The organism is Stenotrophomonas sp. SMYL41 (assembly GCF_036319965.1).
Lineage (GTDB): Bacteria > Pseudomonadota > Gammaproteobacteria > Xanthomonadales > Xanthomonadaceae > Stenotrophomonas > Stenotrophomonas maltophilia_R.
The window spans coordinates 113,060-163,645 of the sequence record NZ_JAWIRX010000011.1 but is presented as its reverse complement, the minus strand read 5'-3'; the positions used below and the strand labels follow the sequence as shown (position 1 = coordinate 163,645).

Annotated in this window: 41 protein-coding genes (1 of these 41 running past the window's edge); 8 read left to right on the top strand and 33 right to left on the bottom strand. The window is 67.7% G+C overall.

The window, feature by feature from the left end:
• Positions 1 to 503 precede the first annotated feature (503 nt).
• The gene (locus V3B30_RS14415) at positions 504 to 3,578 is read left to right on the top strand and encodes a TonB-dependent receptor (RefSeq protein ID WP_100472128.1); all 3,075 of its coding nucleotides are present in this window, start codon (positions 504 to 506) and stop codon (positions 3,576 to 3,578) included.
• 191 nt (positions 3,579 to 3,769) lie between these two features.
• Positions 3,770 to 3,964 carry a heavy-metal-associated domain-containing protein gene (locus tag V3B30_RS14410; RefSeq protein ID WP_008267227.1) on the top strand — a complete coding sequence of 65 codons (195 nt, stop codon included), beginning with the start codon at positions 3,770 to 3,772 and terminating at the stop codon, positions 3,962 to 3,964.
• Between the two features lie 81 nt (positions 3,965 to 4,045).
• Here V3B30_RS14410 and cueR read toward each other — a convergent pair whose 3' ends face one another.
• The 18 genes from cueR to hisS form a co-directional block, all read right to left on the bottom strand.
• A complete protein-coding gene (gene cueR, locus V3B30_RS14405) occupies positions 4,046 to 4,501 on the bottom strand; it encodes a Cu(I)-responsive transcriptional regulator (protein ID WP_262083791.1) in 456 nt (151 codons plus the stop codon).
• Between the two features lie 11 nt (positions 4,502 to 4,512).
• Entirely contained in the window at positions 4,513 to 7,014 is a 2,502-nt protein-coding gene (locus V3B30_RS14400) for a heavy metal translocating P-type ATPase (RefSeq protein WP_262083792.1), read from the bottom strand.
• Between the two features lie 160 nt (positions 7,015 to 7,174).
• Positions 7,175 to 10,132 (bottom strand): TonB-dependent receptor, encoded by a 2,958-nt coding sequence (locus V3B30_RS14395; protein ID WP_262083793.1) that lies wholly within the window; start codon positions 10,130 to 10,132, stop codon positions 7,175 to 7,177.
• 353 nt (positions 10,133 to 10,485) lie between these two features.
• Positions 10,486 to 11,217 (bottom strand): copper homeostasis protein CutC, encoded by a 732-nt coding sequence (locus tag V3B30_RS14390; protein WP_262083794.1) that lies wholly within the window; start codon positions 11,215 to 11,217, stop codon positions 10,486 to 10,488.
• Positions 11,214 to 12,212: a N(4)-(beta-N-acetylglucosaminyl)-L-asparaginase gene (locus tag V3B30_RS14385; RefSeq protein ID WP_262083795.1), complete on the bottom strand. Its 999-nt coding sequence runs from the start codon at positions 12,210 to 12,212 to the stop codon at positions 11,214 to 11,216. Before V3B30_RS14385 ends, V3B30_RS14390 begins: the two co-directional genes overlap by 4 nt.
• 51 nt (positions 12,213 to 12,263) lie before the next feature.
• Positions 12,264 to 13,286 (bottom strand): glucokinase, encoded by a 1,023-nt coding sequence (locus V3B30_RS14380; RefSeq protein ID WP_262083796.1) that lies wholly within the window; start codon positions 13,284 to 13,286, stop codon positions 12,264 to 12,266.
• A gap of 84 nt (positions 13,287 to 13,370) precedes the next feature.
• Positions 13,371 to 13,655 carry a hypothetical protein gene (locus V3B30_RS14375; RefSeq protein WP_100472121.1) on the bottom strand — a complete coding sequence of 95 codons (285 nt, stop codon included), beginning with the start codon at positions 13,653 to 13,655 and terminating at the stop codon, positions 13,371 to 13,373.
• 34 nt (positions 13,656 to 13,689) lie between these two features.
• Complete coding sequence (locus V3B30_RS14370; RefSeq protein ID WP_262083797.1) at positions 13,690 to 15,279, bottom strand: calcineurin-like phosphoesterase family protein; 1,590 nt, start codon at positions 15,277 to 15,279, stop codon at positions 13,690 to 13,692.
• A gap of 98 nt (positions 15,280 to 15,377) precedes the next feature.
• Positions 15,378 to 15,998: a bifunctional phosphoribosyl-AMP cyclohydrolase/phosphoribosyl-ATP diphosphatase HisIE gene (gene hisIE, locus V3B30_RS14365; protein WP_262083798.1), complete on the bottom strand. Its 621-nt coding sequence runs from the start codon at positions 15,996 to 15,998 to the stop codon at positions 15,378 to 15,380.
• Complete coding sequence (gene hisF / locus V3B30_RS14360; protein WP_100472118.1) at positions 15,988 to 16,764, bottom strand: imidazole glycerol phosphate synthase subunit HisF; 777 nt, start codon at positions 16,762 to 16,764, stop codon at positions 15,988 to 15,990. The genes hisIE and hisF overlap by 11 nt, the downstream gene beginning before the upstream one ends.
• Positions 16,758 to 17,492 (bottom strand): 1-(5-phosphoribosyl)-5-[(5-phosphoribosylamino)methylideneamino]imidazole-4-carboxamide isomerase, encoded by a 735-nt coding sequence (hisA, locus tag V3B30_RS14355; protein WP_100472117.1) that lies wholly within the window; start codon positions 17,490 to 17,492, stop codon positions 16,758 to 16,760. The genes hisF and hisA overlap by 7 nt, the downstream gene beginning before the upstream one ends.
• The gene (gene hisH, locus V3B30_RS14350) at positions 17,489 to 18,091 is read right to left on the bottom strand and encodes an imidazole glycerol phosphate synthase subunit HisH (RefSeq protein WP_262083799.1); all 603 of its coding nucleotides are present in this window, start codon (positions 18,089 to 18,091) and stop codon (positions 17,489 to 17,491) included. Before hisH ends, hisA begins: the two co-directional genes overlap by 4 nt.
• The gene (gene hisB / locus V3B30_RS14345) at positions 18,088 to 19,161 is read right to left on the bottom strand and encodes a bifunctional histidinol-phosphatase/imidazoleglycerol-phosphate dehydratase HisB (RefSeq protein ID WP_262083800.1); all 1,074 of its coding nucleotides are present in this window, start codon (positions 19,159 to 19,161) and stop codon (positions 18,088 to 18,090) included. The genes hisH and hisB overlap by 4 nt, the downstream gene beginning before the upstream one ends.
• Entirely contained in the window at positions 19,158 to 20,252 is a 1,095-nt protein-coding gene (hisC, locus tag V3B30_RS14340) for a histidinol-phosphate transaminase (RefSeq protein ID WP_262083801.1), read from the bottom strand. Before hisC ends, hisB begins: the two co-directional genes overlap by 4 nt.
• The gene (gene hisD / locus V3B30_RS14335; protein ID WP_100472113.1) at positions 20,249 to 21,544 is read right to left on the bottom strand and encodes a histidinol dehydrogenase; all 1,296 of its coding nucleotides are present in this window, start codon (positions 21,542 to 21,544) and stop codon (positions 20,249 to 20,251) included. Before hisD ends, hisC begins: the two co-directional genes overlap by 4 nt.
• Positions 21,541 to 22,452 carry an ATP phosphoribosyltransferase gene (gene hisG, locus V3B30_RS14330; protein WP_262083802.1) on the bottom strand — a complete coding sequence of 304 codons (912 nt, stop codon included), beginning with the start codon at positions 22,450 to 22,452 and terminating at the stop codon, positions 21,541 to 21,543. Before hisG ends, hisD begins: the two co-directional genes overlap by 4 nt.
• 34 nt (positions 22,453 to 22,486) lie before the next feature.
• Positions 22,487 to 22,813 carry a YerC/YecD family TrpR-related protein gene (locus V3B30_RS14325; RefSeq protein WP_262083803.1) on the bottom strand — a complete coding sequence of 109 codons (327 nt, stop codon included), beginning with the start codon at positions 22,811 to 22,813 and terminating at the stop codon, positions 22,487 to 22,489.
• 298 nt (positions 22,814 to 23,111) lie between these two features.
• A complete protein-coding gene (hisS, locus tag V3B30_RS14320) occupies positions 23,112 to 24,509 on the bottom strand; it encodes a histidine--tRNA ligase (protein ID WP_262083804.1) in 1,398 nt (465 codons plus the stop codon).
• Between the two features lie 127 nt (positions 24,510 to 24,636).
• On the opposite strand from hisS, the gene V3B30_RS14315 reads away from it, so the two are divergent.
• On the top strand, positions 24,637 to 25,389 hold the full coding sequence (locus tag V3B30_RS14315; RefSeq protein ID WP_049424744.1) for a helix-turn-helix domain-containing protein: 753 nt from the start codon (positions 24,637 to 24,639) through the stop codon (positions 25,387 to 25,389).
• Positions 25,390 to 25,446: 57 nt separating this feature from the next.
• Here V3B30_RS14315 and thrC read toward each other — a convergent pair whose 3' ends face one another.
• The 3 genes from thrC to thrA are packed head-to-tail and all read right to left on the bottom strand — an operon-like array spanning position 25,447 to position 30,178.
• Entirely contained in the window at positions 25,447 to 26,733 is a 1,287-nt protein-coding gene (thrC, locus tag V3B30_RS14310) for a threonine synthase (RefSeq protein ID WP_262083805.1), read from the bottom strand.
• Between the two features lie 29 nt (positions 26,734 to 26,762).
• On the bottom strand, positions 26,763 to 27,677 hold the full coding sequence (locus V3B30_RS14305) for a homoserine kinase (protein ID WP_262083806.1): 915 nt from the start codon (positions 27,675 to 27,677) through the stop codon (positions 26,763 to 26,765).
• Positions 27,674 to 30,178: a bifunctional aspartate kinase/homoserine dehydrogenase I gene (gene thrA / locus V3B30_RS14300; RefSeq protein ID WP_262083807.1), complete on the bottom strand. Its 2,505-nt coding sequence runs from the start codon at positions 30,176 to 30,178 to the stop codon at positions 27,674 to 27,676. The genes V3B30_RS14305 and thrA overlap by 4 nt, the downstream gene beginning before the upstream one ends.
• Positions 30,179 to 30,205: 27 nt before the next feature.
• On the opposite strand from thrA, the gene V3B30_RS14295 reads away from it, so the two are divergent.
• Positions 30,206 to 30,526, top strand: coding sequence for a hypothetical protein (locus V3B30_RS14295; protein ID WP_262083808.1), 321 nt, complete (start codon positions 30,206 to 30,208; stop codon positions 30,524 to 30,526).
• 9 nt (positions 30,527 to 30,535) lie between these two features.
• Here the strand turns inward: V3B30_RS14295 and V3B30_RS14290 are convergent, their stop codons facing one another.
• Positions 30,536 to 31,486: a DMT family transporter gene (locus V3B30_RS14290; RefSeq protein WP_100472107.1), complete on the bottom strand. Its 951-nt coding sequence runs from the start codon at positions 31,484 to 31,486 to the stop codon at positions 30,536 to 30,538.
• Between the two features lie 150 nt (positions 31,487 to 31,636).
• Complete coding sequence (locus V3B30_RS14285) at positions 31,637 to 32,335, bottom strand: AraC family transcriptional regulator (protein WP_100472106.1); 699 nt, start codon at positions 32,333 to 32,335, stop codon at positions 31,637 to 31,639.
• Between the two features lie 81 nt (positions 32,336 to 32,416).
• On the opposite strand from V3B30_RS14285, the gene V3B30_RS14280 reads away from it, so the two are divergent.
• Entirely contained in the window at positions 32,417 to 33,196 is a 780-nt protein-coding gene (locus V3B30_RS14280; protein ID WP_262083809.1) for a DUF6491 family protein, read from the top strand.
• On the opposite strand, the gene V3B30_RS14275 is transcribed toward V3B30_RS14280, so the two are convergent.
• The 3 genes from V3B30_RS14275 to V3B30_RS14265 all read right to left on the bottom strand — a co-directional run bounded on the left by V3B30_RS14275 (position 33,193) and on the right by V3B30_RS14265 (position 35,160).
• The gene (locus tag V3B30_RS14275) at positions 33,193 to 34,245 is read right to left on the bottom strand and encodes a linear amide C-N hydrolase (protein WP_262083810.1); all 1,053 of its coding nucleotides are present in this window, start codon (positions 34,243 to 34,245) and stop codon (positions 33,193 to 33,195) included. The two genes, V3B30_RS14280 and V3B30_RS14275, sit on opposite strands and share 4 nt — an antisense overlap.
• 67 nt (positions 34,246 to 34,312) lie before the next feature.
• Positions 34,313 to 34,726, bottom strand: coding sequence for a DUF6691 family protein (locus tag V3B30_RS14270; RefSeq protein WP_262083811.1), 414 nt, complete (start codon positions 34,724 to 34,726; stop codon positions 34,313 to 34,315).
• Complete coding sequence (locus V3B30_RS14265) at positions 34,723 to 35,160, bottom strand: YeeE/YedE thiosulfate transporter family protein (protein ID WP_262083812.1); 438 nt, start codon at positions 35,158 to 35,160, stop codon at positions 34,723 to 34,725. The genes V3B30_RS14270 and V3B30_RS14265 overlap by 4 nt, the downstream gene beginning before the upstream one ends.
• Positions 35,161 to 35,247: 87 nt before the next feature.
• On the opposite strand from V3B30_RS14265, the gene V3B30_RS14260 reads away from it, so the two are divergent.
• A complete protein-coding gene (locus V3B30_RS14260; RefSeq protein WP_100472101.1) occupies positions 35,248 to 35,571 on the top strand; it encodes a metalloregulator ArsR/SmtB family transcription factor in 324 nt (107 codons plus the stop codon).
• Positions 35,572 to 35,574: 3 nt separating this feature from the next.
• Here the strand turns inward: V3B30_RS14260 and V3B30_RS14255 are convergent, their stop codons facing one another.
• From V3B30_RS14255 to V3B30_RS14235, 5 genes are all read right to left on the bottom strand, one after another.
• Positions 35,575 to 36,003: a BLUF domain-containing protein gene (locus tag V3B30_RS14255; RefSeq protein ID WP_100472100.1), complete on the bottom strand. Its 429-nt coding sequence runs from the start codon at positions 36,001 to 36,003 to the stop codon at positions 35,575 to 35,577.
• Positions 36,004 to 36,086: 83 nt separating this feature from the next.
• The gene (locus tag V3B30_RS14250; RefSeq protein ID WP_262083813.1) at positions 36,087 to 37,220 is read right to left on the bottom strand and encodes a hybrid sensor histidine kinase/response regulator; all 1,134 of its coding nucleotides are present in this window, start codon (positions 37,218 to 37,220) and stop codon (positions 36,087 to 36,089) included.
• Complete coding sequence (locus tag V3B30_RS14245; protein ID WP_100472098.1) at positions 37,217 to 37,792, bottom strand: chemotaxis protein CheB; 576 nt, start codon at positions 37,790 to 37,792, stop codon at positions 37,217 to 37,219. The genes V3B30_RS14250 and V3B30_RS14245 overlap by 4 nt, the downstream gene beginning before the upstream one ends.
• Positions 37,792 to 38,616, bottom strand: a complete 825-nt coding sequence (locus V3B30_RS14240; RefSeq protein WP_014036988.1) for a CheR family methyltransferase — start codon at positions 38,614 to 38,616, stop codon at positions 37,792 to 37,794. The genes V3B30_RS14245 and V3B30_RS14240 overlap by 1 nt, the downstream gene beginning before the upstream one ends.
• Positions 38,613 to 41,717, bottom strand: coding sequence for a response regulator (locus tag V3B30_RS14235; RefSeq protein WP_262083814.1), 3,105 nt, complete (start codon positions 41,715 to 41,717; stop codon positions 38,613 to 38,615). Before V3B30_RS14235 ends, V3B30_RS14240 begins: the two co-directional genes overlap by 4 nt.
• Before the next feature lie 178 nt (positions 41,718 to 41,895).
• Here V3B30_RS14235 and V3B30_RS14230 point away from each other — a divergent pair, with 178 nt between their 5' ends.
• Together V3B30_RS14230 and V3B30_RS14225 are read left to right on the top strand one after the other, a co-directional pair.
• The gene (locus V3B30_RS14230; RefSeq protein ID WP_262083815.1) at positions 41,896 to 43,032 is read left to right on the top strand and encodes a PAS domain-containing sensor histidine kinase; all 1,137 of its coding nucleotides are present in this window, start codon (positions 41,896 to 41,898) and stop codon (positions 43,030 to 43,032) included.
• On the top strand, positions 43,022 to 43,381 hold the full coding sequence (locus V3B30_RS14225) for a response regulator (protein ID WP_014036985.1): 360 nt from the start codon (positions 43,022 to 43,024) through the stop codon (positions 43,379 to 43,381). Before V3B30_RS14230 ends, V3B30_RS14225 begins: the two co-directional genes overlap by 11 nt.
• A 64-nt stretch (positions 43,382 to 43,445) precedes the next feature.
• Here V3B30_RS14225 and V3B30_RS14220 read toward each other — a convergent pair whose 3' ends face one another.
• Together V3B30_RS14220 and V3B30_RS14215 are read right to left on the bottom strand one after the other, a co-directional pair.
• On the bottom strand, positions 43,446 to 47,135 hold the full coding sequence (locus V3B30_RS14220; RefSeq protein ID WP_262083816.1) for a hypothetical protein: 3,690 nt from the start codon (positions 47,133 to 47,135) through the stop codon (positions 43,446 to 43,448).
• Positions 47,132 to 50,586 carry the 3' portion of a CshA/CshB family fibrillar adhesin-related protein gene (locus V3B30_RS14215; protein WP_329809680.1) on the bottom strand. Its footprint extends 2,611 nt past the window's final position, so only the last 3,455 of its 6,066 coding nucleotides appear in the window; its start codon lies off the right edge, out of view — the gene reads right to left on this strand; its stop codon occupies positions 47,132 to 47,134. Before V3B30_RS14215 ends, V3B30_RS14220 begins: the two co-directional genes overlap by 4 nt.

The following is a 50,586-nucleotide window of genomic DNA, read 5'->3' as shown; positions in this document are numbered from 1 at the left end:
CCTCCACCTGCACCCGTGGGATGGCGGGGCGGTGTCGGAGTGCGGGGTGTCCGCGGCATGGATGCCGCGGCCAAGCCCCCATGGACGGGTTTACGGCGTCCCCGCAATCCGACACCGCCCCGCCAAACCACAGACAGCCCAGAGCCGCTTTGGCTTTGGCTTCGAGCAGGTGCAGGGCGCAGCCCTGTCGGCCCACCCTCCCCTGCGCACGAAAACGATTTCACTGATTTCAGCAAACCGTCATCCCTTCGCCACGCCAGTACCATATTGCGGAGCAGCATGCGCCCGCGGGCGACCCATGCTAAAAATCGCCCGCCCATCGCTTAGATCGATCCAAGACGACGCTGCGATGGCCGGGAGTTGGGGGAGCAGCAACAGGACGTACCAGGCCACGCGCGCGGTGCTACTGCCACTGCATGGCGACAGCGACAAAGTCACTTCAAATTAGATCGATTCAAGTTGTCCGTGCCACGTCACCGGATCAATCCAGGAGAGAGGGAGAGATGGGAATGAAGCATTCAACACGTACGCATGGCCAGGACGCATTGTCGCTGGCCATCGCGCTGGCATTGGCCGCCGCCGTCATACCGGCTGGCGCCGCCGCGCAGCAGGCCACGTCCACCGGCGCGCAGGATGCCACCACCCTGGACAGCGTCCAGGTCACCGGCTACCGCTATGCCATTGAGAAGAGCCTTGAGCAGAAGCGCGATGCCAACGCAGTGGTCGAAGTGATCACCGCCGAAGATGTCGGCAAGTTCCCCGACAAGAACGTCGCCGACGCGCTGCAGCGCGTGCCCGGCGTGGTCATCACCCGCAGCGGTGGTGAGGGCAAGAGTGTCAGCGTGCGCGGCCTTGCGCCGGACCTGACCCTGACCCAGTTGAACGGCAACTTCGTCGCCTCCTCGGAGACCAACAACGAAGCGACCCGTTCCTTCAACTACACCCTGCTGCCGTCGAACATGCTGTCCAGCGCCGAGCTGTTCAAGTCGCCGGAAGCGCGCATCGACGAAGGCGGCATCGGCGGCACGGTCATCCTGCATACCCGCCGCCCGCTCGACATGGAATCCAACTCCGGCTACGTGAACCTGGAGGGCACCACCTCCGACACCAGCCACGATGTCGATCCGCAGGTGTCGGCGCTGTACTCATGGCACAGCAAGGATGAGCGCTTCGGCGTGCTGGTCGGCGTGACCCAGCAGAACCGCACCACCCGCACCATGGAAGCCAGCACCGAGGACTACCAGTGGTACGGCAACGGCACCACGGCCCGTGATGCCAACGGCAATCTGCTCGAACAGGATGGCATCCACTACTGGTGGGGCCAGTCCGGCTTCAACAACCAGGCCGGCAAGAACTACAGCGAGTTCTTCATGCCGACCTCGGTGAACTTCGCAGTGAAGGAAGAGAAGCGCGAGCGCAAGGGCGGGCAGCTGACCTTCCAGTTCAAGCCAGTCGACAACGTCACGATGACGGCCAACTACTTCCGCTTCGAACTGCAGGGCGACTACACGCAGAACATGCTGAAGGTGCCGGAGTGGAACCTGGCCCGATACAACCAGGACGGCAACTGGGCCGGCGGCCGCCTGCTCAACGGCCTGGACTTCGACCCGAGTGGCAGCATCGTTACTGGCGCGCAGTACCAGAAGCTGGCCGGGAAGACCTACTACTGCAGCGAGGAAGAAGCGGCCGCCGCCGGCCTCAAGCCGGGCGGCTGGGGCCCGGACGACTGCACCATCCCCACCCCCCAGCTGACTGGCGGATACAGCAAGGAGAAGGCGCTTTCGCAGACCGCCGACCTGACCATTGACTGGGACATCAGCCCGTTGTGGAAGGCCTCGTTCACCGGTGGCCGTACCTGGTCCGAAGGTGGCCCGTCGATGAACTTCCGCATGTCGGCCAAGCCGCGTCGCAAGGTCGGCAACCAGTGGCAGTCCGGCAACCAGTACACCGCGTGGGACCTGACCGGCACGCCGTCGGTGCAGTTCTCGCCGGACCTGCAGCAGCAGTTGATGGCCGGCGTCGCGGAAGTCGATACCGGCTCGACCGACTCGTCGTGGATGCAGACGGAGGTCAAGCAGAACTACTTCCAGGCAGACGTCACCAAGCTGTTCGAGGCCGGCTGGCTGGATTCGATCCAGTTCGGCGCCAAGTACCGCGATGGCAAGGTCCACCGCAATACCGGCAATACCTACTGGGTATGCCCGGGCCTGGACCCGTCCGACTATGACAACAATCGCTACCAGGCCGGTTGCGATCCGACTGCAGGCGATGCGCAGCCGGGCTTCTTCCTGTCCAACCCGATCAGCAACATCACCGGTGCGTTCAACGCCAACGTGTTCCCGGGCATCAACTACCCGGCCTACATCGATTACCTGAACAAGACCTACGGCGGCTCGCACAACCGTACCGAGGAAGACTTCGTCTACGACGTCAACGAGAAGATCTACTCCGGTTACTTCCAGGCCAACTTCCGCACCGAGCGCGTGCGCGGCAACATCGGCGTGCGCGTGGTGCGCACCAAGCAGTTCGCCCAGTCCAGCGATTCGGTCGAGCGCTTCAACGACTACTTCGTCGACAACGCCAGCGGCGCACCGATGAGCTGCGATGATCCGGCCGCCGATCCGAACCTGCGCTGCCAGGGTGGCTTCGTCCGCCTCCCTGACCCGCAGGTGCGCGACAAGGTGTACGCGCTGTCGTCGCTGGAAAAGACCTATACCGACGTGCTGCCCAGCTTCAACATCGCCTGGGACATCACCGACAACCTGGTGCTGCGCGGCGCGGCATCGAAGGTGGTCGCGCGCCCGAGCTACACCAGCATCGCCTACCCCGGCGGCCTGCGTTACATCAGCGAGGAGTACGCCAATGATCGCCGTGTCACCGGCGGTACCGACACGCCCGGCTGGTACGGCTCGGGCAGCAACAAGGCGCTGGAGCCGTTCAAGGCGGTCCAGTTCGACCTTGGCCTGGAGTGGTACTTCAAGCCGGGCGCGGTCGCAGGTGTTTCGCTGTTCCGCAAGAACGTGGACAACTTCACCGTGCCGGTGGTGCGCGACCAGCAGATGAATGTCGGTGGTCAGTCGGTGACCGTGCAGAAGTACGAGACCCAGGCCAACGGCCGCGATGGCGTGTCGCAGGGCGTGGAGCTGTATGGCCAGTACACGTTCGACTTCGGCCTGGGTGTGCAGGCCAACTACACCTACAACGACACCAACCTGGCCTCGATCGTGCTGGACGGCGAGGAAATCGGCTCATCGCCGCTGGTCGGCAGTGCCAAGAACCAGGCCAACGTGACCGTGTTCTACGAGAACGACAAGTTCCTGGCACGTGCTTCGTACAACCGGCGTGGCGAAGTGGTCGGCGGCCTGAACAATGGCATGACCACCTACACCAAGCCCTACAGCCAGCTTGACCTGAACGTGGCCTACAACCTCACCCCGGACTGGACGGTGACGGCTGCCGTGCTGAACGCCACCAAGTCCGAGCTGCGCAGCTACATCGGCAACGACAGCCAGGCCCGCCTGCTGTCCAACCTGTACGCCGGCCGCCAGCTGTATTTCGGCGTGAACTGGAAGTTCTGAGGCGACGCCGGGCACGACCGGCGCCCGCCACGCCCCGCCCTGGCGGGGGCGTTCCTCCACGGCAGCCACGCTGGTACAGGTGGCTGCCGTTTTCTGTTGGCGCCTTGCCTGTCGTTCAGCCCGGCGCTTGACCCTGCCATCGTTGGAAGGTGCACACTGATTCCACCCCAAGAGCACCGAAGGAGCTACAGATGGAATTCCATGTCGATGGCATGACCTGCGGCGGCTGCGCACGCAGCGTGACCCGCGCGATCCAGCAGATCGATCCGAACGCGAGCGTGGTGGCCGACCCGCCGACCGGCCTGGTCAAGGTGCAGACCACCGCGTCACAGGAACAGGTGTTCGCCGCGGTGAACGATGCCGGTTTCCCGCCGCGCACCGCCTGATCCTCCTGCCCGCGTCCACGACCAAGGCCCGCCCGATGCAATCGTATCGGGCGGGCTTTTTCATGTGCATCTCCCGCCGGTTCAATACTTGTGCGCGCGCCGCCGCACCGCACCGGACTTCGCGGCAGCGGGCGGCACCGGGGCCGCATCGTCTTGGCCCAACCGCTGCAGGATTGGGCATTCCGGGCGCTCATCGCCCGCGCAGCAGCTGATCAGCGATTTCAACGTGTCGGCCATCTGCCGCATGTGCTCGATGCGCTGTTCCAGATCGGCGATGTGCTGTTCGGCCAAGTGCTTGACGTCGGCGCTGTGCCGCGAGGTGTCGTTCCACAGGCCCAGCAGATCGGTGATCTCGGCGACCTGGAAGCCGAGATCGCGCGCGCGGCGGATGAAGCGTAGGCGGTGGATGTCCGCCTGCGAGTACGCCCGGTAGCCCGACTCGGTGCGATCAGCCGCAGGAATCAAGCCGATCTGTTCGTAGTAGCGGATCATCTTCGCCGACACGCTCGAGGCCTTGGAGGCTTCACCGATATTCATGCGGTTCTCCTTCAATGGGTCGCGGCGGTGGCATCCGCCATCGGTGGCTGGAAGCGGCGCAGGCGCAGCGCGTTGCCCAGTACGAACACGCTGGACAGCGCCATCGCACCGGCCGCGAACACCGGCGACAGCAGCACGCCCCAGACCGGGTACAGCACGCCGGCCGCTACCGGAATCAACGCGGTGTTGTAGGCGAACGCCCAGAACAGGTTCTGCCGGATGTTGCCCAGCGTTGCTTTCGACAGTGCAATGGCATTCGGCACACCCTGCAGGTTGCCCGACATCAGCACCACATCGGCCGACTCCACCGCGATATCGGTGCCGGTGCCGATGGCCAGGCCGACATCGGCCTCGGCCAGCGCCGGCGCATCGTTGATGCCGTCGCCAACAAAGGCAACGTGGCCATGGGTGGCCTTCAGGCGGCGCACGGCCTCGACCTTGCCCTCCGGCAGCACTTCGGCCACCACTTCATCGATACCCAGCTGGTGCGCGATCGCCCGCGCGGTACCGGCGTTGTCACCGGTGATCATCGCCACCTTCAGGCCCAGCTGATGCAGTGCGGCGATCGCCGCCGGCGTGCTCGGCTTGATCGGATCGGATACCGCGATGATCGCGGCCAGGCGTCCATCGATGGCCGCGTACATCGGCGACTTGCCCTGCGTGCCAAGTTCCGCCGCCAATGCTGCGAATGCAGTGATGTCCACGCCCAGGTCGCGCATGAAGCGATCGGCACCGACCTCCACGCGTGCACCCTCGACACTGGCGCGCACACCCATGCCGGTGACGGATTCGAAGTCGACCATGGCCGGCAATGCGATGCCATGCTCCGTCGCGGCATCAACAATCGCGCGGGCGAGGGGATGCTCCGAGCGCGATTCCGCCGCGGCAACTGCCGCCAGCACCGTGTTGCGATCGAAGCCGTCCGTGATCTCAAAGTCGGTCAGGCGCGGGCGGCCTTCGGTCAGCGTGCCGGTCTTGTCCACCGCCACCACCTGCGCGTCCTTCAGCAGCTGCAGTGCCTCGCCCTTCCGGAACAGCACGCCCATTTCGGCGCCACGACCGGTACCGACCATGATCGAGGTCGGCGTGGCCAGGCCCATCGCGCACGGGCAGGCAATGATCAGCACCGCCACCGCATTGACCAGCGCAAAGCTCAACGCCGGCGAGGGCCCGAAGATCAGCCAGACGGCGAAGGTCGCCAGCGCGGCCAGCATCACCGCCGGCACGAACCACAGCGTGACCTTGTCGACTACTGCCTGGATCGGCAGCTTAGAGCCCTGCGCCTGTTCGACCATGCGGATGATCTGCGCCAGCATGGTCTGCGCCCCCACCGCCGTCGCGCGCACTGTCAGTGCGCCCTTCTGGTTGACGGTGCCGCCGACCACGCTGCTGCCCGGCTGCTTCTCGACCGGGATCGGCTCGCCGCTGATCATCGACTCGTCGATGTAGCTGCGACCCTCGACCACCTCGCCATCGACCGGCACGCGCTCGCCCGGGCGCACTTCCACCAGGTCGCCACTCAGCACCTCGTTGACCGGGATCTCGATCGTGCGGCCGTCACGAATCACATGCGCGACCTTGGCCTGCAGGTTGACCAGGCGCTTGATCGCCTCTGAGGTACGGCCCTTGGCGCGCGCCTCAAGGAAGCGGCCGAGCAGGATCAGCGCGACGATCACCGCCGCTGCTTCGTAGTAGACGTTCACCGTGCCCGGCGGCAACAGCCGCGGTGCAAAGGTCGCTACCACCGAATAGCCGAACGCTGCGGCGGTGCCCACCGCCACCAGTGAATTCATGTCCGGCGCAAGCCGCAGCAGCGCCGGGAACCCCTTCTGGTAGAAGCGGCGGCCCGGGATGGCCAGCACCAGGGCGGTCAGCACGAACTGCAGGTACCAGCTGGCCTGCATGCCGATCGTCGACATCACCCATTCGTGCATGCCGGGGATCAGGTGCGAGCCCATTTCCAGCACGAACACCGGCAGTGCCAGCGCGGTGGCCACGATCAGGTCGCGCTTCAGCCCGGCGCGCTCGGCATCCTTCTTTTCCGCGGCCTCGTCATCGGACTGTACGCCGGCTTCGATCACGCGTGCGCCATAGCCGGCCTTGTCGATCGCGGCGACCAGCGCATCCACAGCGGCCACCCCACGTACCGTGGCACGCTCGGTGGCCAGGTTGACGCTGGCCTGGCTGACGCCTGGCACGGCCAACAGTGCACGTTCGACGCGGCCGACGCAGGACGCGCAGGTCATGCCTTCCACCGCCAGCTCGATGGTGGCGGCGGGCACGTCGTAGCCCACCCGCTCCACCGCCTGGATCAGCGCGGCGCGATCGACCGGACCCGACGCACGGATGTCCGCCCGTTCGGTGGCCAGGTTGACCGAAACACTGTCCACGCCCTCAACCCTGGACAGCGCCACCTCGACACGGCCGACGCAGCTGGCGCAGGTCATGCCCTCGATGGGCAGGCTGATGGCGGAGGGGCTGGCGGGGATTGCAGTGGCGCGGGGCGTGCTCATGATCGGATTCCCGGGATTCCTTCTGGATGCGGACAGGCTAAACCTTGCCATCGTGGGAAGGTCAAATCCAGCCTGTCCGCATGCCTGAAGAGGTCACCGCCCCGGGTGTTCAGTTTCCGCATCCACGCATGGCGTGGATCTTCCGACGAAGATGGGCCCGTCAGAAGGTGAACACGTACTCCAGCGCGAATTCCCGGCCGACCGCACCGAGCAGGCGGGTCGGGGCGAAATCGTAGTCCAGCTTGTACGGGTCCTTGTGGTTCCAGCTGGCCGAATTGAACACGTTGTTGACGTAGACATTGACCTTGGCGTGCTCGGTCAGCTGGTAGCCCACGTTGAAGTTCCAGGTGATGAACGGCCCGACCCGCCCGTAGTAACGCGCCGTCTGCTGGCCGGCGTTGGGATTCGGATTCGGCGAGCCGTCCGGGCGCGTCGCCGGCTCAAGGCAGTTCAGCGACGGGCTGTCACTGGGCACGTAGCCATCGGCGAACGGCAGGCAGCCGCCGGGGTTGTCCAGGCGGTCGGTACCCCAGTGGTAGCGCACGCCCGGCACCGAACCGATGCGATCGGCATAGACGTTGGCATTCCAGTTGCCACGCTGCCAGGCCAGGCTCGCACGCAGCTTGCTGCGCAGGTCGCGATCGCGGCGTTCCGGGTTCGGATCGTTGGCGTAGCGCTGTTCCTTGGTCGAGATCTGGTTGGTGTAGTTCACCCCCAGTTGGAAGCTGCCCCACTGCGCGGTCTCCAGGCGATAGCGCGCGGTCAGGTCGATGCCGCGCACCTCGCGGCTGGCCAGGTTGAACGGGCCGCGCTCGATCGATACCAGGCGACCGTTGCTGTCACGGTTCACGCGGGCCAGGATGCCGGCGCAGTACTCGCCACCGGCCGGGTTGGCCCATGGCGTACCGTCCATGTTCCTGCCGGTCAGGCAGCCCGCTTCGCTGGCCAGCACCTCGTCGGCGCCGACGTCGACGATCATGTCTTCCAGTTTGATCGCCCAGTAGTCCGCGCTGACCGACAGGTTGGGCATCACGTCCCAGACGAAGCCGACCGTCCACGAATCGCCGGTCTCCGAGCGCAGCAGTGGCGTGCCACGCCGGTTCACGTCGAACGTGTACCAGACGTCGGTGTTGCCCACGCCACAGTTGTTGACCAGGTAGGCGCCGCTCTGGATGCAGCGCAGGCGGTCATAGGTCTGCACTTCCGAACTGCTCGGTTGGCCCAGCAGGTAGTGCATGTCCGGCGCATGGAAGCTGGTGGCATAGGAGCCACGTACCAGCAGCGATTCCACCGGGCGCCACTCCAGGCCGACATTCCAGGTGGTTTCCTTCTGGCTGCCGATGTCCAGCGCTTCGCTGCTGTCGTCGGCCTTGTAGTTGCCATAGCGGTCGTAGCGCGCTGCCGCAGTGGCGGTCACGCTCTCCAGCAGCGGGATCTTGAACTCGACGCCGGCCGAATAGCGGGTGCGCTCGCCGCCACCGCGGTCGACGTTCTGCAGGTCGAAGTCGATGCCGGCACGTGGGTCGGGACTGAGGTGATAGCCCTGTTGCGCAACCTCGGCCACCGCCGCAAACGAAATCGGGCCGGCCCAGCCCTGGAACAGCTCGCCGGTGATATCCGCCGAAGCCTGGTTGACCCATGAGGACGCACGGTTCTTCGCCACCGTGCCCATCTGCCAGTACTGGTCCGGCGTCAGCGGGTTCCACCAGCGCGATTCGTTCAGGGCGTAGATCGCCTCGCCGTCGGCGGTAGTGCCCAGTCGTGGGCCGAGGAAGTAGTCATACGACTTCTGCTTGTCGACCACGTTCTGCCGTTCTTCCACGCGGTAGTAGGAACGGCCCACCGTAGCGCTCCAGTCGAAGCGGTCGGCCAGGCGGCCACGCAGGCCCGCACTCCAGTCCCAGGACAGTTCGCGGTTGGTGTTACGCAGCGTATCCAGGCCGCCCACTTCGTTCGGCGTGAACTGGCGCACGCCGAGGATCGGCCGGTTGCGGTTGGCATCCCAGTAGTAGCCGTTGTCATCGTCGATCAGCGACACGCTGGGCGGATTGGTGCCCCAGATGGCTTCGGAGCGGTACACCGCCAGGTTGGTCCAGGCCTGCAGGTCGTTGCTGAAATCGAAGGTGGCATACAGGTTGCCGGACACGTTCTCGGCACCACCGGTGAGCAGCCAGTTGGCGTAGTCGGCGCTCATGCCGCACAGGCGGCCAGTGTTGGTGATGGTGTTGGCGGCGTAGTTGTAGACCAGTCGATCGGCGGTGTAGTACTCGCCATCGAACTTCTCGCAGGTGCCGGTGGGCGGGGCCAGGCGCTGGCCGGTGGTCGGGTCGATCAGCGCCAGGCCGGACGTCGGGCGGAATCCGACCTTGCGCTGTTCCATGTTCCAGGACGGGTACGGCGCGTCGTCGGCATCGTCCATCTGCGGGCGATCACGCCCGAACAGCGGATCGCGCTTGGTGTACTGCAGCGCATAGGTCACGCTCCAGTTGTCGCCGGTCTTGCCACCGGCCCAGGACAGGTCCCAGGTATCACGGCCGCCTTCGGTGGACGTGCCGCCGCGCACGCGCACTTCGTCGCCGTCGTAGTTGGTCTTCAGGATGACGTTGACCACGCCGGCGATCGCATCCGAGCCATAGATGGCCGAGGCGCCACCGGTCAGTACTTCGATGCGCTCGACTGCGGCAGCGGGAATGTTGCCGTAGTTGGAGAAGTTGGTTTCGCCGCCGTAGGGCAGCGGGTAGTCCGCCACGCGGCGGCCGTTGACCAGCAGCAGCGAGCGGTTCGGGCCCATCCCGCGCAGGTTCAGGCCGCTGGCATTGGGCGTGTGCGAGCCCCACTGCGAGGCGGCTTCAACAGTGCCGGTGGCCTCGGTGAGGGTCTTCAGCGCGTCGTACACGCTGACAAAGCCTTCCTTCTGGATCTGCGCGGCGGTGATCACGTTGACCGGCGCCGGGCCTTCGACGCTGGCGCGCTTGATGCGCGAGCCGGTGACGGTGACCGCGTCGAGATCCTTGGTGGACGAACTGGCGGTCTCCTGCGCACTGGCGGCCAGGGGCAACAGGGCCAGGACCAGGGCCTGGGACAGCAGGTGACGACGCTTGCGGACGATCTGAGCCATGGGTGGTTGCTCTTCGAAAGTGTGGACGCACGGACGGATGGTGGCGCGGCTCTACGGCTGATCAGGGCACCTGGAGCGGTTCAAGACCGTCCCGACACCCTCCCCTGTGGATCGATCCAAACTAAAGCACAGCTGAACCACGCCCGGCATGCGGCGGCGCAGCAACACAAAGCGTAGTGCCGTCATTGGTTGCTCGCCGCCATGACAATCAAAGGCTTGCGAGACATCGCTGAGAGAACGGCGCACGAAGTGGTGACACGATTGCGACAAACGCGCGCGGAACGGTTTTGTCCGTGGCGGGCCAGCGTAGGGTCGGATCCATTCGCAGAAGGGCTCCGACCCCGGACTTGCGATCAGGCGTCCAGCGCCTGCCGCAGCGCGGCTACGGTGGCAGTGGCGGTCTGGCTCCAGTCCGGGTCCAGTCCGCGCAGCGCCGGGTTCTGGAACTGCATCGCCGAGCGCCGCAGGCCCTTGGCGGAAGCGTGCAGTTCAGTACAGCCGCTCCGTCGTGCCACGGCTGCGATATTGGCCGGGCCCAGCCCGGCACCGGCCATCACACTGATGCGGCCCGCCGCTTGTGTGACCAGGCCCGCCAGCACATCGGCACCGGCCTCGGCACTGGCCTGGCCGCCCGAGGTCAGCACGCGCTGGCAGCCCAGCCCGATCACCTGCTCCAGCGCCGCCGGCAGATCGCGGGCAGCGTCGAAGGCACGGTGGAAGGTCACCTGCAGTGGCCCGGCAGCCTGCACCAGTTCACGGCACAGCACCAGGTCGATGCTGCCCTGCACATCCAGTGCACCGATCACCACGCCATCGCAGCCCAGCGCGCGGCACTGCGCGATGTCACGCAGCATCAGCTCGGTTTCCAGCGCGTCGTAGTGGAAGTCGCCCGGGCGTGGCCGCACCAGCACGAACAGCGGGATCGACAGGCGTTCGCGGGCAATCGCGATGCTGGCGAACGACGGCGTGGTGCCGCCCTCGGCCAGGTTGTCGAACAGCTCGATGCGGTCGGCGCCGCCAGCCTGCGCGGCCAGCGCCGAGGCCAGCGAGTTGCTGGCGATTTCCAGAGCGAGCCGCGTGCTCACGCCTGGGTGCTCGTGTAGATCGACGGCGAATCACGCAGGTCATCCTGGCGCTGCGCATCGCACACCGCGTAGACGAAGCCACGATGCAGCGCATAGGCGCCCACCTCGCCCTGCTTGTTCATGGCCAGGAAGCACACCTGCAGCGTTTTGCTCGCTTCCGGGCGCTTGCGCACCACGCGGTCGATCGCTTCGCGGCAGGCCTGCGCCGGCGAGCGCCCCTGCCGCATCAGCTCGACCACCAGGAACGAGGCGGCGTTGCGGATCATCTCCTCGCCCACGCCCGAGGCAGTGGCTGCGCCGACTTCGTTGTCGACGTACAGGCCGGCACCGATGATCGGACTGTCGCCAACGCGACCGTGCAGTTTCCACGCCATGCCGCTGGTGGTGCAGGCACCGGCCAGATGGCCCTTGGCATCCAGTGCCAGCATGCCGATGGTGTCGTGGTTGTCACTGTTGCCGGGAATACCACGGCGCTCGGCGTTGATCTGCGGCTGGTACTTCTCGGTCTTCAGCCACTCGCGCCAGGCCGCTTCGGCCTGCGGCGTCAGCAGGTGCTTGCGCTCGAAACCCTGCTGCACCGCGAACTGCTGCGCGCCCTCGCCCACCAGCAGCACGTGCGGGCTGTTCTCCATCACTTTGCGGGCCACCGACACCGGATGCAGGATGTCGACCAGCGCGGCCACTGCACCGCAACGGCCATCGCCGTCCATGATGCTCGCGTCCAGGCTCAGCACGCCGGCGCGATCCGGGTTGCCGCAATGGCCGACGGTGGGGTTGCACAGCTCGCTCTCGGCCCAGCGTGCGCCTGCTTCCACCGCATCCAGCGCGCTGCCGCCCTGCGCCAGCACCTTCCATGCAGCCTGGTTGGCCGGCACGCCGAAGTCCCAGGTCGAAACCACCTTGGCCCCGCCGTGCATGCGCGCCTGCACGCCCGGCAACGCCGCCATGCCCGCGGCCAGTGCACCGGCCTGCAGGAACTGCCTGCGATCCACCATCTTCCCCTCCCAGTCTGCAATGCACGGCCGGCCCGATGCCGGCCCTGCCGATCAGTCGTGCGTGGGCTGCCGTGCGGCGTGCCAGACCGCTGCGCCGAGCACGCCCAGCTGGCCATGCTCCACCCGCCACACCGGTACCTGGCGCAGCACCTCGGTCAGCACGCCCTTGTTGAGGAAGCGCTCACGGAAGCGGCCATCGGCCAGGAAATCCTGCACATGCGCGGAAATGCCACCGGCCAGGTATACCGAGCGCGCACCGACGGCGATCGCTGCGTCGCCCGCCAGGCTGCCCAGCCAGGCACAGAAGACCTGCAGCGTTTCCACTGCCAGTGCATCCTCGCCGCTACGTGCGGCACCGATCAGCGCCTCGGTGCTGGTCCACACCGGGGTAACGCCGCGCAGTTCGCACAGGCACGGATAGAGATTCATCAGACCGCTGCCGGACAGCACGCGTTCGTTGTCCACGTGCGGCCAACGCTGCAGCAGTTTGCCCAGCACCTGCAGCTCCAGCGCGTTGCCAGCGCCGAGCGCGGCATGGCCGATCTCGCTGGCCAGCACCGGGCGCTCGCCATCGGCAAAACGCAGCGCGGCACCCAGGCCGGTACCTGCACCCAGCACCAGCGCCGGGAACGCCTGCGCCGGATCGGCGTCGCCGTTCAGCGGCACCAGGGTTTCCGGCTGCAGGTACGGGATAGCCAGCGCCACCGCTTCGAAATCATTGATCAGCTGCAGCTCGTGCAGCCCGGACTGCGCGCGGGTGGCCGACAGCGAAACCGTCCACGGCAGGTTCGAGTTGATCAGCACATCGCCATCGAGCAGGCCGGCGATGGCCACCACTGCGGTCTGCACCGATTGGCCGAGACCAGCGGTGAAATCGGCCAGGATCGCGGCCAGGCTGGAATGCTCGGCACAGGCATAGGTGCGATGGCTGCCCAGCAGCGGCGCCTGGCCGGGCTGGGTCTCAGCCAAGGCCAGACGGGCAAAGGTGCCGCCGACATCGGCGACAACGAGGCGGCGCGGAAGACCGCCGCGGGCGGAGTCGGTGGAAACCGGAGACGCTGCTGCGATGGTCACGCTGGCCTGCTTGGATCGATTGAATCGCCCCGATTCTCAGGCATCGGGGCGGCTTTGCCTAGCGCGCCGGTGGTTCAGGTTGGCCTACATGCCTTCCTGTTCGGCCACCTGCACCCCATCCACCAGCACGCGCAGGCGCTGCGGGCGGAAGCCGGCGAACAACAGGGGCCGCGTGCGCTCGACCAGCACCTCGTGGCCGGCGATCTGCCGCAGCCACGACTGTACCAGCGAGAACGAGAAGTGGGTGCCCGGATGCAGCGGGTGCTGCACCCAGACCTTCTCGGTGGCGCTCTGCAGCAGCATCGCGCCGGTGAACCAGTGGCGGCTGAGGGTCACCGGCGTGGTGCCGGCCATGAAGCGGATATCCATGCGGGGTCCTTTCGCTGGAGCAGTGATGCGGGTGTCAGGGCTGGGCAGCCTGCAGGCTGTAGCTGGTGGTGGCGGTGAACACGGCACCATCAGGCTGGGTGGAGCGTACCTCGACCTTGTGGCTGCCCACTGCCAGATCGGTCGGCAGCGCACCGCGCCACAGGTGCGGCGACGCAGTGGCCTCCGGGGAACGGTCGTAGCCACGCAGGCTGTTGGCCAGGTCGTCGGCCACGTTCTCAACCATCAGTCGCGGATCGGGCTGGCTGACCTGCTTCATCGGCTGCCAGGCGCCGCCATCGACGCGGTACTCGACGACGCTGGCGTCCTCACCCATGTAGACGTTGGCATAGACGCCCCACGCTGGATAGGCGCCCTGGCGCAGCACCTTCGGCGCATGCAGGCCGATCTGCTCGCTGGCCGGCTTGCCGGCCACCCGGTATTGCAGGCGATAGCTGCCGTTGCCGGCCACGTCGAGCAATGCATAGCCCTTCGGCGTGCCGTCGCTCATGGTGCTGTCCGGCACGCCAGCGGCATTCTTCACCCCCGACCAGAACGCACCGCAATTGGCACCGACGTTGTATTCGTGCAGCGGCTTGTCGCCGTTCCAACCCTCAGCCTTGCCGTGGTAGACGTGCTGCTGGGTGTGGCTGTGGCCGCTGAGCACCAGCACGTTGCGGAAGTCCTTCAGCAGGTCGAACAGGCGCTGGCGGTCGGCGTGGCGGAAGGTCTCGCGCCCCGGCGCGGCATCGAACAGCGGGATGTGCATGCCCAGCACCAGCAAGCGGTCCTTGTGCAGGCCCTTCAGGTAGCCGGCAAGGAAAGCGAACTGGTCTTCGCGCAGGCCGCCGATGTACTTCGGCTTGGCCTTGGGGTCGTACACCACATCGTCCAGGAAGACGAAACTGGCACCGCCCTCTTCCACCGCGTAGGTGTCCGGGCCGTAGATGTTGCGCCAGCTGTCCAGCGAATGCTCATCGCTGACGGCATCGAAGTCGAGGTCGTGGTTGCCCGGCACATGGAACCACGGCACGCCAAGTTCGGTGGTGACCTTGTTGATGGCCGGATACAGGGCCAGGTCGTCGTTGACGATGTCACCCAGGGTGGTGCCCATGCGCGCCCTGGTCTGGCCGACCAGCGGCGCCACGATCGACTGCTGGTAGTAGCCGATGTCCTTCAGGCTGGCGGTCTGCGAATCGGTGAATACCAGCATCTGGAAACCACGGCGGCTGTCATGGCGATCCGCCTGCAGCGCGAAATCCCAGTTGCGGGTGGCATCGCTGGTGGCGGCGATGCCGCCGTACTTCAGCGCCGGCGAGCCGTTCGGGCGGTAGTGGCGCCAGAACGAGGGCAGACCGTCGGTCGCCTTCAGGAACGAATACGCATCGGGCTTGATCACGAACACGGTCTGGCCGTCGCGCACCGGCAGGCTGTAGCTGCCGTCGGCGGCGGTCTTGACGATGGCCTCGCCGTTGGACACCTGCACCCCGGCCAGGCCCGGATCGGTCGCACCGCGCCCAGGCCTGCCGTCGCGCTCCAGATAAACCTTGCCGCTGACCACGGTGTCCGCGGCCCAGGCCGGCGAGGTCAGCAACAGGCAGCACAGCCAGGCGGCAGGCAGTTTCATGGGCGGTCCGGGAAAGAAGAAGACCCCCTATTGTAGAGCCGAGCCATGCTCGGCTGCATTGCAAAGGTGGGTGCGGACCGTTGGTCCGCACGCCCTCCTCAACGATGGCGTTTTTCCAGCGCCGCCCGCGCATCATCCAGCGACAGCCCGCGCGCGCGCAGCAGCACCAGCAGGTGGTAGAGCAGGTCCGAGGCCTCGCCCAGCAGCGCCTCGTCGTCCTGCGCCACCGCCGCCAATGCGGTCTCCACACCCTCCTCGCCCACCTTCTGCGCGATGCGGCGGATGCCGCCCTCGAACAGGCTGGTCGTGTAGCTGCCCGGCGGGCGCTGCGCCTCGCGCATCGCCACGAGCTGGCCCAGCCCACCGAGGAAGTCCTTCGGTGCCTGGTCGAAACAGCTCTCGGCACCAGTGTGGCAGGTTGGCCCGGCCGGGCGTGCCAGCACCAGCAGCGTATCGGCATCGCAATCGACACGGATCGACTGCACCACCAGCACGTTGCCGGACTGCTCGCCCTTGGTCCACAACCGCTGCTTGCTGCGGCTGAAGAAGGTCATATGGCCGATGGCCAGCGTGGCAGCCAGCGATTCGGCGCTGACATAGCCCAGCATCAGCACCTGCAGGGTGTCGGCATCCTGCACGACGGCCGGCAGCAGGCCGTCGCCCTTGCCCCAGTCCAGCGCCTGCAGCGCATCCAGCGATGGCCTCACGTCAATAGACATCCCGCACCTCGATCTGCTGTCCGCGCAGGTAGCGCTTCAATTCCGCAATGGCGATGGCGCCGCTGTGGAACACACTGGCCGCCAGCGCGCCGTCGACGTCGGCCTGGTCGAAGGCTTCGGCGAAGTGCTCCATCGCACCGGCACCGCCGGAAGCGATCAGCGGCACCTGGCACAGCGCGCGCGCCTGCTGCAGCTGCGCGACATCGTAGCCACGGCGCACACCGTCGCTGTCCATGCAGTTCAGCACGATCTCGCCAGCGCCACGCCGCTGCGCTTCGACGATCCAGTCCAGGGTCCGCAGCGGTACCGCCTGGGTCTTGTCCGGGTCGCCACTGAAACGGCGTACCCGCCACTGGCCGTCCGCTTCGCGTACCGAGTCCACACCCACCACCACGCACTGCACGCCGAACTCATCTGCCAGCTCGGTGATCAGCTCCGGGCGGCCCAGCGCCGGCGAGTTGATCGACACCTTGTCGGCACCGGCGAACAGCACGCGACGCGCGGTCTCCACGCTGTCGATGCCACCGGCCACGCAGAACGGAATATCGATCAGGCGCGCGATACGCTCGATCCACGCAACATCAACCGACCGCGCCTCGGGACTGGCGCCGATGTCATAGAACACCAGCTCGTCGGCGCCCTGGTCGCGGTAGCGCTGCGCCAGCTCGGCGATGTCGCCCATGTCGACGTGATCGCGGAAGCGCACGCCCTTGACCACGCGGCCATCGCGCACGTCCAGGCACGGAATGATGCGGCGGCTCAACATGCCAGCGCCTCGCCCAGGTCCATGCGCTGCTCCAGCAGGGCCTTGCCGAGGATGGCACCGCCGCAGCCGGCAGCACGCGCCTCGGCCACATCGGCCACGTCACGGATGCCACCGGAGGCCTGCACCGCCACGCCCGGCAGCAGCGCCGACAGGTGCTGATAGAGGCTGATGTTGGGCCCGGCCAGCATGCCGTCGCGGGCGATGTCAGTGCACAACAGGTGGCGCATGCCGGCACGCGCATAACGCTGGGCCAGGTCATCCAGGGTCACGCCGGCATTCTCGGTCCAGCCGTGCACCGGCAGCTGCCATTGGCCCTGGGCATCCTGGCGGGCATCCAGCGCAATGGTGATGCGCCCGGCGCCGAACTCCTCCAGCCAGCCGACCACTTCGTCGGGGCGACGGACTGCCAGCGAACCCACCACCACGCGGCCGGCGCCGGCATCGAGGATGCGCGCCACATCGTCACGGCCACGCACGCCACCACCGGTCTGCACCTGCAGCGTGGTCTGCGCGCGGATCGACGACAGCAGCGGTGCCAGCGTGTAGCCACCGGCGCGTGCGGCGTCCAGGTCGACCAGATGCATCCATTGCGCGCCCTGTGCGGCGAAGGCGTGCGCGCGCGGCAGCGGATCGTCGCCATATGAGGTTTCCTGCGCGTAGTCGCCCTGGCGCAGCCGCACCACGCGGCCATCGCGGATATCCAGCGCGGGGTAGACGATGAAACTCATGCAGCAGTGCCCTCGAGGAAGTTGCGCAGCATCAGCGAGCCGGTCTCGCCGGAGCGCTCGGGATGGAACTGCGCGCCGTAGTAACGCCCCTGCTCGACCACGGCGGTGAACAGGCCGCCGTGGTCACAGGCGGCGACGGTGTGGGTATTGAGCGGCGCCGCATAGCTGTGTACGAAGTAGGCGCTGGCGCGCTCCGGCACACCCCGCAGCAGCAGCGATTCGCGCAGCGGCAGCAGGCGGTTCCAGCCCATGTGCGGCACGCGGATGCCACAAGCGGGCACCAGCTTGCGCACCACGCCGGGAATCAAGCCCAGTGCCTCGACGCCGGCCTCCTCGGAGCGCTCGAACAGCAGTTGCATGCCCAGGCAGATGCCCATCAGCGGCACCTCCAGTCGCCGCAGCGGTTCCACCAGGCCCTGCGCGTGCAGGCGCTGCATGCCGGGACCGGCGGCGCCCACGCCAGGCAGGATCACCCGCTGCGCACCGACCAGACCGTCGGCGTCGCGCACCAGCCGCACCGTCGCGCCCAGGCGCTCCAATGCGTAGCGCACCGAGCCCAGGTTGGCACCGCCGGCGTCGATCAGCGCAACGTCGCTCACAGCGCCCCCTTGGTGCTCGGCAGGGCCGTGCCCTGGCGGGCCAATGCCGGGCGCAGCGCGCGCGCCAGTGCCTTGAAGCAGGCCTCGACCTTGTGGTGGTCGTTGTCGCCGCGCACCTGGAGGTTGAGGTTCAGGCCGCTGGCATCGCACAGTGACCGGAAGAAGTGCGGCACCAGCTCGGTCGGCATGTCGCCCACCCGCTCGCGCTTGAACTCGCCTTCGAACACGAAGTACGGGCGGCCGCTGAAGTCCAGCGCAGCGCTGGCCAGGGTCTCGTCCATCGGCAGGGTGAAGCCGTAGCGGCCGATGCCGCGCTTGTCGCCCAGCGCCTCGCGCAGGGCCCGACCCAGCGCCAGCCCGGTGTCCTCGATGGTGTGGTGCTCGTCGATGTGCAGGTCGCCCTCGGCCTGGATGTCCAGCGCGAAGCCACCGTGCTTGCCGATCTGTTCCAGCATGTGGTCGAAGAACGGCAGGCCAGTGGAAATGTGCGCATCGCCGGCACGGTCCAGATCCAGTTCGACGCGGATCTTCGTTTCCTTGGTGTTGCGCTGGACCACGGCAGTACGCGGCGCATCGGCCAGCGCATGGGCGATGCCGGGCCAGTCCCACTCGCCACCAAACTGCTCGGTACGCAGCTGGAAGCCACGGATGTTGAGATTGTCGGCGAACTGCAGGTCGGTGATGCGGTCACCAACCATGCCCGAGCGCGCCCAGTCGATGCTGCGGTCCTGCAGGTAGGCAGTCATCAGGCCGATGCCCGGCTTGCGGGTCGGCGCATTGTCCTGCGGCCAGCTGCAGTCGATCAGCACGTCACGGAAGGTGATGCCCTGGCTCTCGAAGATCTGCAGCATCAGGTCGTTGGGGCCATCGAAGCTGGCGCGCGGGTAGCTGTCACTGCCCAGGCCATCCTGGTTGGTGACGATCACGAACTGGTATCCGGCATCCCGCAGCTTCAGCAGCGCCGGGATCACCTGCGGCACGAAGCGCAGCTTCTCGTAGGCGTCGATCTGGAAATCGGACGGCTCCTCGATGAGGGTGCCGTCGCGGTCGATGAACAGGATCGGGGTCATGCGGCGGCCCTCCGCGCCGACAGGGCCGCAAGCACGCGGTCATTCTCTTCGGGGCTGCCGATGCTGATGCGCAGCGCATCACCCAGCTGCGGCGCGGCGCGCTGGTCACGCACGACCACGCCGGCCGCCAGCAGCGTATCGAACGCTGCCTGCGCATCGGTGAAGCGGACCAGCAGGTAGTTGCCGGACGAGCGGTACACGCGACGAACGCCGGGCAGGCCTGGCAGCGCCGCGGACAGGCGCCCGCGCTCGGCGATCACCGTGGCCACGCGCTCGGCGGTGCGTGCCAGCGCGGCCGGCTGCAACGCCTGCGCGGCCAGCTCGGCGCACGGCGTCGGTACCGGGTACGGCGCCTGGCAGCGGCGCAGCACGGCAATCAGTTCCGGGGCAGCGATCAGGCTGCCAATACGGGCGGCCGCGAGTGCGTGCGCCTTCGACAGCGTGCGCAGTACCGCCAGGTTGGCGTGCGCAGCCAGCAGCGTGGTCGCCGACGGGCGTTGCGCGTACTCGACGTAAGCCTCGTCTACCACCACCAGAGCCTGCCCGCGCAGAGCAGTGGCCACCCGCTCGATATCGGCCAGGCCGATGTCACTGCCGGCCGGGTTGGACGGTGCGCACAGGAACACCAGCTTGGCGTTGCGCGACTTGGCCGTATCGATCACAGGATCCAGATCGGCGCGCAGGCCGTCTTCGCTGTCCACCAGAGGTACTTCAATCAGTGCGGCACCCTGCAGGCGTGCGCAGACCGCGTACATGCCGAACACCGGCGGCGTGACCAGCACGCCATCGCGGCCCGGCACGCACAGGGCACGCACCAGCAGATCGATGGCTTCGTCGCTGCCGCGGCCGATCAGCAGCTGCTGCGGCGTCACGCCGTACAGCGCGGCCAAGCCTTCGCGCAGCGCCAACGGCTGCGGTTCCGGATAGCGCCGGCTGCTGCCTGCAGCATCCGCCGGATTGGGCCAGGCCGACTCGTTTGCGTTCAACCAGACCTCCCCCTGCACCGCCGCGCTGCGCGCCGAACTGTAGCCGGCGAAGGCCTGCAGGTCCGGGCGCACCAGGGCCAGCACATCATCGATCGCCGCACTCATGCCGCCGCCTCCATGCGCACTGCGACCGCACGCTCGTGCGCATCCAGGCCTTCGGCACTGGCGATGATGCGCGCGCAGCCGCCGATCGCCGCCAGGCCGGCAGCGCTGGCGCTCTGCACGCTGATCAGGTTCTGGAAGCTGGCCACGCTGACACCGCTATAGGCACGCGCGGCACCCGCGGTTGGCAGTACGTGGTTGGTGCCGCTGCAGTAGTCGCCCAGTGCTTCGGGCGTGTAGTCGCCGAGGAACACCGAGCCGGCGGCCTGCACCTGGTCCAGCCAGTCGCGCGGCTCGCGCAATGCCAGGATCAGGTGCTCGGGCGCATAGCGGTTGCTGATCGCGAAGGCCTCGTCCAGCGAATCGACCTGGATCAGGCGCGACGCCGACAGCGCCTGGCGCGCGATCTGCTGGCGTGGCAGCAGGGCCACCTGGCGCTCCACCTCAGCCTCGACCGCCGCCAGCATCACGGCATCGTCGGTCAGCAGCAGCACCTGCGAATCGGGGCCATGCTCGGCCTGCGACAGCAGGTCGGCGGCAACGAACGCTGGATTGGCACCGGCATCGGCAACGACCAGCACTTCCGAGGGCCCGGCCGGCATGTCGATGGCCGCTGCGCCCTCCTGCGCCACCTGCTGCTTGGCTTCGGTGACGAAGCTGTTGCCGGGGCCAAAAAGCTTGTCGCAGGCCGGAATGCTGGCAGTGCCATAGGCCATCGCCGCGATCGCCTGCGCACCACCCAGCTTGAACACGCGCTGCACGCCGGTCAGGCGGGCGGCTACCAGCACCGCCGGATCGGCGCTGCCGTCGGCGCGCGGCGGCGTGCACAGCACGACCTGCGGGCAACCGGCCAGCTGCGCCGGAACGCCCAGCATCAACGCGGTGGACGGCAGCGGCGCGCTGCCGGCCGGTACGTACAGACCCACCCGGCCGATCGGGCGCAGCATGCGTTCGCAGACCACGCCCGGCGCGGTTTCCACCGCATAGCCTTTGCCCATGCCAGCGGCGTGGAAGCGCGCGATGCGTTCGGCGGCGTCCACCATCGCCTGGCGCAGTTCGGCGGGCACGGCGGCTTCGGCAGCGGCGAATTCGGCTTCGGACACTTCAAACGAGGCCAGCTCGACACCATCGAAACGCGCAGTAATCGCACGTAGCGCGTCGTCACCCCGCGTGCGCACCTGCGCGATCAGGGCGGCCACGGCATCGCGGGTCTGCTGCGCCACGGTCTGCACCGGGCGGGTCAGTGCCGCACTGCGCGCGGCCTCATCAAGTCGGGACCAGATCAGACGGTTCATGCCAGCGACCGCTCCACGCTCAGTACCATCAGGCCCTGCGCACCCGCGCGCTCGAGTTCCTCCATGCGCTGCCAGCTCAGCGGGCCGGGACACATGGTCTGCAGGCGCAGCGCACCGCCATCGGCCGGCAACCGCACCAGCGGCTCGGCATCGGCCAGCAGCTGCGCCAGTGCGTCGACGCGATCCTCGCTGGCACGGAACATCAGCAGCTTGCGGTCCTGGCGCTGCACCACGCCGTCGAGGCGGCGCAGCAGCATCGCGCGCAACGATGCACGTGCATCATCCGGCACGCGCACCGCACCGGCCAGCACCGCCTCGCTGTCGAGCAGGTTGTGCACCGGGGTCAACTGGTTGGCGCGCAGCGTGGCGCCGCTGGACACCAGATCGCAGATCAGGTCGGCGGTACCCAGGCGCGGGGCGATTTCCACCGAACCGGACAGTTCGACCACCTGTGCGTCCACGCCCTGCCCGGCCAGCCACTGCTTGAGGATGGAAGGGTAGCTGGTGGCGATGCGGGTGCCGGCCAGCTGCGCCGGACCCTGCCATTGCCACTCCTCGGGCACCGCCAGCATCAGGCGGCACTGGCCGAAGCCCAGCCCGCGCAGCGCCTGGTAGGCGTCAGGCAGGCCGATCTGGCGACGCGCTGCGGCCTGCTCATCCAGTTCGTTACGGCCGACGATGCCGAGGTCGCAGACGCCGTCGGCGATCAGGCCGGGGATGTCGTCGTCGCGCACCAGCAGCAGGTCCACCGGCAGCGATTCGCCGTAGCAGAACAGCTTGTCGCGGCTCTCGCGCCAGCTCAGGCCACAGGCGCTGAGCAGGTTGCGGGCGGGTTCGGCCAGCCGGCCACTCTTCTGGATGGCGATACGCAACCGGTCTCGTGCCGGCGCTGCCTGGGTTGCACTCATGGGGGAGGTCTCGAAGTTCGGAACGGGGCGCGGATCAGCGCAGAGCAAGGCGGTCGATAGCGGCGGCATAGCCTCGATGGCCATGCTCGAGCGTGCGTGCCACCCGTCCGGTGGTGGTCACGCTGACGCCGGTGCGCTCGTGGATCTCGCGATAGGGCACGCCCAGCTGCAACAGCGGCACCACCTTCCAGCGGTCAGCCATGGCTTCCAGCTCGGCCGGGGTGCACAAGTCACGCAGGAAAGCTTCGACTTGGTCCGGCTCGCACAGGGCGGCAAAGGCCAGGGCCAGGGCTTCCAGGTCGGCCTTCGGGTCTTTGGCGGCAATCTCGGGGCGGGCTTTCACGGAGTCGTTTCCATGCATCAATGTAATAGCGCGTTAGTACATTAGCGCATTCTTGCGCAGTGCGTCAACTCGGGGGCTCATGGGGTCAGATCCGTTTGCCTTTGGAAAACGGATCTGGCCCCTGCACCGGATCGCGGAAACGCAAAACGCCCACCAAGGGTGGGCGCTCTACGTTCAAATCACCAACCTGGCCCGACTCAGGGCAGGCAGCGCACCTCCGCGTGCAGCGCTCCGCGCCGCAGGCACTCCCCGAACAGGCTGCCCTGCCGGCTCGGCAGGGGCTTGATGTTCTCCAACGCCCCTGCGACGGCCCGCATCACGCCATCGCCTTGGACTGCTCCAGCTCCACCTGCAGGGTGCTGGCCAGCTCGTCGCGGGAGACTTCGAACTGCTGCTCGCGCAACAGGTCCTTCACCGCCACCACGCCGCGCGCCAGCTCGTCCTCACCGGCCAGCACCACGAAGCGGATGCCGGCCTTGGCTGCGTACTGGAACTGCTTGCCGATCTTCTTCGGCTCCATCTGCACTTCGGTGTTGATGCCACCGGCACGCAGGCGGCGCGCGATGTCCAGCGACTGCGGCATGCCCTGCTCGTCCATCAGCGCCACCAGCGCCTGCACGCTGCTGGCCTCGATGCCGTCGATCAGACCCGCCTCGCGCAGCTGCCAGAACAGGCGCGACAGGCCGATGGAGATACCCACGCCCGGCAGCTTCGACTTGCTGTAGTGGCTGGCCAGGTCTTCGTAACGGCCGCCCGAGCAGATCGAACCGATCTGCGGGTGGTCGGTCAGCGTGGTCTCGTAGACAGTGCCGGTGTAGTAGTCCAGGCCGCGCGCAATGGAGAAGTTCAGGCAGTACGCGCTTTCCGGCACGCCCAGCGCCTGCACCAGCTGCAGCACTTCGCGCAGTTCGGCCACGCCGGTTCGCAGGATGTCCGAGGAACCGGCATCGGCTTCCAGCGTGGCCAGCTGCGCCAGCGCATCGGCATGGCCCTGCGAACGCACGGCGACGAACGCCAGGATCTTCTCGACCTGTTCGGCCGGGATGTTGAAGCCCTCACCCACCAGCGTCTCGCGCACATAGTCGGCGCCGCGCTTGTCCAGCTTGTCCACTTCGCGCAGCACCGCCAGCTGGCGCTCGCCTTCGGCCACGCCCAGGCTCTCGAAGAAGCCGCGCATCAGCTTGCGGTTGTTCAGCTGGATGCTGAAATCACCGATGCGCAGTTCCGAGAACACCGCATGGATGACCGCCAGCACTTCGGCGTCGTAGCGCACGCTCAGGCTGTCCTTGCCGATCACGTCGATGTCGCACTGGTAGAACTCGCGGAAACGGCCGCGCTGGGCACGCTCGCCACGGTAGACGCGCTGCATCTGGTAACGGCGGAACGGGAAGGTCAGTTCGTGTTCGTGCTCGGCCACGTAGCGCGCCAGCGGCACGGTCAGGTCGAAGCGCAGCGCCATTTCCGGCAGCGAACGGTCACCCAATTCGGCGGCATTTGCCAGCGCACCGGTGGACTGCACGAAGTACACCTGGCGCTCGGTCTCGCCACCGGACTTGGTCAGCAGCACGTCGGACAGCTCGAACACCGGCGTCTCCACCGGCAGGAACCCGAAGCGCTCGTAGTTGCGGCGGATGACGTCCAGCATGCGCTGGAACGCAATCTGCTCGCGCGGCAGCAGTTCAAGGGTGCCGGGCGGGGTACGGGGCTTGATCACGGGCGGAACTCCTGCTGGAACGGGACGTGGGAGGGGGCGACATTCTAGCGCCCCCGCCTCGGGCAGGGTCGAACGGCCGCTTGAAGTATCATAAGGCCCTCCCCCGCCCGCGATACGCCCACGCAACATGTCCCGGCCTTCCGGCGCTCCGCCCGCCACCAACGATCCCGCCTCGCCGTCCTGCACCACGCTCGACTGCATGCACTGCTCGGTTCGCCACCTTGCGGTGTGCTCGGCGCTGTCGCCCGATGAAGTGCAGGCGCTGGAACAGGTCACCGTTTCGCAGCAGGTCGGCATGGGCAGCACGCTGGCCCGCACCGGCGAAGAGCGCGACCATGTCTATACATTGACCGCCGGCGCACTGCGCCTGGTGCGTACCCTGGCTGACGGCCGCCGCCAGATCAACGGTTTCGTGCTGCCCGGCGACTACCTGGGCTTGAGCGGCAGCGACCATCACCGCTACGACATCGAGGCCATCGCCGACAGCCGCGTGTGCCGCGTCGCGCTGCCACAGATGAAGGCACTGCGCAGCCGCTTCCCGCACCTGGAGCGCAAGCTGCTGCAGCGCGCCTGCCAGGAGCTGGATGCCGCGCAGGATGCTGCACTGGCCCTGGCGCGCCTGCAGCCGGCCGAGAAGCTGGCCGATTTCCTGCTGCGCCTGGCCGCGCGCGAGGCCAAGCTGGGCGGCGACGGCCTGCGCGTGTCGCTGCCGATGGGCCGCGGCGATATTGCCGACCATCTGGGCCTGACCATGGAAACGGTCAGCCGCACCTTCACCAAGCTGCGCCAGCAGGGGCTGATCGCCCTGCCCCACCTGAACGTGGTGGAGATCCTCGACGAGGATGGGCTGCGTACGCTGGCCGGCGAAGGGTTGATCTGACCGTATCGCGGTTCATGGGGGTGCCGGCCAGCGGCCGGCAATCCCAGACGCCATTGATCAGCGCAGCAACACCTCACGCAACGCCGCGTAATCAGCCGCCAACGGCTCGGCGTGCGCCGGCCGCTGCAGCAACGCATCCAGCGCAGGCGGCACCGCCACCGCTTCGCCAATCAGCGGCTCGACCACGGCCTCGAACTTCGCGGGGTGCGCCGTAGCCACCACCGCCCAGTCGCCCTTGGCACCACGCGCCCGCAGATCCTGCAGCACCTTCACCGCCGTCGCCGTGTGCGGGCAGAACAGCTCGCCGCGGCCGGCATGCGCTGCCGCAATCGTCGCGCGGATGGTCACGTCATCCACCGCGAACGCACGGAACGCAGCACGCAGTTCCGCGTCGTCGCCGTGGTAGAGCCAGCGCAGTCGCTCGAAGTTGCTTGGCGCCCCCACGTCCATTGCATTGGCCACCGTGGCCACACTGGCCTGCGGCTGGTAGTCGCCACCATTGAAGTACGCCGGCAGCACGGCATTGGCATTGGTGGCCAGCACGATCTGCCCGATCGGCACGCCCAGCGCGCGCGCCAGCACCGCCGCCATCGCATTGCCCAGGTTGCCGGTTGGCACCACCAGATTGAGCCGGCGACGATGCGTGGCGTAGTGGGTCAACGCTGCATGCGCGTAGTAGCTCATCTGCGGCAGCAGGCGGCCCAGGCTGATGCTGTTGGCCGAGCTCAACGGCACCTGCGCCTGCAGTTCGCAGTCGGCCAGCGCCTGCTTGACCATCGCCTGGCAATCGTCGAATGCACCCGCCACACGCAGGGCCTGGATGTTGTCGCCGAAACAACCGAGCTGGTGTGCCTGGCGCGGGGACACGCGGCCATCCGGGTACAGCACCACCACGCGCACGCCCGGCTGGCGATGGAAGGCCGCCGCCACTGCAGCACCGGTATCGCCGGACGTGGCGACGACGATCGTCAGGTCGCGGCCCTTGCCGGCCTGCAGCCGCGACAGCGTACCGGCCAGGAAGCGCGCGCCAATATCCTTGAACGCCGCCGTCGGCCCATGGAACAGCTCCAGCACGTGATCACCGTCGCCGAGCGCGCGCAGCGGCACCGGGAAGTCGAACGCCTCTCGGCAGATCGCCGGAAGCGCAGCCTCAAGTGCGTCACCAGCAAAGAACGGCGCCAGCAGATCGGCGGCGGTATCGGCCAGGGTCGCCCCGGCCTGCAGTTCGCGGGGGGCCGGCAGACGCTCGGGGACATACAGCCCGCCATCGGGCGCCAATCCGGCGGCGATCGCCGCGCTGAGGCCAACGGCCGGCGACTGGCCGCGGGTGGAAACGAAATACATCGGTTCGGTATCCAGAGAAGGGGAAGGATTCAGCACAGCCGGGCTCCCGGCGCATCCAGCGGCGACACCCAGGCATCACTGTCGAAGCCGGCCGCAGCGAACGCTGCCTGCACCGGCGCCACGGCGGCGCGGGTCTGGTCGGCATCCTCGAACCAGGCGAACACGCTGGGCCCGGCGCCGGAGATGCCCGCGCCCATTGCATGGGCCGACAGCGCCGCATCACGGGCGGCCTCGAAGCCGACGATCAATCCGGCCCGCCGCGGTTCGACCAGCACATCGCGCAGGCCGGCGCGCACCAGCGCCGCGTCACTGCGATGGCAGCCACTGAGCACCAGCGCGAGGTTCGCGCTCTGTGCCACGAACTCGCCCAGCGCATAGCTGCCCTGCAGGGCCTGGCGGGCACGGCGCGTTTCCAGCACTGCATGCGGATGCACCAGCAGGCTGTGCCAGCTGGCAGGTACCGGGATCGGCAACAGGCGATCGGCCGTACACAGCGCCAGGCCGCCCAACAGCAGCGGGCCGACGTTGTCACCGTGGCGACCGCCACTGGCCACCGCCTCGCCGTCCAGCGCAAACGGGTACAGCGCCTCGCGCGGCAGCGGGACCTGCAGCAGCGCATTGGCGGCGACCAGCGCCGCGACACTCGACGCGGCCGAACCGCCCATGCCGGAACCGAACGGAATGCCCTTGTCGATCTCGACCGCGAAACCGAAATCCAGGCCCAGGCCTTCGCGCAGCGACATCAATGCAGCGCCTGCCGTGTTTCTAGCGGCATCCAGGGGCAGCGCGACGGCACTGCCACGGATCGCCTCGATGCGCACCACCGGCTCATCGATGCGGCGCACACTCACGGTATCGCCAACACCGGCGATGGCATGACCAAGAATATCGAAGCCCACCGCCACGTTGGCCACCGAAGCGGGAGCGAACGCACATGCGATCACAGCCGCGCTCCTTCGCCGGCGGCAACCCGCAGCAGGTCCGCGAACACACCGGCCGCGGTGACTTCCGGGCCAGCCCCCGGCCCCTGCACCACCAACGGGTTGTCGCAGTAACGGCGGGTACGGAACTGCACCACGTTGTCGGTCAGGCGCAGGTTGGCGAAGGCGTGATCGGCCGGCAGTTCCTGCAGGCCCACCGAGGCACCGTCGGCGCCCAGCTGTGCCACATAGCGCAGCACCGCCCCCCGTGCCCGCGCGTCCTGCAGGCGTTGCAGCAGGCTGGCGTCGGACTCGCCCAGCCGCGCCATGAAGTCATCCACGCTGCCCTCGCGCAGCAGCGCCGGCACCAGGCTTTCCACTTCCACCTGTTCAAGACTGAGCGCGTGGCCGGCTTCGCGGGCCAGGATCACCAGCTTGCGCGCCACGTCCACGCCCGAAAGATCATCACGCGGGTCCGGCTCGGTGTAGCCCATCGAGCGCGCCTGCGCGACCAGTTGCGAGAACGGCTGGCTGCCATCGAAGCGGTTGAACAGCCACGCCAGCGTGCCGGAGAAGATGCCTTCGATGGCCAGCACCTCGTCGCCGGTATCGACCAGGTCACGCAGCGTAGTGATCACCGGCAGGCCCGCGCCCACGGTGGCCTCGTAGCGGAAACGCGCACCACTGGCCGCCGCCGCAGCGCGGATGCGCTGGTAGCGCGGCAGCGGCCCGGCACCAGCCTGCTTGTTCGGGGTCACCACGTGGATGCCGGCCGCCAGCCAGCCCTCATAGCGCTCGGCCACCTCCGCACTGCCACTGCAGTCGATCACCACCGCATGCGGCAGGTGCGCGGCCAACAGGTGTTCGGTGAAGCGATCCAGGTCACTCGATTCGCCCGCGTCCCGCAGCGCTTCGCGCCAGTCCGCATGCAGGCCGTCTGCTTCCAGCCGCATGCGCGAGCGCGAGGCCAGTGCACGCAGGCGCAGGTCGACGTTGGCCTTGGCCAGCAGCTGCGGGCGTGCCGCCAGCAGCTGGTCCAGCAGCGCGGCGCCGACGTTGCCCGGCCCGACCACCCCCACCGCAAACGTCTGCGGCGACAGCCAGAAGCCGGCATGCGCCGCGCGTAGCGCGCGAGTGGCATCGGCACTGTCCACCGCCACCGAGATGTTGCGTTCGGACGAGCCCTGCGCGATCGCCAGGATGTTCACCTGCGCACGCCCCAGTGCCTCGAACAGGCGCGCGGCCACACCCGGCTGGCCAGCCATGCCGTCACCCACCGCCGCCAGTACGCTGACGCCCTCGCTGACCTGCACGCGCTGCACCTGGCCGACCGACAGTTCATGCGCGAACGCGTGCAGCAGCGCCTCACGGCCACGTGCGGATTCGGCGGCGCGCACCACGCAGCAGATCGAATGCTCCGACGAGCCCTGCGAGATCATCACCACCGACACCTGCGCCTGGCGCAGGGCGGCGAATACGCGCTCGGCGGTACCCGGCACGCCGATCAGGCCGGTGCCTTCCAGGTTCAGCAGGGCCAGCCCGGGGCTCAGGGTCAGGCCCTTCACCGGCCCACGCGGCGAGCGCTCGGCACTGATGCGCGTACCCGGATGTGCCGGCTGGAAGGTATTGCGGATGATGATCGGCAGGCCGAGGCGGATCGCCGGCGACATCGTCTGCGGGTGCACCACCTTGGCGCCGAAGTAGGCCAGTTCGCAGGCCTCGTCGTAGCTCAGCGATTCCAGCTGCACAGCTTCGGGCACCAGCCGCGGGTCGGCTGACAGCACGCCGTCGACATCGGTCCAGATGTGCAATTCATCGGCGTTGAACAGCGCCGCGAAGATCGCGCCGGAGTAATCGCTGCCGTTGCGACCCAGGGTGGTGATGCGGTCATCGCGATCACGTGCGACGAAACCGGTGGCGACCAGGCGCGGCTGCGGATGCTGCAGGCGCCATTGGGCGAGGCGGTCGGCACTGGCTTCCCAGTCGACATCGACGCCCAGCTCGCCATGCCCGACCACCAGCACATCGCGTGCATCAAGCACCGCGCAGTCTTCGCCCAAGGCACGCAGGTGGGTGCCGAGCAGCTGCGCGGAGAACACTTCGCCCAGGCCCTGCACGCGGTCCAGCACCTCGCGCGGCAGCTCGCCGATCACCGCCAGCGCCGCCAGCACTTCGGCCAGCTGATCGAAGCGGGCGTCGATCCATTCGACGGTCTCGCCCACCTGCTCGCCCAGCAGCGCCACGGCGGCGCCGCGATGGCGCGCGCGCAGCGCATGCCAGGCCTCGCGCCAGCCTTCATCGCCCTTGGCCGCCAACTGCGCCAGTTCGATCAGCGCGTCGGTGACCCCCTTCATCGCGGAGACAACAGTGACCTGCAGCGATTCGGGGCGGGCCAGCAGCAGGCCGGCAACATGGCGGTAGCGTTCGGCATCGGCCACCGAGGTGCCGCCGAACTTGTGCACGACAGTGGACGGCGCAGCCAGGTCGGCCGGGGCAACGGGATGGGCGGGGGCGTGGGAAGACATGCAGACCTCGGTAGGAGGCCCCGTCGCATGCAGGTGTCGAGTTTCCCCGCCACCTGGATGGTGCGGGGCCGTGGTTTTCGGGAGTTACACGAAGACGACGGGCCGCACCAGGGCAGTGGTGACGGTGGTGGTGGTAATGGTGGTGGTGGCGACCGGCGCAGTCGAACGACCCGCAGTGGCGGGGGCGATCAGGCTGGCGTGGGCGGCATCAAGGACCATGACGCACAGAAAACACTGTGCGCCGGGCCGCTGTCAAGTGCTGCGATGCAAAAAACCGCTGCGGCGATCATCGGCCAACGTGCCGGCATTTGGTTGCATCTGAGACAAAGCAGCCATCAGCCCGCTTGACGGCCGCATTCAGCCGGCATGTTCGGCGATCGCCCGTGGCGTGCGATGGGCATGCGCGCACAGCATCACGCCGGCCACCAGGAACACGATCGCCAGCGCTTCCAGAAGCGAGGGCCAGCGCTGCTGCCAGGCAAAGGCATACAGGAGCGCGAACAGGGTTTCGAACACGATCATCTGCCCGGTCAGGGTCAACGGCAGCAGGCGGCTGGCGCGGTTCCAGAACGCATTGCCGAGGATCGAGGCCACCACTGCCACGCCAGCGCTGATCGCCCAGAAGCCCCCCCACTGTGCCGCCGTGTGGGTGCCGCTGTGGCCGATGAAGGCCATGGGCACCAGCAGCAGGGCCAGGCCGCCGGTGGTGACGCCGGTCAGCAACGACCAGTCGTGGCTGGACAGGTCCGGCCGGCGTGCCAGCCAACGACTGTTGCCGATCGAGTACAGCGCCCACGAGAACAGCGCACCGAATGCGCACAGCAGGCCGATCAGGCGCTGCCGCCACGGTGTTGCGAGGTGCTCGGACATCAATGCTTCCCAGCCCACCAGCGCCACGCCAAGCACGCACAGGCCCAGCGCTGGCAGCAACTGCTTCAACGGCACCGCGCCGTGCTCGCGTACGCCAACCAGGGTGACCACCACCGGAATCAGGCCGACAATCAAGGACGCCGCCGCGCCACCGGCCCACTGCACCGCCGTGGCCAGCAGCAGGAAGTACACCAGGTTGCCGGCCAGGCTCAGCCACAGCAGCCCGAACCATTCGGCACGGCCCAGCCGCGGTGCCAACCGCCTCCAGCGCGGCAGCAACAGAGCGACGGCAATCAGGCCATAGACCAGGTAGCGACCGGCGGACAGTTGCAGGGCATTGAACGATTGCAGCACGGCGGGCGCGAGAAAGACCACGCCCCACAGCGCACCGGCGGCAACGCCATTGGCGATGCCCAGGGCCATCGGGTTGTTGCGCATTCGGGTTCTTCGGGGGGAGAGAACAGGCCGCGCAGTGTAATCGCTGGCCGATGGGCGCTCTTGACCGAGGCTACTGCCCTGCCCGGCCGCGCGCCTGGAAAGCCCGGCCCTGCAGGACACCGGCTTGTGTAGAGGCGAGCATGCCCGCCTCTACCAAGAGCTGCCCCTGCGCCAGGCGGCCGGCGTCTGCCCGCACTCACGGCGCAGCGCTCGGGTCAGTGCACTCTGCTCGGAATAGCCTGCGGCCAGCGCGATATCGCTGATCGGCGCCGCGCTGGTGCGCAGCTGGTGCTTGGCCCAGCGCAACCGGCATGCACTGAGCCAGGCCTGCGGGCTGAGCCCGAACTCACGCTGGAACAGCGCGTGCAACCGGCTCTCGCTGACCCCGACCGACGCGGCCATGCGCGCCACCGGCCACGCCTGGCCGGGATCGACCTGCACCGCCGCGCACAGGCCCTGCATGCGCGCACCACTGCCGGCCGGTGCAAACACCTGAAGCAGATGCGGCAGCAGGGACGGCAACGGGTGGCCTTCACGCACCTGCGCCAGGCGCTGCCGCAGTGCCAGTGGCAGATGCAACCAGCGCTGGCGGCACAGATGTTCCTGGGTACCGTCATCGAGCACACCCGGCGGGCAGTCGACGATCACGAAACCATTCGGCCCATCGGCCATCTGGTCATGTGCTTCGCCAGCCGCGACGAAGGCCCCCTGCAGCAGGTCCAGGCGACCACCGCGGCCTTCCATCTCGAATTGCAGTTCGCCCTGCAGCGGCAGCACCCACTGCGCGTAGTCATGGCGGTCCAGGCCGGTGGCCTGGCTGTAGTGCCGCAGGTGGAAGATGGCGCCCATCCGGGCAGTGTGCGCGTGTAACAACGGCCGTGCAAACCGCTGCTATAGTCGATCCGTCATCCAACGCAGGGAGTGCAGGTCATGACCCATCAGCACGTACTGGCGGTCATCGCAGCGAGTCTGGGCCTGGCGCTGGCTGTTACGGCGCCGGCACAGGAACGTACCCCCCCCGCCCCGCACTGCATGGACGCGGTCGGCGTGCAGGAAGTGGAACAGGCCTCACCCCGCTCGATCGCGCTGCGCGCAGCCTCCGGCCAGGCCTATCGCATCGACTTCAGCGAGGACTGCCCCGGCGTCCGCACGGCCACCACGCTGAAGCTGGAAGCACCTGCCGGCTGGGCCTGCGGTCGTCCCAGCGAGCGCGTCGTGGTCGATGGCCGCAGTTGCGCCATCAGTGCCGTCACCCCGGTGCAGAACCGGGACTATGCCAGCGTCGCCCGCGGCAGTGACCGCCTGCGCGCGGCCACCCTGCCCGCGGTGACCATCCGCGAGCGCAAGGAAATCCGCCGCGGCTTCGGCGGCTCGCCTTCGTACTGCTTCGCCGCCCGCAACGTCCGCGCGTGGTCGTCCGACCCGCAGGGCATGCTGGTGGAAACCAATCCGCGCCGCAATGGTGGCCACCGCTACTACCGTGTCGAGCTCGGCAGCCACTGCCGCCAGCTCGACCGTGCACCGCGGCTCAGCTTCCGCTCCGGCATGGAGAATGGCCTGATCTGCGGAAATCCCGGTGACCGCATCCTCACCGCCGATTTCGAGAATGGTGACCTGCGCAGCGATTCGCTGGCCCCGCTGCCGCAGTACACCCGCGGCGCCTGCACGATCCAGGCGGTTTACCCGGCCTCCAGCCAGGCGTCGAACTAACCGTCGATACCGAGGAAGGCGAACGGTGCGCTGGGTACGAAGTGGCCCAGTGCATCGCCGGCGAACGTGTTGCGCTGGTCCTTGCCAAGGTCGAGCCTGAGCACCTGGCCACCGAAATCGACCTTGTTCAGATCGACCCAGAAGGTGTTCGGGGTCAACGCCGACTCGAAGAAGTACAACCGCCGCTTGTGGTCGGCTACGGTGCGCCAGCGCGTGGATGAAATGTTCGGCTCGCCCGGCGTGGTGATGCCGTAGGGCACCGACGCGTTGCGGATCACGCTGAACACGCTGGCCAGCGCTTCCACCGGGTCTTCAGCCTTGGGGATGGCGTTGATGTAGAACGATGCACGCGCGAAGCGGTCGGACGAGCGGTTGGTGCCCGGCAGCATCACCGTGCCACCGATCTGCTGCCAGTAGCTGTTGAGTGCCAGCTGTTGCTCGAAGATCGGCGAGTTGGTCATCACCTGGTAGCGGCGGTCATGATGGATCACCTGCCGCCCGCCGATGTACTCGACGATGGCGCTGTCGCCGGTGGCATCGGACAGCGACAGGTGCAGCGTCGCCTGGCGATCTTCGCCCGGCACCTTGTCGGTAACGATCGAGTACGGCTCGCGCTTCAACGCGGCCACCGCCTCGTCTACGGTGGCGAAGTTGTCCAGCACATACTGCGCCCACAGCGAGATCGCCAGGCCCGGCTTGTTACCACGTTGCTGCGGATACTCCGACTCCACCAGCCAGAGCAGGTTGGCCACCAGGCCCTTCTCGTTCATGCCGTCCGTGGTCGACACGTCGTAGCCGGTGGCCACCACGCTGCCATAGCGCGCGGTCCAGGCCAGCGACTTCGGGCCGGCCTGGCCGGTGCGTGCGATGCCACGCGGCAGCACGTAGAGGTTGGTCGCCACATCGACCTTCCAGTCCATCGAACGGGCGGTGATCACGTCGCCGTTGTCACCCAGGTACACCGCGCGCGTGCAGGCCAACGCCGGCGAGATCGCCGATGCCAGCGCCATGGCCAGCATCGCCCTTCCCTGCCACTTCATCCGTGCCATACCTCTGCGCTCCTTTCCCCGTGGTCCGTGGATCTGACCCGATCCATCGTGACACAGGGGTGAAGCCTCAGCGCACGAAGCGCCCGTGAAGCCAGAAGCCCGCCACCATGGCGGGCACGAACCACAGCGCTTCACGCGATGCGACTGCCAGCCCGGCAATGGCGGGGCCCGGGCAATAACCGGCCCATCCCCAGCCGATACCGAACATGGCGGCACCCAGCAGCAGGCGAGCATCGACATCACGTGCACTGGGCAGCTCGAAGCGCAGCGCGAACCACGGCCGCGCGCGGCGCAGCACCCAACGCTGCCCGACCGCACTGACCAGCAGTGCCGAGCCGAGCACCCACATCAGGGTGGGATCGAAATCACCCGCGATGTCGAGGAAACCGAGTACTCGACGCGCGTCGGTCATCCCCGAAAGCGCCAGCCCCGCGCCGGACAGCGCACCCGCCACAGCGGCGGCCAGGACCGCGCGGCTCATGCCAGGCCTCCGCCATGGCGGACAAGGAAGGTGGTCAGCATCGCGCAGGCCATGAACACCAGCACTGCCAGCAGCGAGCGCTTCGAGCCGCGGGCCATGCCACAGACGCCATGACCACTGGTACAGCCACTGCCCAAGCGCGTGCCGAAGCCCACCAGCAGGCCGGCGCCGATCAACTGCCAGGCAGGCAAGGCGTCGCGCAGCAGTGCCCGGGGCGACGCCTCAGGCGGTGACTGCCACCACAGCACCAGCCCGGCTGCCGCGAGCAGTCCCAACAGGAAGGCCCAGCGCCAGCCACGCTCGCCTTTCGCTGCGCGCAGGCTGCCTGCGGCGATTCCGCTGATGCCGGCCACGCGCCCGAGGGTGGCGAGCAACAGCACTGCGGCGGTGCCGATCAGCGCCCCGCCAGCCACTGCAGCCCATGGGAGGCTCACGCCCTGCCCTCTTTCACATGGTTCATGGGATTGCCGATTAATTTAGATTTATCTAAATTAGATATTTCCAAACAAAGAAGGTCAACCATGACCAGCCCCCCGCTCGACAGCGCCGCGATGGCCGGACAGGCGTCGAAGGCGGCGGCCCTGCTCAAGAGCCTGGCCCATCCTGCCCGCCTGCGCGTGCTGTGCCGCCTGGTCGAAGGCGAAGCACCCGTGCCAGAACTGCAGGCGCTGACAGGCCTGAGCGCGTCAGCGCTCTCGCAGCACCTTGCCGTACTGCGTGAACTGGACATCGTGGCGACCCGGCGCGAGGCGCAGGCCATCCACTACCGCATGCTGGAAGGGCCCGCGGTGGGCGTGCTGCAGGCGCTGCATGCCGCCTATTGCGGCGGCGGCACCTCACACTGACGCTCAGCCGGCGTGCAGCGCTGGCTGCACAATGCTGTCGAGCAGATCCACCGGCGTCGGCGCGGAGCGATCACCCTCCAGGGCACGGGTAAAACCCGACCAGTCACTGGAAGACAGCTGGCGCAGCAGAGTCTCCTCCACCGGCAACGCGCGCATCGACCAATATGGGAACTGGCGCTGGCCCAGGCGACCGCGCGCCAGTTCGATGATGTCGATATGGCTGCCGGCCTGCAGGATGCGTTCGTAGACCGAATCGATGCCATCCGGCGGCCCTTCGATGTACTGCAGGAAACGCGTTCCGTCGTGCAGCAGCACGCCGGTCACGCCGGCCATCTTGTTGAAGCGGGCCGCGTCGTCGACCAGCGCCTGCATCCGCCCAGCGGAAAGATCCGGCAGCGCCCGGCTGACATAGGCGATCGCGCGCAGTGGCATGGTGCTTCCTTGGCAATGTGTACCGCCACGGTAGCAGTTGCGGACGAGCCCGTCTCAGCTCCACGGCGCGCTTGCTGAAGAGTTCAGCTTGCCGCGGTTCCCGGGCTTTCAGCGCGCCGTGGCAGCGTCGCCTCGAACACCACCTGCCCCGCTTCGTTGCGCGCGCCGATGCGGCCACCGTGGGCGCGGACGAACTGGTCAACGATGTACAGGCCCAGACCCAGGCCATTGCTGGGATGGAAGCTGGCTTTGAACGGCTCGAACAGGCGTGGCAGCAGCGCATCGTCGATCCGCCCGGGATTGCTCACCCGCAGCAGCACGCTGCGCGGATCGCGACCGTCCACCTCCACCCTCGCCTCGCTGCCATGGGTGAGCGCGTTGCCCACCAGGTTCGCGGCGACCTGGCCCAGCCGGTCCAGATCACCCTGCAGGCGGGTATCCCCCTGCATGTCGAGATGGACCCGGGCGTGACCGTGGGCGCTGCCCGCTTCGGCCACCACCGCACGTGTCACCTCCGCAAGATCGCAGGCACTGGCCTGCAGGCGCAGGCCGCCGCTGCGGATCCGTGAAAAGTCCAGCAACTGCTCCACCATCCGCGCCATGCGCAGGGTGCTGGCCTCAAGGTGAGCCAGCGTCTGCTGCGCACCCGTGTTGTCCTCCGGCAACTCCAGCGCCAGCTTGTCCGCGCACAGCAGGATTGCCGACAGCGGCGTGCGCAGGTCATGGGTCAGCACCGCGGCCATCGTCTCGTTGAGCTTCAGTGCACGCTCCAGCGCCTCATTGCGCGCCTTCAGCAACTGCCGCTGCTGGTACAGCTCGATGAAGACATTGACCTTGCTCAGGATCACCTGCGGCGCCACCGGCTTGTGCAGGAAATCGACTGCGCCGGTTTCGTAGCCCTTGAACGCCCGCACCGGGTCATCCGGCGAGGCGGTCAGGAAGATGATCGGCACCGTGCGGCTGCGGTGCGAACCGCGCATCAGCTCGGCCAGGGTGAAGCCATCGATCTCTGGCATGTGCACGTCCAGCAATGCCAGCGCCACCTCGTGCTCCAGCAGCAACTCCAGCGCCTGCGCGCCCGAGCCCGCAAGCAGCAGGTTCACGCCCTCGCGCTGCAGCAGCGCCTGCATGGCTACCAGGTTCTGCGGCACGTCATCGACGATCAGCAGGTTGACCGGGGTCTGCGGCTGCGCAGGGTCCGGTGGCAGCAGGTTCATGCAAACAACTCCTTCAGGCGACGGCACATCAGTTCAAGGGGCAGCACGGCATCGGCGCCAGCGTGCTGCAGGGCGGAGGCCGGCATCATCGATGCCTCGGCCTCCTCGGGACATTGCAGCCAGGCGCGGCCGCCAGCGGCGCGCACCGCGGCCACCCCTTCGCTGCCGTCACTGCTGGCACCTGTCAGCAACAGGGCCAGCACCTGCGCGCCGAACACCGCCGCAGCCGATTCGAACAGCGGATCGATGGCCGGGCGCGAAAACAGCACCGGTGCGTCGACCGACAACGCCAGCGAACCGGCGTCTTCCACCAGCAGGTGATAGTCCGGTGGCGCGAAGGTCACCGTACCCTGCTGCAGCGGCTGCTTGTCCTCGGCCTCGCGCACAGGCAGTGCGCAGTATGGCGCCAGCACTTCGGCGATGCGGCTGCTGCGGTCCCGCGGCAGGTGCAGCACTGCCAGCACCGGCGCGGGCAGCGTCGCGGGCAGCGCACCCAGCACCGCCTGCAGGGCCGCGACCCCACCAGCAGAGGCGCCGATCACCAGCACGGCCGGGCGTGTCGGCAACGCCATCAGGCGACCTTCCGGTACAGGCGATGCTCGCGCGAGCAGACCTCGAACGCACCGTGGTGGCGACCGAACTGCAGCGACTCCTTGCTGCCCAGGCCCAGGAAGCCGCGATGCACCAGCGCTTCACGGAACAGGCCCACCGCGCGGTCCTGCAGGTCGCGGTTGAAATAGATCAGCACGTTGCGGCACGACACCAGGTGAACTTCGGAGAACACGGTGTCGGTGGCCAGGCTGTGGTCGGCGAACACCACGTTGCGACGCAGCTGGCGGTCGAACACCGCACCGTCGTAGGCCGTGGCGTAATAGTCGGACAGCGATGCCGTGCCACCGGCCGCCAGGTAGTTGCGGCTGAACTGGGCCATCCGGTCGATGCCATAGGCGCCGGCTTCGGCGGTGGCCAGCGCTGCCGGATTGATGTCGGTGGCATAGACGATGCTGCGCTCGAGCAGGCCCTCCTCGTGCAGCAGGATCGCCAGCGACCACACCTCCTCGCCCGTACTGCAGCCGGCAACCCACAGCTTCACCGACGGATAGGTGCGCAGCACCGGCACCACCTGCTCGCGAAGCTCACGGAAATAGGCCGGGTCCCGGAACATCTCCGAAACCTGCACGGTGAAGAACTGCATCGCCTGCGCGAACAGGTCCGGCTCGTGCAGCAGGCGGTGCTGCAGGTCGGCCAGCCGCTCGCACTCATAGCGCTGCATGGCCTGGCGGATGCGCCGCCGCAGCGACGACACCGCGTAGCTGCGGAAGTCGTAGTGGTAGCGCTGGTACAACGCTTCCAGCAGCACCTTCAATTCCAGGTCGAACAGGGCCTGCTCGTTCATTGCCGGGAACACCAGACCCGGCACAGCGAAACCAGCTTGTCGACATCGATGGGCTTGGCGATGTAGTCGTTCGCGCCGGCCTGCAGGCAGCGCTCGCGGTCGTCCGGCATCGCCTTGGCGGTCAGCGCGATGATCGGCAGGTCCTGCAGGTGGCGCTGCGCGCGTATCTCGCGCATCGCGGCCAGGCCATCCTTCTCCGGCATCATGATGTCCATCAGCACCAGATCGACCTCGCGCTCGGCCAGGCGATCGACCGCTTCCTGGCCATTGCGGGCGATCTCCAGCGTCACGCCGAGCGGTTCGAGCACGCTGGACAGCGCGAAGATGTTGCGCACATCGTCTTCGGCCAGCAGCACGGTGCGGCCGTCGAGCACCGTGTCGCGGCGGCGTGCCTCGCGCAGCAGGCGCTGCTGGTCGCTGGGCAGGCTGGCCTCGACGCTGTGCAGGAACAGGGTCACTTCGTCCAGCAGGCGTTCGGGCGAGCGTGCGCCCTTGATGATGATGCTCTTCGAGTAACGGCGCAGGCGCTGCTCTTCCTCGCGGCTGAGCGCACGCCCGGTATAGACGATCACCGGCGGGAAACCCACGTCATCGTTGCCCGCCATGTGCTCGAGCAGGTCGTAGCCACTGCCATCGGGCAGCGACAGGTCCATCACCATGCAGTCGAAGGTGACCGTACTCAGCTGTTCCAGCGCGCCGGCCAGGGTACCCACGGCGACGATCTGCAGCTGATCACGGCCCAGCAGCAGTTCCAGGTTGTGGCGCAGCTCGTTGTCATCCTCGACGATCAGCAGCCGCCGCATGTCGCGCTGGCTGGTCTGTTCCAGCTGCTCGATGGCCGTCACCAGACGCTCGCGCGTGGTCGGCTTGATCGCGAAGCCGATCGCGCCCAGCTCGCGTGCGACCTGGCCGCGTTCCATTGCCGAAACCACGTGCACCGGGATGTGGCGGGTATCCGGATTGCGCTTCAGGCGCTCCAGCACGCTCAGGCCGGACACATCGGGCAGGCCGATATCGAGCAGGATGCCGTTCGGGCGCAGCTCGCTGGCCAGTGCCAGCGCTTCCTCCGCCGTGCTGGCCACCACGCAGTCGAAGTCCAGCTCGTGGGCCAGCACCACCAGCGCTTCGGCGAAGGTGGCGTCGTCTTCCACGGCCAGGATCAGCCGGCCTGCACGCTGGCGCCGGCCACGGTCGTCGGCCACGCTGGCCGCGGCCGCGCTCGCGCCGGCCGCAATCACCGGCGCAGCGGGCGCGGGCACATGCACAGGCGCAACCGCTGGTGCCACGACGGCGGCAGCGGGCGCCGCGTCCGATTCAAGCGCAGGCGTTCCCTGCAGCGGCAGCTCCAGGATGAAGCAGCTGCCACGGCCCGGCTCACTGTCGACATGGATGGTGCCGCCCATGCGCTCGGCCAGGTCACGCGAGATCGACAGGCCCAGGCCGGTGCCACCGTAGCGGCGGCGGGTACTGCCGTCGGCCTGGCGGAAGGCTTCGAAGATCACCTGCAGCTGCTCGCGGGCAATGCCAATGCCGCTGTCGCAGACCTCGAAGCGGATACGGCCGTTCCCCCCTGCACGGACCTGCAGGCTGACCTTGCCGTGTTCGGTGAACTTCAGTGCATTGGCCAGCAGGTTCTTCAGGATCTGCTGCAGGCGCTGGCTGTCTGCCACCAGCTGGCTTGGCGCCAGTGCATCGGCCTCGATCTGCAGGGCCAGGCCTTTCTGCCGCGCCATCGGCTCGAAGGTCTCACGCAGGCGTTGCAGCACGCTGTCCACCACCACCAGTTCATCGGCCAGCTCGACATGGCCCGCCTCGATGCGCGAGAGGTCCAGGATGTCGTTGATCAGCGCCAGAAGGTCGTTGTTGGACGACAGGATCGCGCGGGCGTACTTCACCTGCTCTTCGGTCAGCGTGCCATCCTTGTTGTCAGCCAGCAGCTTGGCCAGGATCAGCGAGCTGTTCAGCGGAGTGCGCAGCTCGTGCGACATGTTGGCCAGGAATTCGGATTTGTAGCGCGAGGTCGCAGCCAGCTCGTTGCTGTTGCGCACCAGCTGGCCCTGCGCGACCAGCAGTGCCTGCTTCTGCGCCTCCAGCTCGTGGGTGCGTTCTTCCAGCTGGACGTTGCTCTGTTCCAGCTCGGCCTGCTGTTCTTCCAGGTGGGTCTGCGACTGCTGCAGGCTGCGGCTCTGCTCCTCCAGCTCCTCGTTGGCCACGCGAAGCTCTTCCTGCTGGGCCTGGAGTTCCTCGCCCTGGCGCTGCGATTCCTCCAGCAGCACCACCAGCTGTGCGCGCAGCAGCGAGGCCCGCAGGGCCATGCCGATGGTCTCGGAGCAGCGTTCCAGCAACTCACGATCCAGCTCGCGCTGCTCTCCCACCCGCGCACGACCCAGTTCAATCACGCCGACCACTGCGCCATCACTGTTGATCGGCGCAAGGATGCGTTCGCGTACCGGCAGCCGGCCAAGGCTGGTCTGCAGTTCAAGCATGACTGCGTCATCACCATGCAGGTGGCGCACGCGTTCATCACGCGCCACCTGCCCGGCCAGACCTTCCTGCAATGCCAGCGACGCCGGCATGCCGGCTGGCAATGCCAGGCCACCGGTCAGCTGCAACCGCCCGCCTTCCAGGCGATAGACGGCACCGACCTCGGCCTCCAGCTGCGCGCCCAGGCTGGTCGCTGCCGCCTCGGCGATCTGCTCCGGCCCGAGGTCGCCGCGCAGGCTCATCGCCACCGCGTTCTCGGCCTCCTGCAACCAGAGGGCGCGCATCGCCTGGCGCCGGGCCTGGATCGCGCGCGAGACGATCAGCGCGATCATCAGGAACGCGACGCCACCGATGCTGCGGTTGACGAACGAGAATGCCGAATTGCTGCTGTCCGGTGCGATGTTGTAGCCGATCACCAGAAGCACGCAGGCCACCACGGCGACGATGAACGGCGCCCGCGCACTGCGCTGGAACACGCTCACACCCACGGCCAGGAAGTAGGCCAGCCACACCGCGTATCCCAGCGGCACCACCAGTTCCAGCGCGATGGTCGCCGCCAGCAGTACGGCAGAGGTCATCCAGATCCAGCGGTCGCGCGTAGTCGCACCAGGACGCATGCAGGTCGGTTCCAGAAGACAAAGGGTGGGTGATGGTACTCCCTGTCGCATTCAGCCGCACAGGACCAATGGCACGTGCCTGCCGTGCACGCATCCTTCACACTGGACTGCCTAGCTTCACGTCCCTCTCAGGGGTAACACTTATTTCAACGTGGACGCTGCCGCTTCTACGACGTCCGTGCTGACGGACCCTTCCCGGCAACTGCGACTGCTGATCGACAGCGTGCGCGACCATGCGCTGTACCTGCTTGATCCTGAAGGCATCGTCTGCAGCTGGAACCCGGGCGCCGAGCGCATCAAGGGCTATTCAGCCGGTGAAGTGGTGGGTACGCACTTCAGTCGTTTCTACCTGGCCGCCGACCGCGAGGCGGGCGAACCGCAGCGCCTGCTCCGCCTCGCGGCGCAGCAGGGCCATGTTGCCAGTGAGGGCTGGCGGGTACGCCGTGATGGCTCGTCGTTCCGCGCCAGCGTGGTCATCGAGCCGGTCGTGGAGGCCGGCGAGCTGCTTGGCTTCGTCAAGATCACCCGCGACATCACCGAGCAATGGCAGGCACAGCGATTGCTGCGCGATGCCCAGCGTGCGCTGCGCAACACCCAGCAGTTCGAGACGGTCGGACGGCTCAGCCGCGGACTGTCGCACGAGTTCAACAACCTGCTGACCACCATCGGCAACGCGCTGGACCTGCTGTCGCTGCGCGTCAGCGGTGACGATGTGCGCGCTGCCGAGCTGCTGGACGCTGCGCAGGCGGCCACCGACCGTGGCGCCCTGCTGACCCGCCAGCTGCTGGCCTTCAGCACTGGCCAGACCCTGATCCGCGAACCGCTGGACATCAATGCACTGGTAAGGCGATGGCTGCCGGACCTGCAGCGCGCCTGCCCGCCCACAGTGACGCTGGACGCCTGCCTCACGCCGGGCCTGCCGCAGGTGAGTACCGACGCGATGCAGCTGCAGGCTGCCCTGGCCAACCTGGTGGCCAATGCCGTGGAAGCCACCGCCGACGGCGGGCGCATCCTGGTCGGCACCGCGCTGGAACATCGGCTCGACCCGGATGCGGACACCACGCTGCAACGCGGCTATGTCACGCTCAGCGTCTGCGACGAAGGCCACGGCATGGCTGCCGACATCGCCGAGCGCGCCAGCGAGCCCTTCTTCACCACCAAGGACATCGGCAAGGGCAGCGGCCTGGGCCTGAGCCAGGTGTTCGGATTCACTACCCAGAGCGGCGGCTTCGTCGATGTGTCCACCACGCCCGGTGTCGGCACCACGGTCAGCCTGCTGCTACCCGCAACGGAGGACCCAGCCCATGACCGATGAACCGATCCGCGTATTGATGGTGGAGGACCAGAACGATCTGCGCGAGATGATCGGCCTGGCCCTGCGCGATTTCGGCATCGAGGTGGCCACCACCGCCGATGGCCACGAGGCGGCGGAACTGCTCAAGGGCGAGGCGCGTTTCGATGTGGTGTTCAGCGATATCAGCATGCCCAACGGCATGTCTGGCATCGAACTGAGCGAGCACGTCGCCCGCGAACAGCCGCAGGCGCGGATGATCCTGTCCTCCGGCTATGCGCGCTCGCAGCTGCCGCCGCTGCCGGAGCAGGTCGAGTTCCTGCCCAAGCCCTACCGCCTGCGCCAGCTGGTCGAGCTGTTGAAGCAGGACTGACGGCTCGCCGGGCATGGCCCGGCACGTCCGCGCTGCAGCGTCGAGCCCACGCTCGGCTGCCGTTTCAATAGCGCCCCACCAGGTTCAGGTACCAGCCGCGGTGGGTGTAGTCGAACTTCGTCAGGTCATCGCTGAAGTCGGTGAAGTTGTAGCCCACGCCGACGCGGAAATTGCGCCCGATATCGCGGTCGACACCAGCCAGCCAACCCTGCCGGGTGCCGCCGTCACGCACATCCAGCAGCCGGTACTCCAGCAGCCCATGCCACTGGTAGTACAGGTCGTAGCGCAGCTGGCCGGACGCGAAGCGGGTGGCCGAGTCGAACCACGGACCGGTACCGCGCCCATAGCGCACTTCGCCTTCGCGGCGGGCCGCCTTGGCCGCCACTTCCCAGCGCTGGTCGATGCGGTACACGCCCTCAAGCGACAGCACCTGGGTCCGCTGGTCGTAGTCGTAACCATTCACCTGCCCCATTGTCGACAGGTCATACAGATAGCTATAGCGGCCGAACAACGCCCAGCGATCGTTGTCCCAGGGTCGGTAGGCGAAGCCCAGGTTGCCCTCGATGAAACGCGCGCCCGCCACCGGATTGATCGCATCATCGGTGTCGGCATAGTTGAAGCGCGCAGCGATTCGCCAGCTGTCGTTGAGCCGATGGCTCAGGCGATTGGTACTCACCCACTGCGTGCGCCGCTCCGCGCCGGTGTCGCGCCGCCACTCCAGCTTGCTCTGCCACTCGGTGCCCGGCGAGGTCCGCCCGCCGGACAGGCTCACCGCCTTGCGGTCGACCTGCCCGGTGCTGGCATCGAGCTTGCCGTTGCTCAGCGTGAAGCCGGCGTTCCAGCCCACCGCCGGATAGAAGTCCATGCCGAAGGTGTGCGCCAGCCCGGAGTCCTGCCCGGATTTGAGGAACTGGCTTTCATTGAACACGTTGACCTGGTCGGACAGGCGCCAGCGCTGGCCCAGCGTCCATCCATCCTGCGCATTGGGGTTGAACAGCGGGTCGTACTCGCTGCGGTCGGTGGACTGGGTGAACGCACCATAGAAGCTGTGCTGCGGGGTCAGCCGGTACTCGGCATTGACCTGTGCGGCACTGCCGCGATCGCCGTCACTGACTTCGGCGCCGATCGTGGACAGATTGGCGAAGGTCCAGGTGCCACCCGCCACCACCGCATCATTGTCGGCATAGCGGCCATGGTCGTCATCCACCGTCAGCTGGCCTCCGCCGTATATATCCAGCGAGGTTCCGATGCGATGGGTATAACGTGCAGCAGCCAGTACACCTGCGACGCTGCTACCGCTGCCCCGGTCCTCCTGCACCCGACGCAGTTCGGCTGACAGTCGATCGTTCTCGCCGATCCGCCATTCGGCGGTGGCCTGCGCCTGGATCAGCGACTCCGCGCCCCGCCGTGCCTCGCTGTAGCGGGCATACACACTGAAATCGTCGGTCACATAGCCGAGCAGTTCGGCACCCTGCTCGCGCACGCGTTGGCCGGTGTCGAAACGCCCGACCGAATAGCCGCCGTCCACCTGGCGCCACCAGGCCCCGGCACTCCAGTCGCGCCGGGTCCAGCCCAGCTCGCGCAGATTGACGCGGGCCTCGACGGCGCTCGCCTCGCCTTCGCGCGGGCCTTCAGGATTGAGGCGACTGAAACTGAGGCCGCCGTTGTCGGAAAAGAACACGGGCGCGCTGGTGGCCTCGCTGCGGCTGTGCTCGACCTTCAGGTAGGTGCCTCGGCCGGCCTGCAGGGTCAGGTCCGCCCCTTTCAGCGAGTAGTCCTGGCCGGCGCGCCGCTCGTCCACATAGGTCGCACCCACCGCCACATGATCACCGAACCAGTGCTTGCCACGTACGCCGGCGGTGATGTCGTCGCTGTCAAACCCGGTCGGTACCCATTCGTAGTCGACGATCAGGCGCTGCTCGTAGCCGTCCAGTGGCACGTCCCGGCTGATCCGGCGCAGGTTCTCGCGACTGAGCTGGGCCAGTGGCCGCGTCAGGAGGATGCGACCCTGCAATGCGTCGATCTCGTAGTCGGCGCCGCGCACCATCGGCACGCGCTGCTCGACGCGGCCGGTGGTACGGTCACGGATCTCCAGCACCACCTGGTCCGAGCCACTGAGGATGCTGGCATGGCGCAGGTAGTACAGGCTGCCGCCGGTACCGATGAACTCGCTGTGGCCGGGCGCGGTCTCGGCCTGCGAACCGAACAGGCGCAGTTCGCTGCGCGCATCGCCCCAGGCATTGGCGCCACGGGATCGCCACGACAACGCCGCTCCATACAGCGAACGCACGTACTGCGCGTACTCGGTGCCGGTCAGGCCGGTGTTGTAGTTGCCCCACAGCGCCTGGTTCTTGTCCCAGTCCATGCGCAGGTAGAAGCGCCCCATGCTGTCGACATCACGCTGGGTCAGCGAATCATCGCCATAGGTCGGGTAATACAGGTCCGGGTCAAGACTGCGGAACAGATCGCGCGGATCGGCGGTAGTGAAACCAGTAAACAGTTCGTCCAGCGGACGGTTCTGGGTGTCGGCCTGCGCGGTCAGCAGGTAGCGGCCACGGGTCTTGGCTTTCAGGTAGAAGGCCAGGCGGCCGTCACTGAGCACATCATCGTTGCGACCACCCCGGGCCAGGTCCTGCCCTGCCCCACTGGCCTTGTTCTGGTACACGGTGATGTCGGCCAGGCCGACACCGAACAGGTACTGGCCGCTGACATCCACTTCCAGCGTGCGCGCGATGGCCGGTGCATCCGGCCGTTCAACGCGCACGTCGAAGACGTGGTGACCGATCGGCATCAGGTACTCGGCTGCGAACTTGCGATCCTGGTCCAGCGGATAGCTGGCGCCGTTGATCTTCAGCGCCGCGCCCAGCGGCAGGTCACGTCCACGCAGGCGCACGCGCGAACCGTACACCGGGATGTTCTGCTGGCGCAGGCCGTTGCTGTCGAACACCTGCTGCAGCAGCGACAACGATGCTGCCTGGTTGGCATCCACCGCCGTCCCGCGGCGGTCCTCCAGCGCATCACGCAACTGCTGGTTGCCACGCTCGAACTCCGCCGGGGTCACCAGCTGCATGGACTGCGCGGTGGTTTCATCAACATTGCCCTCTGCGTCGAAGGCGCGCAGCACGTAGACCAGGCGGTCGCCACGACGCAGGAGCGTCGACGCCGGCAGCGTGCCATCCCAGCTGCCCTGCGCGACCGCAGCCACCGGCAGCTCGAACTGCGCCAGGGGCGCAACCCGGTCGGTATCGCTGCCACGGTAAAGGCTCACTTCCAGGCGCTTGATGAAGGCGGTGTAGTTGCCGCGCACGTAGAACTCGACCGGCCGCACGATCCGGCCTTCGTCGAAAGCGACCATGCCCGGCGCCGACACCGACAGCTCGGGCTGGCCCATCGCCGGGTCTTCGGTGGCCCAGATCGCGCCCCCTTCCGGCAGGCGGATCATGAACTCGCCACGTACCGTCGCCTTGCCCGGTTCATCGATCGCCAGGCTGACCCGCCGATCCGGCTGCAGTGCCTGCGAGGTCGAATGCACCGACGTCCCTTCGGTCACCGGTTCGTCGTAGCTGCGCGAACGCAGGCGGAACAGCAGTTCGCCTTCGGCGTTGCACTGGCTGCCGTCGCAGTGGATCGGTGCCGGCTCGGCGGCAGGCGGCGCGGCCTGGACGGCGCCGGCGAGCCCGAGCAGCATTGCCTGGTACAGGGCCGCTCGCGGCAGGCAGGCCGCACGGCGGGCAGCGGTGTGATGCGCGCTCATCGGCGGGCCTCCTGTTGGCGGGCCGCCGCACGGGTGGCGGCGCTCTCCTCGTTGCGGACGCGCAGGCGCTGCTGCACGGCGGGGCTGAGCTGGCTGCGCAACGCCTCGAACACGGCATCGGCACGACGCAGGCCCAGCGCCTGGTTGTAGGCATGGCTGCCGCGTACATCGGTGTGTCCAACCAGGCTGACCTGGCCACCGCCCATCTTCTCCAGGCGCGCGGCGATCGCCGCCAGCAGCGGCTTGAATTCCTCGCGCACGACCGCCTTGTCGGTGTCGAACAACACGTTGCCCAGCAGTGCGCCACCGGCATCAACACCGGCCAGCAGCGAATGCGGGTCCTGCACATCGGTGCGCAGCTGCACGGCCAGGCCAGCGCGCGCACGCTCGGTCACCTCGGCCTGCAGGGCATCACGCACCACTGCGGCACGGGCAAAGGCCAGCACCTGGCTTTCACCATTGGCGGCAATCACCACATCACCGCCCTGGTAGCGGTCCACCACTTCGGCCATCTTCACCAGCACCGGGCGATAGATGGCGCGCAGCTCGCTGCTGCCCGGGGCAAACAGCACCTCGCCCAATGCCAGCTCCATGCGTTCGGCCGCTGCCTGTGGCGACGGCGGCAGGCGCACGCCGAAGCTGAAGCGCGTCGGCACACCCTGGGTCACCCGCCGCAACAGCGGATTCTCGGTGGTCAGCTCGGCACCGGCCGGTATCGTGGCCGGGTCCAGCTTGATGATGACGTTGCGCCCCAGCCGCGCATCGCCCCCGTGCACGTCGGCCAGGTGGTAGCGGCCGAACGGATCGGTCTCCACCAGCAGGCCTTCCACCGTGGCCAGGCGTACCCCGGGAATGCCCTGCTCCTGGATGCCTTCGTTGCCGATCACATAGGCCACCTCGTAGCCATCGGCCACGCGTGCGACCTCGCGGCGCACGGTCGGCGCCGCGGCGGTCAGGCCCTTGCCGGCATCGCCACTGCGCTGCACGCGAGTAGCCCCCTGCGCATCCATCCGCAGGCGATGCCCCTGCGCGCTTTCCAGCACGAAGTCATCGCTGAAGGCGAGCTCGCGCAGGCGCTGCCGCAACACCACCTGGTGCGCCTCGGCGCTGTCGGAGGTCGACGCGCGTCCATGCACCACGCCGATCTGCACGCCGTGCAGCAGGGGCGCACTGGCATCGGCCAGCGGTTGCGGGCCGTCGCCCCGATCCAGCGTGGTCGAGCCCGCCACATATGCAGGGGCCGCGAAACCGCCCTGCACGCGTACACCGGTCAGCTCGGCGCTGTCCTGCCAACCGTCACCATCGCGGTCATCGAACACGGTGCCGAACACCAGGCTGTCTTCCAGCAGCGGATCGGCATCCATCGCCACTTCGGCGGTCGCCACGTTCGACAACGGGCTGCCGTCATCGGCCGTCGCCACCGCCTGGTTCACATGGTTGCCGGCGCGCACGCCGGCGCCCACCCGCAGCAGGTAGGTGATGGTGGCACTGCGGCCGACCGCGATATCCACCGCACCGATGCGCAGCGGCGACTGGCTGCTGGCCAGCGCGAACGCACCGTCATCGTCGGCCACGCGCATCGAGCCATCCACGTAGCTGAAGCCCGGCGGCGGCGTATCGACCACCACACCATCGCGCCAGTGGCTGCCTCCCACGTTCTCCACCACCAGCTGGTAGCGCACCAGGTCGCCCACCTTCACCCGGCGCGGGCTGGCGGTCTTGGTGATGCGCAGCGAGAAATCAGAGATCACCTTGTGGTGCGTTTCGCAGGTCGTGCACTCCGGTGGCGGCGAACCGTCCGGATACTGGCCGCGCAGGCGGTTCAGCACCTGGGTCCGTGCTTCCTGGTTGACGATCGCCTGGTAGACATACTCGTGGCGACCAACCGGCGTACCGCTCGGCACCGTGCAGACGATGTCCGCGCCCTGCTGCGCACATCCCGTGGGCAGGCTCTCGATGCTCAGGCCAGCGTCGGGCGTATCGACCAGCTGCAGCGGCTGCCGCAGGGCGGCGCGTTCAACGGTCGCAACCAGGGTGTAGCGCAGGCGGTCGCCCGGGCGCACGTCGGTGCCGCTGGCCGGGCCGGACTGCTTCTCCAGCACCACGCGCGGGTCGGCCAATGCATGTTCGGTGCTGCAGTCGCCGCTGCAGGTGGGCGTATCACCACCACTGCCGAGCACCGCATTGCGCACGCTGCCGGTGGCCTGCGCATTGACCCGTGCGCGATAGCCCAGCGTATAGGTGCCCGGCACGGTACCGGCCGGCAGCGTGCACACCAGCGGATTGCTGCTGTTGCAGGTGAACGGGCCGGGCTGGGTGATCGACTGCAGGTCCAGGCCGCGGCCCAGGGTATCGGTCAGGGTCACCACATCCAGCGTCTGCGAATTGGCGACCGTCACCTCGACGGTGTAGTCCACCGCATCACCGATATCGATCGGCGCCGCCGTGCTCGACTGCTTGTGGTAAGTCACCACCGCCGACAGCACCGGCGTGGTGGTGCCGCAGTTGCTGGTACAGGTATTGGTACCGGTGCCACTGCCCAGCACCGCGTTGCTGACGCTGCCCCTGGCCTGTGCGTTCACCTTCGCGGTGTAATCCACCGTATAGGTGCCCGGCGCGGTACCGGCCGGCAATGTACACACCAGCGGGTTGGCCGCATTGCAGCTGAAACCCTGGCTGGCAGTCACCGCGCCGAAGTCCAGGCCTGGGCCCATGGTATCGGTCAGCGTGAACACCGCAGTGGTACGCGATCGGCCGACCACGGCAGTCAGCGTGTAGGCGATGCTGTCACCCACTTTCACCGCACCGGCAGCGGCCGAGGTCTTCCGGTAGTCGATCTCGCTGCCGGCTACCGGCGTGGTGGTATCGCAGTTGGCCGTGCACGACGGATTGTCACCACCGCTGCCCAGCACCGCGTTGGTGACCTGGCCGCTGGCCTGCGTGTTCACCACGGCGGTGTAGGACAGGCTGTAGCTGCCCGGCACGGTGCCGGCAGGCAAGGTGCACACCAGCGGGTTGGCGGCATTGCAGGTGTAGGCACCGGCGCTGGTCACCGCGCCGAAGTCCAGCCCGGCACCGAGGGTGTCGGTCAACGTCACCACAGCGGTGGTACGCGAATTGGCCACCACTGTGGTCAGGGTATAGGTCAATCGATCGCCAACGGAAACCGGACCGGTGCTGTTCACCGATTTGGCATAGCTCACCCCCGGCGTTGCCACCGGCGTGGTGGTATCGCAGTTCACGCTGCACGACGGGGTGTCGGTGCCGTTGCCGAGCACCGCATTGCGCACGCTGCCACTGGCCTGTGCGTTGACGGTAGCGCCATAGGTGAGGCTGTAGGTGCCGGGCACGGTGCCCGCTGGCAGCGTGCAGACCAGCGGATTGGCGGCATTGCAGGTGAAGGTTCCTGCACTGCCCACGCCCGCGAAGTCGAGGCCGTTGCCCAGGGTAT

Coding starts and splice junctions, on each gene's coding strand:
- V3B30_RS14260 (WP_100472101.1), top strand. CDS start 35,248: ATGACCAGCCCCCCGCTCGACAGCGCCGCGATGGCCGGACAGGCGTCG.
- V3B30_RS14375 (WP_100472121.1), bottom strand. CDS start 13,655: ATGGATATCCGCTTCATGGCCGGCACCACGCCGGTGACCCTCAGCCGC.
- V3B30_RS14325 (WP_262083803.1), bottom strand. CDS start 22,813: ATGCATGGAAACGACTCCGTGAAAGCCCGCCCCGAGATTGCCGCCAAA.
- V3B30_RS14290 (WP_100472107.1), bottom strand. CDS start 31,486: ATGCGCAACAACCCGATGGCCCTGGGCATCGCCAATGGCGTTGCCGCC.
- hisA (WP_100472117.1), bottom strand. CDS start 17,492: ATGAGTTTCATCGTCTACCCCGCGCTGGATATCCGCGATGGCCGCGTG.
- V3B30_RS14275 (WP_262083810.1), bottom strand. CDS start 34,245: ATGGCACGGATGAAGTGGCAGGGAAGGGCGATGCTGGCCATGGCGCTG.
- V3B30_RS14295 (WP_262083808.1), top strand. CDS start 30,206: ATGCAGGTGTCGAGTTTCCCCGCCACCTGGATGGTGCGGGGCCGTGGT.
- V3B30_RS14245 (WP_100472098.1), bottom strand. CDS start 37,792: ATGGCGTTGCCGACACGCCCGGCCGTGCTGGTGATCGGCGCCTCTGCT.
- V3B30_RS14415 (WP_100472128.1), top strand. CDS start 504: ATGGGAATGAAGCATTCAACACGTACGCATGGCCAGGACGCATTGTCG.
- hisF (WP_100472118.1), bottom strand. CDS start 16,764: ATGTTGAGCCGCCGCATCATTCCGTGCCTGGACGTGCGCGATGGCCGC.
- thrC (WP_262083805.1), bottom strand. CDS start 26,733: ATGTATTTCGTTTCCACCCGCGGCCAGTCGCCGGCCGTTGGCCTCAGC.
- V3B30_RS14255 (WP_100472100.1), bottom strand. CDS start 36,003: ATGCCACTGCGCGCGATCGCCTATGTCAGCCGGGCGCTGCCGGATCTT.
- V3B30_RS14395 (WP_262083793.1), bottom strand. CDS start 10,132: ATGGCTCAGATCGTCCGCAAGCGTCGTCACCTGCTGTCCCAGGCCCTG.
- hisC (WP_262083801.1), bottom strand. CDS start 20,252: ATGAGTGCGGCGATCGATGATGTGCTGGCCCTGGTGCGCCCGGACCTG.
- V3B30_RS14225 (WP_014036985.1), top strand. CDS start 43,022: ATGACCGATGAACCGATCCGCGTATTGATGGTGGAGGACCAGAACGAT.
- V3B30_RS14410 (WP_008267227.1), top strand. CDS start 3,770: ATGGAATTCCATGTCGATGGCATGACCTGCGGCGGCTGCGCACGCAGC.
- hisG (WP_262083802.1), bottom strand. CDS start 22,452: ATGAGTGCAACCCAGGCAGCGCCGGCACGAGACCGGTTGCGTATCGCC.
- V3B30_RS14235 (WP_262083814.1), bottom strand. CDS start 41,717: ATGCGTCCTGGTGCGACTACGCGCGACCGCTGGATCTGGATGACCTCT.
- hisB (WP_262083800.1), bottom strand. CDS start 19,161: ATGACCCCGATCCTGTTCATCGACCGCGACGGCACCCTCATCGAGGAG.
- cueR (WP_262083791.1), bottom strand. CDS start 4,501: ATGAATATCGGTGAAGCCTCCAAGGCCTCGAGCGTGTCGGCGAAGATG.
- V3B30_RS14285 (WP_100472106.1), bottom strand. CDS start 32,335: ATGGGCGCCATCTTCCACCTGCGGCACTACAGCCAGGCCACCGGCCTG.
- hisIE (WP_262083798.1), bottom strand. CDS start 15,998: ATGTCTATTGACGTGAGGCCATCGCTGGATGCGCTGCAGGCGCTGGAC.
- V3B30_RS14240 (WP_014036988.1), bottom strand. CDS start 38,616: ATGAACGAGCAGGCCCTGTTCGACCTGGAATTGAAGGTGCTGCTGGAA.
- V3B30_RS14315 (WP_049424744.1), top strand. CDS start 24,637: ATGTCCCGGCCTTCCGGCGCTCCGCCCGCCACCAACGATCCCGCCTCG.
- thrA (WP_262083807.1), bottom strand. CDS start 30,178: ATGTCTTCCCACGCCCCCGCCCATCCCGTTGCCCCGGCCGACCTGGCT.
- V3B30_RS14270 (WP_262083811.1), bottom strand. CDS start 34,726: ATGAGCCGCGCGGTCCTGGCCGCCGCTGTGGCGGGTGCGCTGTCCGGC.
- V3B30_RS14370 (WP_262083797.1), bottom strand. CDS start 15,279: ATGAAACTGCCTGCCGCCTGGCTGTGCTGCCTGTTGCTGACCTCGCCG.
- V3B30_RS14385 (WP_262083795.1), bottom strand. CDS start 12,212: ATGGTGGATCGCAGGCAGTTCCTGCAGGCCGGTGCACTGGCCGCGGGC.
- V3B30_RS14220 (WP_262083816.1), bottom strand. CDS start 47,135: ATGAGCGCGCATCACACCGCTGCCCGCCGTGCGGCCTGCCTGCCGCGA.
- V3B30_RS14280 (WP_262083809.1), top strand. CDS start 32,417: ATGACCCATCAGCACGTACTGGCGGTCATCGCAGCGAGTCTGGGCCTG.
- V3B30_RS14250 (WP_262083813.1), bottom strand. CDS start 37,220: ATGAACCTGCTGCCACCGGACCCTGCGCAGCCGCAGACCCCGGTCAAC.
- V3B30_RS14400 (WP_262083792.1), bottom strand. CDS start 7,014: ATGAGCACGCCCCGCGCCACTGCAATCCCCGCCAGCCCCTCCGCCATC.
- hisD (WP_100472113.1), bottom strand. CDS start 21,544: ATGAACCGTCTGATCTGGTCCCGACTTGATGAGGCCGCGCGCAGTGCG.